Annotated in this window: 40 protein-coding genes and 4 tRNA genes; 27 read left to right on the top strand and 17 right to left on the bottom strand. The window is 42.6% G+C overall.

All coding sequences use genetic code 11. The features are described from left to right. Positions 1 to 303: 303 nt before the first annotated feature. A complete protein-coding gene (locus LX64_RS25070; protein WP_111600451.1) occupies positions 304 to 1,560 on the bottom strand; it encodes a YaiO family outer membrane beta-barrel protein in 1,257 nt (418 codons plus the stop codon). Positions 1,561 to 1,802: 242 nt separating this feature from the next. Here LX64_RS25070 and LX64_RS25065 point away from each other — a divergent pair, with 242 nt between their 5' ends. The 5 genes from LX64_RS25065 to LX64_RS25045 all read left to right on the top strand — a co-directional run bounded on the left by LX64_RS25065 (position 1,803) and on the right by LX64_RS25045 (position 7,845). Continuing rightward, positions 1,803 to 2,165: a response regulator transcription factor gene (locus tag LX64_RS25065; RefSeq protein ID WP_111600450.1), complete on the top strand. Its 363-nt coding sequence runs from the start codon at positions 1,803 to 1,805 to the stop codon at positions 2,163 to 2,165. A 24-nt stretch (positions 2,166 to 2,189) separates the two neighbouring features. Beyond that, positions 2,190 to 3,272 (top strand): HEAT repeat domain-containing protein, encoded by a 1,083-nt coding sequence (locus tag LX64_RS25060; RefSeq protein ID WP_111600449.1) that lies wholly within the window; start codon positions 2,190 to 2,192, stop codon positions 3,270 to 3,272. Then, positions 3,269 to 4,708 carry a glycosyltransferase family 2 protein gene (locus tag LX64_RS25055; protein ID WP_111600448.1) on the top strand — a complete coding sequence of 480 codons (1,440 nt, stop codon included), beginning with the start codon at positions 3,269 to 3,271 and terminating at the stop codon, positions 4,706 to 4,708. Before LX64_RS25060 ends, LX64_RS25055 begins: the two co-directional genes overlap by 4 nt. Before the next feature lie 45 nt (positions 4,709 to 4,753). After that, a complete protein-coding gene (locus tag LX64_RS25050; protein ID WP_111600447.1) occupies positions 4,754 to 5,881 on the top strand; it encodes a helix-turn-helix domain-containing protein in 1,128 nt (375 codons plus the stop codon). A gap of 65 nt (positions 5,882 to 5,946) precedes the next feature. Then, a complete protein-coding gene (locus tag LX64_RS25045) occupies positions 5,947 to 7,845 on the top strand; it encodes a M1 family metallopeptidase (RefSeq protein WP_111600446.1) in 1,899 nt (632 codons plus the stop codon). Positions 7,846 to 7,992: 147 nt separating this feature from the next. On the opposite strand, the gene LX64_RS25040 is transcribed toward LX64_RS25045, so the two are convergent. The 4 genes from LX64_RS25040 to LX64_RS25025 all read right to left on the bottom strand — a co-directional run bounded on the left by LX64_RS25040 (position 7,993) and on the right by LX64_RS25025 (position 13,855). After that, the gene (locus LX64_RS25040; RefSeq protein WP_111600445.1) at positions 7,993 to 8,796 is read right to left on the bottom strand and encodes a penicillin-binding transpeptidase domain-containing protein; all 804 of its coding nucleotides are present in this window, start codon (positions 8,794 to 8,796) and stop codon (positions 7,993 to 7,995) included. Positions 8,797 to 8,900: 104 nt separating this feature from the next. Then, the gene (locus LX64_RS25035; RefSeq protein ID WP_111600444.1) at positions 8,901 to 10,139 is read right to left on the bottom strand and encodes a PepSY-associated TM helix domain-containing protein; all 1,239 of its coding nucleotides are present in this window, start codon (positions 10,137 to 10,139) and stop codon (positions 8,901 to 8,903) included. Between the two features lie 62 nt (positions 10,140 to 10,201). Further along, positions 10,202 to 11,449 carry a DUF4374 domain-containing protein gene (locus tag LX64_RS25030; RefSeq protein ID WP_111600443.1) on the bottom strand — a complete coding sequence of 416 codons (1,248 nt, stop codon included), beginning with the start codon at positions 11,447 to 11,449 and terminating at the stop codon, positions 10,202 to 10,204. Between the two features lie 24 nt (positions 11,450 to 11,473). Further along, positions 11,474 to 13,855, bottom strand: coding sequence for a TonB-dependent receptor (locus LX64_RS25025; protein WP_111600442.1), 2,382 nt, complete (start codon positions 13,853 to 13,855; stop codon positions 11,474 to 11,476). Positions 13,856 to 14,727: 872 nt separating this feature from the next. Between LX64_RS25025 and LX64_RS25020 the strand changes: the two genes are divergently transcribed. Genes LX64_RS25020 through LX64_RS25010 form a run of 3 tightly spaced genes read left to right on the top strand, consistent with a single transcriptional unit; the run spans position 14,728 to position 16,075 of the window. Further along, positions 14,728 to 15,246 (top strand): hypothetical protein, encoded by a 519-nt coding sequence (locus LX64_RS25020; RefSeq protein WP_111600441.1) that lies wholly within the window; start codon positions 14,728 to 14,730, stop codon positions 15,244 to 15,246. Then, a complete protein-coding gene (locus tag LX64_RS25015; RefSeq protein ID WP_148707465.1) occupies positions 15,224 to 15,631 on the top strand; it encodes a hypothetical protein in 408 nt (135 codons plus the stop codon). The genes LX64_RS25020 and LX64_RS25015 overlap by 23 nt, the downstream gene beginning before the upstream one ends. 45 nt (positions 15,632 to 15,676) lie before the next feature. Further along, positions 15,677 to 16,075 carry a hypothetical protein gene (locus tag LX64_RS25010; protein WP_111600439.1) on the top strand — a complete coding sequence of 133 codons (399 nt, stop codon included), beginning with the start codon at positions 15,677 to 15,679 and terminating at the stop codon, positions 16,073 to 16,075. A gap of 246 nt (positions 16,076 to 16,321) precedes the next feature. Here the strand turns inward: LX64_RS25010 and LX64_RS25005 are convergent, their stop codons facing one another. The 5 genes from LX64_RS25005 to LX64_RS24985 form a co-directional block, all read right to left on the bottom strand. Next, positions 16,322 to 16,921, bottom strand: a complete 600-nt coding sequence (locus tag LX64_RS25005; protein ID WP_111600438.1) for a hypothetical protein — start codon at positions 16,919 to 16,921, stop codon at positions 16,322 to 16,324. A 41-nt stretch (positions 16,922 to 16,962) separates the two neighbouring features. Further along, the gene (locus LX64_RS25000) at positions 16,963 to 18,030 is read right to left on the bottom strand and encodes an AI-2E family transporter (protein ID WP_111600437.1); all 1,068 of its coding nucleotides are present in this window, start codon (positions 18,028 to 18,030) and stop codon (positions 16,963 to 16,965) included. Between the two features lie 24 nt (positions 18,031 to 18,054). Beyond that, a complete protein-coding gene (locus tag LX64_RS24995) occupies positions 18,055 to 18,837 on the bottom strand; it encodes a V-type ATP synthase subunit I domain-containing protein (protein ID WP_111600436.1) in 783 nt (260 codons plus the stop codon). 127 nt (positions 18,838 to 18,964) lie between these two features. After that, a complete protein-coding gene (locus LX64_RS24990; protein ID WP_111600435.1) occupies positions 18,965 to 20,644 on the bottom strand; it encodes an OmpA family protein in 1,680 nt (559 codons plus the stop codon). Between the two features lie 11 nt (positions 20,645 to 20,655). After that, positions 20,656 to 21,651 (bottom strand): PorP/SprF family type IX secretion system membrane protein, encoded by a 996-nt coding sequence (locus tag LX64_RS24985; protein ID WP_111600434.1) that lies wholly within the window; start codon positions 21,649 to 21,651, stop codon positions 20,656 to 20,658. A gap of 977 nt (positions 21,652 to 22,628) precedes the next feature. Here LX64_RS24985 and LX64_RS24980 point away from each other — a divergent pair. The 3 genes from LX64_RS24980 (at position 22,629) to LX64_RS24970 (ending at position 25,674) form a co-directional block, all read left to right on the top strand. After that, positions 22,629 to 23,018: a hypothetical protein gene (locus LX64_RS24980; RefSeq protein WP_111600433.1), complete on the top strand. Its 390-nt coding sequence runs from the start codon at positions 22,629 to 22,631 to the stop codon at positions 23,016 to 23,018. A 230-nt stretch (positions 23,019 to 23,248) separates the two neighbouring features. Further along, positions 23,249 to 24,127, top strand: coding sequence for a sugar phosphate isomerase/epimerase family protein (locus LX64_RS24975; protein WP_111600432.1), 879 nt, complete (start codon positions 23,249 to 23,251; stop codon positions 24,125 to 24,127). Between the two features lie 2 nt (positions 24,128 to 24,129). Further along, positions 24,130 to 25,674, top strand: a complete 1,545-nt coding sequence (locus tag LX64_RS24970; RefSeq protein ID WP_111600431.1) for a carboxylesterase/lipase family protein — start codon at positions 24,130 to 24,132, stop codon at positions 25,672 to 25,674. A gap of 95 nt (positions 25,675 to 25,769) precedes the next feature. Here the strand turns inward: LX64_RS24970 and LX64_RS24965 are convergent, their stop codons facing one another. Continuing rightward, positions 25,770 to 26,369, bottom strand: coding sequence for a hypothetical protein (locus LX64_RS24965; protein ID WP_111600430.1), 600 nt, complete (start codon positions 26,367 to 26,369; stop codon positions 25,770 to 25,772). A 12-nt stretch (positions 26,370 to 26,381) separates the two neighbouring features. Then, positions 26,382 to 26,849 (bottom strand): MarR family winged helix-turn-helix transcriptional regulator, encoded by a 468-nt coding sequence (locus LX64_RS24960; protein WP_111600429.1) that lies wholly within the window; start codon positions 26,847 to 26,849, stop codon positions 26,382 to 26,384. A gap of 91 nt (positions 26,850 to 26,940) precedes the next feature. Between LX64_RS24960 and LX64_RS24955 the strand changes: the two genes are divergently transcribed. Beyond that, a complete protein-coding gene (locus LX64_RS24955; RefSeq protein WP_111600428.1) occupies positions 26,941 to 27,483 on the top strand; it encodes a hypothetical protein in 543 nt (180 codons plus the stop codon). Here LX64_RS24955 and LX64_RS24950 read toward each other — a convergent pair. Beyond that, positions 27,475 to 28,407 (bottom strand): TolB family protein, encoded by a 933-nt coding sequence (locus LX64_RS24950; protein ID WP_111600427.1) that lies wholly within the window; start codon positions 28,405 to 28,407, stop codon positions 27,475 to 27,477. The genes LX64_RS24955 and LX64_RS24950 overlap by 9 nt on opposite strands. An 889-nt stretch (positions 28,408 to 29,296) precedes the next feature. Between LX64_RS24950 and LX64_RS24945 the strand changes: the two genes are divergently transcribed. The 3 genes from LX64_RS24945 (at position 29,297) to LX64_RS26245 (ending at position 32,757) form a co-directional block, all read left to right on the top strand. After that, on the top strand, positions 29,297 to 30,019 hold the full coding sequence (locus tag LX64_RS24945) for a type 1 glutamine amidotransferase (protein WP_111600426.1): 723 nt from the start codon (positions 29,297 to 29,299) through the stop codon (positions 30,017 to 30,019). Positions 30,020 to 30,232: 213 nt separating this feature from the next. Further along, the gene (locus LX64_RS24940) at positions 30,233 to 31,462 is read left to right on the top strand and encodes a DUF5018 domain-containing protein (protein ID WP_211324895.1); all 1,230 of its coding nucleotides are present in this window, start codon (positions 30,233 to 30,235) and stop codon (positions 31,460 to 31,462) included. A gap of 230 nt (positions 31,463 to 31,692) precedes the next feature. Next, a complete protein-coding gene (locus LX64_RS26245; protein WP_211324894.1) occupies positions 31,693 to 32,757 on the top strand; it encodes a hypothetical protein in 1,065 nt (354 codons plus the stop codon). A 912-nt stretch (positions 32,758 to 33,669) separates the two neighbouring features. Here LX64_RS26245 and LX64_RS24920 read toward each other — a convergent pair. The 3 genes from LX64_RS24920 to LX64_RS24910 form a co-directional block, all read right to left on the bottom strand. Continuing rightward, positions 33,670 to 33,753 (bottom strand) — tRNA-Leu (locus LX64_RS24920). A gap of 87 nt (positions 33,754 to 33,840) precedes the next feature. Then, positions 33,841 to 34,275, bottom strand: coding sequence for an rRNA adenine methyltransferase (locus LX64_RS24915; protein WP_111600424.1), 435 nt, complete (start codon positions 34,273 to 34,275; stop codon positions 33,841 to 33,843). 98 nt (positions 34,276 to 34,373) lie between these two features. After that, the gene (locus LX64_RS24910) at positions 34,374 to 35,669 is read right to left on the bottom strand and encodes a DUF3108 domain-containing protein (RefSeq protein WP_148707464.1); all 1,296 of its coding nucleotides are present in this window, start codon (positions 35,667 to 35,669) and stop codon (positions 34,374 to 34,376) included. Between the two features lie 276 nt (positions 35,670 to 35,945). Here LX64_RS24910 and LX64_RS24905 point away from each other — a divergent pair, with 276 nt between their 5' ends. The 5 genes from LX64_RS24905 (at position 35,946) to LX64_RS24885 (ending at position 38,883) form a co-directional block, all read left to right on the top strand. Beyond that, positions 35,946 to 37,160, top strand: coding sequence for an NAD(P)-dependent oxidoreductase (locus LX64_RS24905; protein WP_111600422.1), 1,215 nt, complete (start codon positions 35,946 to 35,948; stop codon positions 37,158 to 37,160). 315 nt (positions 37,161 to 37,475) lie between these two features. Then, positions 37,476 to 38,381: a mechanosensitive ion channel family protein gene (locus tag LX64_RS24900; RefSeq protein ID WP_158538737.1), complete on the top strand. Its 906-nt coding sequence runs from the start codon at positions 37,476 to 37,478 to the stop codon at positions 38,379 to 38,381. 75 nt (positions 38,382 to 38,456) lie between these two features. Beyond that, positions 38,457 to 38,530: transfer RNA gene (locus LX64_RS24895), tRNA-Arg, on the top strand. Positions 38,531 to 38,592: 62 nt separating this feature from the next. Next, a tRNA-Arg gene (locus LX64_RS24890) sits at positions 38,593 to 38,666 on the top strand. Between the two features lie 143 nt (positions 38,667 to 38,809). Continuing rightward, positions 38,810 to 38,883 (top strand) — tRNA-Arg (locus tag LX64_RS24885). 136 nt (positions 38,884 to 39,019) lie between these two features. Here LX64_RS24885 and LX64_RS24880 read toward each other — a convergent pair. Next, positions 39,020 to 39,673, bottom strand: a complete 654-nt coding sequence (locus tag LX64_RS24880) for an NAD(P)-dependent oxidoreductase (RefSeq protein ID WP_111600420.1) — start codon at positions 39,671 to 39,673, stop codon at positions 39,020 to 39,022. 409 nt (positions 39,674 to 40,082) lie between these two features. Between LX64_RS24880 and LX64_RS24875 the strand changes: the two genes are divergently transcribed. The 7 genes from LX64_RS24875 to LX64_RS24845 all read left to right on the top strand — a co-directional run. Further along, complete coding sequence (locus tag LX64_RS24875) at positions 40,083 to 41,240, top strand: Gfo/Idh/MocA family protein (RefSeq protein WP_111600419.1); 1,158 nt, start codon at positions 40,083 to 40,085, stop codon at positions 41,238 to 41,240. An 18-nt stretch (positions 41,241 to 41,258) separates the two neighbouring features. Then, positions 41,259 to 41,846: a phage tail protein gene (locus LX64_RS24870; RefSeq protein ID WP_111600418.1), complete on the top strand. Its 588-nt coding sequence runs from the start codon at positions 41,259 to 41,261 to the stop codon at positions 41,844 to 41,846. A gap of 18 nt (positions 41,847 to 41,864) precedes the next feature. Beyond that, positions 41,865 to 42,458 carry a phage tail protein gene (locus tag LX64_RS24865; protein WP_111600417.1) on the top strand — a complete coding sequence of 198 codons (594 nt, stop codon included), beginning with the start codon at positions 41,865 to 41,867 and terminating at the stop codon, positions 42,456 to 42,458. Between the two features lie 34 nt (positions 42,459 to 42,492). Then, positions 42,493 to 43,668 (top strand): ABC transporter substrate-binding protein, encoded by a 1,176-nt coding sequence (locus LX64_RS24860; RefSeq protein ID WP_158538735.1) that lies wholly within the window; start codon positions 42,493 to 42,495, stop codon positions 43,666 to 43,668. 12 nt (positions 43,669 to 43,680) lie between these two features. Next, a complete protein-coding gene (locus LX64_RS24855; protein WP_111600415.1) occupies positions 43,681 to 56,283 on the top strand; it encodes a T9SS type B sorting domain-containing protein in 12,603 nt (4,200 codons plus the stop codon). Positions 56,284 to 56,316: 33 nt separating this feature from the next. Continuing rightward, positions 56,317 to 57,240: a PorP/SprF family type IX secretion system membrane protein gene (locus LX64_RS24850; RefSeq protein ID WP_111600414.1), complete on the top strand. Its 924-nt coding sequence runs from the start codon at positions 56,317 to 56,319 to the stop codon at positions 57,238 to 57,240. A gap of 189 nt (positions 57,241 to 57,429) precedes the next feature. Continuing rightward, positions 57,430 to 57,671: transposase (locus LX64_RS24845; protein ID WP_158538734.1), on the top strand; the 242-nt coding region annotated here is incomplete at its 3' end.

Below are 57,671 nucleotides of genomic sequence, written 5' to 3'. Positions count from 1 at the left end.
GTCGCAAAGCTACCTTGAAGCTTGTTTTTTATACAAAAGCCTTTGACTTGCCTTATACTTCCCTTTAAAAGACTTTGACTAGACTTGGCTGAGGGGCCAATTGAAAAGAAGTGATGGTATGGGGTAGTTACCCTTTTGTTGTGTAGAGTTGCCTATGTGGGTGTAATTGCTTATTGTAACCTTCATATAGGGGCAAAAAAAAAGCACCCAAAAAAATTTGAGCGCTACTAATTTTTGTTAACCCCTACAATTCGGAGAAAAACCGAACTTGTAGACCACCAAGATAATACCTTTATTTATATTTTAAAACCTTTTTTGTAAGAAAATTGAAAAATTTATTTGGTTACCGTACGTACTTGGTTGATACTCTTCATAATAGTACGTAATACCGGCACCTAAAATAATTTGTTTCCAGATGGTATGACGGTATTCAGCCATGGCTTTATAGGTCATAAGGTTTGTATTGATGTGGTAGTTGATGTTATTTCGTTGGTCGTCGGGTGAAATACCGGTACCAATTCCCAAGGCTATAAAATCATCGGCACCCGCTGTATAGTAACGGGATGTTAACTGGAAGGATTTTGATAAGTTGCCTTCACCCGGCGTTAAAAACGTACGGAAGTTGAACCAGAAGCTTTTATAATATTTACCGATCGACGCTGTATACACCCAAGTTGGATCAGAGAAATACAAGTAGCGGAAACCTACTTCACCTTCGAAGCTCTTTGGCAAATTTGCATACAAAGAGAAACCTGCCCTGTACTGGGGGAAGATATCCGAATTGCTATAACCAACACTTGTATACGCATAGAACGTATTGCTAATTCTCGGGTATGCATCAATCTCACCTTGCCATCCACCTTCACCGAATTTATTCGCATAGTTTACACGGCCGGTTACAGAACCATATTTAGTTTGGCGTGAATAAGCGATGGTACCTAAGTGCCAAGGTTGATCGAATCGTTTGTCGAAATAGGTGTAATCGTAGCCTATTTCAAGCTTGTTTTTTCGTACTTGGTCTTTAATATTGATTAACACGGCGCGTGCTTGTGCATTCTTAGGATTGATCTCTAAGATTTGATTCGCTACGAGGGCCGCGTCTTGTAATCTTTTTAAGTTGAGCAAGGCTTTCGCTTTGCGGAGTAAAAGCTCCTCGGATTTGGGATTGTATTGTAAACCTGTTTCCGCGTAGCGTAATGCTTCAGCCGGGCGATCGTTCCAATATTCCAAATCGGCTATGCCTACATACGCATCCTCGTACTCGGGATGAGCTTTGATAACATATTGAAAAGCCGCGCGGGCAGAATCCAACTGGTCACTCCAAGTGTAAACCCGGCCTAAAAACACGCGGATGTCGCTATAATCCGGGCTTTGGGCTAAGGCTTGTTTGCTGAGGGCAATTGCGGCAGGATAATCTTTGCGGTCGAAGGCCGCTTTGCGGGCATCTTGAAATAACTCATCCGAGCCACGGTTGTCTTGTGCGCGAACTTGTAACGCAACGAAACAAAAGCAAATAAAAAGCAGTCTTTTGGCGTATTGTGTTTCAATGATAGGACTCATAACTACAGTCTACGGTGTATTTTTTGTGTCGGTTCAAAGTACAATGATACTACATAATATAGAATGTGTGGCAATAATTGCCCTAACATTCTTCCTCAAAACCATGGTATTCTTAGAATTATAAACGAAATTTGTATTTCGTTTGATTTATAACCTGCATTGTTTTTACAGGAAAATGTTTAAATTGAATGTAACTTAATGCAAGTAGTGTACCACGAAACCGCAATACACCTAAAGTACATATGAAAATTTTGATTGCCGAAGACGATAACCTAGTTCGTAAGACCATTGAGATCAAACTATCCAAAGACGGCCACGAGATCATTTCGCTCGCCGAAGGAAAAGCAGCTATTGAAAACATTAATACCATGCTGCCCGATATGGTCATTACAGACATCATGCTACCTGGGGCTTCTGGCTTGGAAATTGTGAGTACAGTGAAGAACATCACTTCGAAAGATATTAAAGTGATTGTACTGTCTACAATGGGACAAGAGAACATTGTAGAGGAAGCCTTTAAACTAGGGGCCGACGAATACATCACGAAGCCTTTTAGCTTAACGGAACTTTCTATCCGTGTGAAAAAATTAATGAGCAGAGTTTAATCAAAATAACCACGCAGGAATCCTTTGAATAACCAGCAATATATCGATCCGGAAGCGCTTATCATTTTCATTTATATCTTCGGCGGCCTGATGGTGTGTATGATTTTACTCACTTTCATTTTCCTTCGTGCCCGGAAGAAAAAATGGATGATCAAAAAACAACTCGACGAGATTTTTGATAACTGGCTTGGGGAATGGATTTTGGAAGATCTGAATGAAGATACCCAATTGTCGATCCCGCCTACCTTAGTCGATACCCCCGGCAATGCTTATAGCAGGCAATATGCTGTTGACCAACTCATTAATACCAAAAAGAACTTAATCGGCATCGCTGGTCAGAATACCGTATGGCTGTATGAAAAATTGGGACTGAAGAAGATTTCTTTAGACAACTTCCACAGTCGTCAATGGTTCCTCAAAGCCAAAGGCATTTATGAATTGTATATGATGGAACAAAAGGACATGCAAGACGAATTGTTCCCGTATACCAACAGCAGCAACGAGTATGTACGTACCGAAGCACAAACGGCGATATTAGCATTCGAAGGATTTGAAGGCCTACGTTTCTTCAACACGCTCACACACCCTATCACCAACTGGCAACAGATTAAACTGATGGAGCAATTACGGCCCCTCGATCCACCAGGTATTTTCGAAGACATGCCCAATTGGCTGCAATCGAGCAACCCGATGGTTGTACAGTTTGCCTTGAAACTAGCCGGCGAATACCAGCAATTCCAAGTACTCGATTGCGTATATAAATGCCTCGGTAGCGAACATCCAGCTATCCGGGAACAAGCCATTATTGCACTCGTACGTATGGGCGACGAAACCTCTGCTTCGGCTATCATTGAAAGATATAACAACGAAACCAAGAATAATAAGCAAACCATCTTACGCAGCTTATACCATGTTGCATCTACCAACGAATTACCATTCTTATTAGAGGTGTATGAAACCGGGGATGGCGATACGAAGTTGTTAGCTGCCCGTGCCATTGCCCATATAGGGCCGGCAGGGATGGAACGCTTAGCCGCTAAAGGCCAGGAACAACCGGAACCTTACGAACAAATTTATCTACATATCAAAAGTGAAATAGCCCGATGAGTATCGCCGAGTTTTTCATCTACTTATTCGCGTTCGGGATATTCTTGTATTCCGTTACGCTTGTATCTTTTTATATCTTAATCGGTTTTAACTCGATCGGGGCTACGCGCAAGTACTTGCACAAGAACGATTTTACAGACTACCGCATCCTCGCTGCTTCACCACATGCGCCCACGGTAAGCATACTGGCTCCTGCTTATAACGAAGGCGCCACGATTGTAGATAACGTTCGCTCCTTATTATCATTATACTACAATAGGCTTGAACTGGTAGTGATTAACGACGGGTCCAAGGACGACTCCTTGCAACGCCTCATCGATGCATACGAATTAGAGAAAGTTGACTTTTATGTGAACAGCCGTATTCCTACTAAAGAAGTACGCGGTGTTTATAAAACAAAACACCCAGCCTATAACAAACTGGTGGTGGTCGACAAAGAAAATGGCGGTAAAGCCGATGCCCTCAACGTAGGTATCAACATTGCTAGCAACGATTACATTATTTGTATCGATGCAGATTGCATCCTCGAACAAGACGCCATCCTTAAAATGGTGAAGCCCTTCATGGAGGAACAAGACGCGAAAGTGATTGCCTCCGGCGGTGTAATCAGAATTGCCAACTCCTGCGAGGTAACCGATGGCCGTATTACCAAGGTGCAACTGCCCGAAAACTACTGGGCATGTATGCAGGCCTTGGAATATATTCGTGCCTTCCTTTTAGGTAGGATGGCCTGGGCCCGCCTCGACGGTTTATTATTAATTTCAGGCGCCTTTGGTGCATTTGATAAAGAAATTGCTATTCAATGTGGCGGATATAACGTGCACACGGTAGGCGAGGATATGGAATTAGTGGTACGTATGCGTAGGTATATGTGCGAACTGGGTGTGCCCTATAAAGTAACCTATATTCCCGATCCGCTGTGTTGGACGGAAGCGCCCGATTCTGCTAAAATTCTTATGCGTCAACGTAACCGTTGGACACGTGGTACCATAGAAACCTTGCGTTTACATAAAACCATGTTCCTCAACCCCCGTTACGATTTACTGGGCGTGGTAAGTTACCCGTACTGGTTCTTCTTTGAAATGATGGCGCCTTTGGTGGAATTCATAGGTTTGGTGGTATTCTTTATCATGGTGTTTATGGGGATGATTAACTGGCATATGTTTATCATATTCCTCGTGTTCATTATTCTTTTTGGGTACGTGAATTCGATCTTCGCGATTTACATGGAAGTAACTTCTTATAACCAATATAATAAAAGAAAAGAAATACGCCGCTTAGTGCTGGCTGCCTTATCAGAACCTTTCTTGTTCCACCCATTCGTAGTATGGTCGGCCATTAGGGGGTATATCGATTATTTTAGAAAATCGAAGAATTGGGGTGAAATGACCAGGAAAGGATTTTCTAAGCGCCCGGAAACAAAGCCGGCGGAGTAAAAAATTGCTTAATTTACCAAGGAATCGAATTGTTGCGTATTACCCATGTCGCTAGATGTTTTCTCCCTTTTAGTATTACTTGGTGCCGTGCAAGGGCTCGCGTTGAGTTTGTATTTGTTTTTTAGCAAGCCAACCAACCGTTTGCAGCAATATAGCTTAGCGGGCATGATGCTGATTTTATCGTACAACGGTTTTGAAACAGTGAACTGGAGTGCGCATATCAATTCAAACCTCTTCTATTGGTTTACATTTGTAAGCATCTTTGGGATTGGGCCCTGTTTCTATTTATACATCTTGTCTTTCTCTGAACCACAGCCATCGAAGCAGTTACGCTGGTTATTTTTTCCTGTAGGATTGAACTTTATGCTTCGGCTTGCGCTGATTGCTTACTTGTTTTACTTCGTGAAGGTGAATGCGAACGGCGTTCATCCTTTGGTGCTGGATGATTGGTATTCAATTATTGCCGAACCATTATCGGTTGTATATTTCATTGTATTCGTGTGGTTGAGTCGCCGAGCTTTATTACGGTATTACGAAAGTCGTGCAGGTATTCTTCCTGAAATTTTTACCACTACTTACAAATGGCTACGAGCCTTGTGGGTATGCATGCTTATACTGGGTATCATTTGGCCGGTGACCATCATTGCTCCGTACACCTGGAAGATACCGGCAGCTACGCAATATTATTTAGCAGAGATTTTATTAGTCTTTTTCATTTATTACGTTGCTTTTGCGGGTTTCCAGCGAACGAAAGTGATTGTTGTTAAAGAACAAAAGCAAGCTTCCCAAGCACTCGAACAAGTTTCGGCAGTAGATATCGAAAAATGCAAGGCGGCGATACTTCGTGCCATGCAACACGAAAAGCTATACCGCTCACCCGAACTGGATCTTAGCACCTTAAGCGAAGCCATACAATTTCCACCCAAAACAGTGTCGGCCGTTATTAACCAGGCCATGCAAAAAGGGTTTAATGAATTGATTAACGAGTACCGCGTTGCCGATATGCAAAGCATGTTAATCGACCCCCAAATGCAACATCTTACTATTGCATCTATGGGTTACGAATGTGGTTTTAATTCCCAAGCAACTTTCCAAAGGGCCTTTAAACAAATTGTAGGCTGTACGCCGAAGCAATACATAGAAAAAGAGAGGTTGAAAGCAGGAAAAGAGTAGTCAATTCGTGAATTGAATAGCTACTATAGCGCGTTTTCACGTGGTTTGTAGAAAAACAACACCAGATGAAAACATGGCTAACCAGCTTCTTTTTTTGCATCCCGTTCCTCGCTTTTGCACAAGTATCTACTGATGGTACCGGGGTATTCCTGCTGAGTACCGACAGCTCCCGCAAAATTATCATCCGTAAAGAAGGAGAAAAACTTGTGGCCGACTTACCCGTTTTTGTGCGCACTTTCCGCGACCTTGTGCCTACGAAAGATGGGAAGTATGAACTAAAAGACCTCGGCGCAAAAGTGATCATAGAACCGGGTAGAACATCCTCCGGTGACATTCGCCAATGGATTGTTACCGACCCAGGTGGTAAAGGCATTTGGCAATATAAAGCACCTGCACCTCCATTACGCCGCGAAGGCCGCCTATCGAAAGGCTTTGGAAGAATAGACTCGCTTCGAGGCGAACTTACGCCCATGCGTACTTGCTACGATGTAACCTACTACGATATAGATATTACTTTGCAACCCAAGCAACGCTTCGTGCACGGTAGTAACGATATTCATTTTAAAACTGTAGCAGCTTTCAAACGCATGCAGGTCGATTTGTACAACGAAATGAATATTTATGCCATCACATTCGAAGGGAAGCACCTGCCATATACCCGGGCGTTCGATGCCGTGTTTGTAGACATGCCAAGAGAATTACAAGTTGGCGAGCAAGCAGTATTGCATATTCAATTTGGGGGCCAGCCACAAGTACCCAACTTAGCCGAGCCTATGAATGGGGGCGTGTTGTGGTATTTCGATCAAAACCAAGCGTCGTGGTCGCAAGCTATTTGCCAGGGTTCTGGTGCCAGCACTTGGTTACCCAATAAAGACCATTTAAGTGATGAACCCGATTCTGTGCAAATCAAAATCACAGCACCTCGTAATTTGCAAACTATTTCAAATGGTCGGATGGTGGCACAACACCTGGTTGATAGTACCCTGCAACAAACAACTTGGCGGGTAACCTATCCCATCAATAATTACAACATTACCTTTAACCTAGGCGATTATGCTCACCAACGCGATTACTTCGTACAAGGGGAAGATAGCTTGTCGATCGACTTTTACTATTTGAAATCCCACGAAGCACTTGCGCCTATTACCTTCAACCGTATCAAGCCTATGTTGGCCCGCTACACGGAATGGTTTGGGCCATATCCATTCCCCCGCGATGGATTTAAATTGATAGAGTCGCCCCACGCTATGGAGCATCAAAGCGCGGTAAGCATTGAAAGTTTGAAAACGGGTGATTCGTCGAACCTCCGCAATTTAGTGTGGCACGAGGTGGCACATGAATGGTGGGGGAACAATATTAGTATCCGCGATATGGCCGACTTCTGGGTACACGAGGCCTTTGCTTCTTATGCCGAAGTGTTGAGTATGCAAGCTGAACTAGGCACCGAAGCCATGTTGCAATATTGTAGAAAAGAAAAACCCCGGAACAAACAACCCATCCGTGGCCTATATAACGTGAATCATATTCACGACGATATCAACGACCTCTACGTCAAAGGCGCCCTTATACTCCACACGTTCCGCAGCACTTTACAAAACGATACACAATTTTTTGCTCTCCTCCGCCACTTACAGCAACAATTCGCGTATCAAACTATTACCGGCGATATGCTAATCCAAGCCATCAACGCATACGTGAAAAAGGATTATACCCAGTTTTTCGAACAATATATTGGGTATACCCGCGTGCCTACTTTAGTATACAACATCAAAAACGGGGTATTGTCGTTCAAATGGGAAGTGGATGTACCATCGTACGATTATCCCGTTGATGTTGTGGCCCAGGGTAAAAAGGTACGCCTACATCCTACGAAAGAATGGCAAAGCATCGAGATGCCGGGCGTTAAAGCCAAGCACTTGAAAGTAGATACCGATTGGTTTTATGTGCAGGGGAGAATAGAATAGGAGGTCGACTTTTGTAGTGAAGGCAGCCGCAGTTGCGTCGCACGTTTTAGGGGGCAAAGTACTATTGGGCCGAAGCTTAATAATACCACCCACCCAGCATGGTGCGACGCCACTGTTGTTGATGCAAGTGTGAGCGATGATAAACCCCTACCGCAAAAATCCCAATCGTTTACATGCTTCCATGGTGATGCTTTTACGGCAATTACTAAAGCCTGCTGAACCTTGGGCTAGTGGGCGTGTTACCCGCGTAGCAAAACAGTACGTTTGCTGGCCGCTGGTGATATAACCTACCCACCAGCCAATGTTTTGGCCGTCTACACGTGTCCAACCGGTTTTAGAGCGGGTTGTGAATTGTTCGTTTTGTTCCGAGATCATCACTTCTTTTAGTAGGGTGATGTACTTTTTTTGGAAAGGCAACGCTTGCTCGCGGTATACTTTGGTTATGAATTCGACCTGGTTTTTAGGGCTGATCCCAAAGGCGCCAAAATTCCAGAAATCGTCGCCCTGCTCGGTTAGGTTATTGTTCCCATATCCTGCAGCTTGCAAATAGTGTATGTATTTTTTTCTGCCTACCTTTTTCGCTAATTCAATAAACACCCAACCGGCCGAAACTTGGAAGGCTTCGCGAATTGTCATGTTTTTATAGATATCGGGGCGGTAACCGTACTTCACCGTGTCGGTGCTGCCTACCCAAGGCATCACATCATCCAAATTGTTGATCACACCGGTTTCTAAAGCAATGAGGAGGTTGATGATTTTGAAAGTTGATGCGGGTTGCGTGGTACGTATGGCATCGAGCGAATCGCTCATATACCAAGTGTTGTTTTGCACATTGTAAATGGTAACGCTGCCTTCTACATGGGCAGCTGCCAGTAAATCTTTTACCTGGAAGGATTGAGCATGGGCAGCCAGCGTAGTCAATAAGCAAATGGAGAAAAAGAATGGTTTCATGGTGTTTAAAAATAGTACATCTTACGCGCTGTTTTACAAAGAAATACTTGCATGATAACATAAAAAATAGCCCCACCTTTTGGTAGGGCCGGCATACAAAATTATCATGAGGAAAAACGTTCAGCTGTTGCTTTCGCTACTTGCTTTGCAGCCGGTTTTTTCTTTTGTTTCTTTTTCTTTCCCCACCAAATAATGAACCCTGTAACAGGTAAGGTGGCGCCAATGAGCGAAGCGAAGAACGCTAAGATTTTACCAGGTAAGCCTAGTACTGCACCTACGTGAATATCGTAGTTCATCCGGCGTAATTGTGTGCCGAAGGATGATGCTTCGAATGATTTATCTTGAAAATCGCCGCGTTGAATTTTAGCTGTTGTGAACTGGTCGAACGCGTAGTTTCTATGATCGTAATACTTGCCTTTAGAGGGGTATGCGATTAAGGTAATAAACGATTTACCACTCGTGGTATCGGGGAAGGTAACGTAGAAGCCTGTTGACCTTGGGTTTTCCAATACCACGGTATGGAAGCTTTTATCAACCGCTTGGAAGCTGGTATAGTTACGCGTAGCTGTAGAATCGCTGGCGATTTTGTTGTTATAAGCGGGTAAGCTGGTACCGCCGGAAGTTAGCCAGTAAGCACCTTTACTAAACCATTGGATACCCCACACCATACCCGTTAAACCGATAGCGAGTAATACAATCATGGAATAGAAGCCGAGTACATTATGCAAATCGTAGTTTACACGTTTGATAGTGGCCGTCCATTTTATTTTGAAGCTGGCATCGCGGGTCGATTTATTCCACTTTTTCGGCCACCATAATACGAGGCCTGTGATCAGCGTAATGATAAAAACCAAGGTGCTGTAATTCACAATAGGGCGACCAATTTCGTATGGCATCCATAGGAAGCGGTGACCGTTGAGTATCCACCGGAAGAAATCTACTTGTCCTTTTTTAGCATCAGTTGCTGTAATGATTTCACCGGTATAGGGATTCATGCGAAGCGTGGTGCCTCCTCTACGTTGACCGAGGCCAACATAGGCAGCCTTGCCTTCGCGGTAAGTAATATACGAGATGGTTTTAGTAGGGTATTTTTCTGCCGCTTTTTGCGCCATGGCAGAGGGGGGAAGAATAGCTTGTTCGCGTACGGGGATGTTATGTTGCGGTTCAGTTATCGACGTAATTTCTTCATTGAACACCCAGATACAGCCGGTTATACAAACAATTATCATAATAATGCCGGAGATCAACCCCAGCCAAAGATGTAACCAAGCGGAAACCCGTGAGAATAAAGAACCGGCCTTTTTCTTTTTCTTCTGTTGATTGTTGGGAACGTTTTGTTTCATATAGTATAAAATGAAAAACAGTGCCGTACAACGCAAAACGGCACTGTTATAAAAAAATGAGATTAATATTTCAATTTACCGAGACCGGTTACGCTACCTGCTTCTACTTTCAAGCCACGGGTAGCTTTCGCTGTAGCCGCTTCGAAATTGTAGATCCAAGTACCTTCAGCAGTGGTGATACCAACGCCGATAGTTTTACCATTTTCTTCTACCGAGTTGAACATGCTTACATGCAAGATCGCGCTTGATGGAGGTGCACCCGTAACCCAAGTAAGTGATTGGTTGATTACATCCACCACGGCCCATTGAATGAAACCTTCCGTTTTACCGGGTTCAACATAGAAGCTCACCAAGAACTTGCCATTACCAAAGTAAGTTTCTGCTTTTAAGTGGCGACCACCAGCTTTTTCCTGTACATTGAAGAAGTAGCTTTTATCGAAATCGCTCGCGCCACTCTTAATACGTACAATAGCTGAAGGTTTCGTTGATGGTTTTACGCCTGCACCGTTTTGAACAGCACCCGAGAAGGCGTAGATATCGCCGTTCTCAGTTACTTTCAACCCGTTTTGAGCAAAGTAATAACCGATGTATGAAGTACGGTTGTCTTTAATAGTACGTTCGTACTGTAAGCCTGGATAAGAGAATACGGCAATCCATGTAGAATCGGTATAATCGGTGTGAAATACAGCACCTGTAATGCCTTTGATGGTATAGTAAGGCATGTATACTTTGTTACCCACTTGGTAAGCACCTGTAAAGTGTGCTCTTTCGCCGTTGCCGGCTAAGTTGATCGTGTTAATGGTGTTCGAACCAACAATACGAGGTGTGTCGGCATTTACACGGAACATACCGGCATTAGCATCCCCACTGCGTGGTACTTTTACCAATAACAAATCGTTGTCTACCTTACCAAAAACTTGCACCGTTTCCGTGAGCAAGTTGGCTACGCGGGTTAATTTGCCCGTTGTGTCTAACGTGTAAGCTGTTACAGCACCTGGGTTACCTTGGCCATATAACAAGCTGAACAATTTGTTCTTGTGGAACGCGTAATAACGGTAACCATCTTGCTCGATACCATTGCCCGTTGTTGTTACAGTACCTGTGTGTAATGAATCTGCTGTTACTAAGTAGTTGGCAGCTTCGCCCAATGAACCTACCGGGCTGGCAGCAATTACGTAGCGCGATTTTCCTTTCGATTCGCCTTCTCCACCGGTATTCCCTTTCGGACTACCGTTATCGTCTTTGCTGCAAGCGGCTAAAGCAATGCCTAATCCTAGGGTAAAGAATAGTTGCTTGTTGAATTTTTGCATGGTTTATGTATTTGTGTGATTTTTTTATTGGTAGATAGAATAGCGGAATTTCACATTGAATGAACGGCTCGGCTTCTGCAAACTGAAGTTGTCGTACAAGTTGCTATCGGTGAAGTTTTTACATGCTACGGCAATGTTATAACGACCTTCCTTCATGGTGTACACTACGCTAGCATCGTGTGCGATTTGACGCGGAATGATATACTTCGTATCGGCAGTACCTTGGCTTGGCCAACGGAGGTAGTATTGTTCTACAAACAATATGTCGTAAATGAACGTAAGGTTATTGCCTTTTTTCCCAAAGTTGATGAAGGTGTAGGCCGCGTTACCGTTACCAAATAAGTAGGGCATATTCGGCATCCGGTCTTTATACACCGCGCTTTCTACCTTCGCGCCGTTCTCGAAGCGCGTGGTGTTACGAATGTTTTGGTAAGTAACATTGGCACCGATATTTAATCGGCGTAAAAAGCTATAAGTAATAGCAGCGTCGAACCCCGTGTTACGTACATCCCGTTGGTTCGTCATCACTTGCTTCGTACCATTAGTATTCAACCCCGGGCGAATGAAATCACTTGCTTCGCGGAGAATGAAATTGGCTTCCACTATTAAACGGTGCATATCATTGGTTGGCACTTGGTAGTATACGCCGAGGTTAATGTTATGACTGCTTTCTGGGCGTAAAGTATCTACACCTTCTAAGTTGATTACATCGCCGAAAAGTTCTTCGTTTTCAGGTAAGCGGTAGCTTTTTTCGTAAGAACCTTTTAATTGAAGTTTCGGCGTGATATAGTACGACGTGGCGATACCGTAGCCTGTTTTGGTAAACGATTTCGTTTGTTCTTTGTAGGCAGTATTACCCCAACCCAAACTATCAACAGTATAAGCCAGCGACGAGGTGTTTTGCTGCAAGTATTCTTTTGCGAATACCGACATACTCCATTTCGGAGAAGCATCTAACTTGTACCCCAAGCCTAGAATATGCTTTTGTGTTTTACGGGGTTGTTTCAACGATTGGCTGTTCGGGCTGGTAGCATCGGAACCTTTCCTGTTAAAGGTGGTAAATACATGGCTTAAGCCGAAGGAGTTGTATTCGTTCAGTTTATAAGAAATATTGGTTGTAGTAATACCATTGTTGTTACGGAACTTGTAAAGCGATCGTTCTCTTTCGCTGCCGGGTGATGGTTTCACACTGAATTCTCCCAGCCAATTGTACCTTCTAGCTACTGTATCTACATTTTGTTCGGTACCAAGGTTAATATTCCCCGTGAAGCTCACATTCAAACCCTTTACGAATAAATCATTCTTTTGGTATTTAAGGCTTGGTAACAAAGTATTGCCTTTACGGAAGTAGTCGCCGAATACACTGATCATCCTAGCACCAGTTTGGATGTCGGCACGACTTTGTGCAGCGGTAAAACCGAACATTAAGCGGTCGGCATATTTTTTACCCACTACGCCTACTTGTGCAATGATGGTTTCGTTGTGGTAGTTGTCGTGGAATCTTCTCACGCGCTTGTCGTAATACAAACCAGATGCTAGGTCTGCTACTTCGGCCGTTACCCAGTAATTGTTATCGGAATAGTTTTGAAACGCGTTCACTTGTACAGTAAAACCGTTCTTCGCTGTGTAACCGGCGCTTACGCTGCTTTTGTGGGTGTTAAAAGAACCGTAGGAATAAGATACATCTACGTAGTTTCGGTAGCTATTACCTGTTACGATATTGATGGCACCACCTAAAGCATCGGCACCTAACCAAATGGGTACAACACCTTTGTAAACCTCTATTCTTTCGGCTAGGTTAATAGGAATATTATTCAATTGAAAGGAAGAACCGAAATTATCCATGGGAACGCCGTCGATAAATACTTTTACTTGCCGGCCAGTAAAGCCATTCAAGCTTAAGTTAAAACTAGATCCAACACCGCCTGCTTCTCTCACGCGTACGCCGGCTACTTTATCGAGGGCATGGGAAAGATCGAGCGTAGTATTGTGTAATTTCTTGGCATCGAGCGCGGTAATGTTATATGCTTGCCTGTTGAGCGTTTGCACTGTATTTTTCCCTTCTACGGTTACGCCGTTTAATTGCTCGCTGTTTTCTGTAAGGGTTACATGCAAGGCTTTGCTAAGTGGCAATTCGATTTGCTTGGTAAACTGTTCAAAACCCATAAAGCGGATATTCACCGTGTACTTCCCTGCGGGCACATCTTTGAAAATGAATTGCCCGTTTTCATCGGTAATGGTTTGATATGTTGTATTCACAAGGCTAACGGTAGCACCAATAATTGGCGTGTTATGGGCCTTAACAGTACCTTGGAAATGGGTGTGTTGTGCTTGTGTGATTGTGGGCAGTAATAGCAATAGTATTCCTGCTAACAAGTAGGTATGAACCTTTGTTAGAGCTTTCATCTTTTTGTATCGTTTTTTATTTGGTTAGGGCTTTCCGCGGCCCGGAATTAAATTAATTGGAAAGTTTAGGCATTAGCATCTCGTTATGCCCATTGGATATTTGCATAATAGGATTTTTTTTCTCTGTTAATAGCATGACAATCCCGCACTGGTATTGCTAACAATTTGGGTTATAATACACTTTAAAATATTGCTGTAAATACGCTATAGAAGGCGGTTTTAGGCAATAGTTGATAGTTTGTGTGTTTTAATACACAGCTTATTTAGTTCGCAGGGCAAAGGTAGGATTGCAAACATTTTATGTGTTTATTGATTCGGGAAAATGATTTTTAAAATTTGGAAAATGCTAACGGTGATGGTTATATGAAAGCGGAGAATATTGACAAAGTAATGATTGATGTATCAATAAATGAAAGCGTTTTTACTACTTCTTGTGAATAATTGATTTTTATTGTAAATACTTGCTGTATTGGGTTTGAGAGGATGAATGTGTTCGAATGGAATGAAGTTTGTGTTTGGGTGCAATAAATAGAAATTGACTTTTTTTATTTGTTGATATGCAGGACATGGGTATTGTGAACAGGCCGTTTTAGAGCAAGTCGACATGTTCGTCTAGTACTCGAATGCGGAAAAAATTGCCAGTTGAAAGTCATCATCTAACTTTCAACAGTTGATTGTTGTGCTACGCATGATAGTCATTAGAACGCCGTCCTGGCAATCGCCTGGCTGAAATTGTACATTATGCAACTTATGAATTCGATTGCAAGCATATCAATAGCTGTGCTAAAAATAATTTGGCTACAATGTAGCTGGGTAGCAGATTTTCGGGCTGGTTGTTTTAAAATTAGCGCGAATATGTGTAATTTTCGCTCATGAAAATGCAGCAATACATTCGGCAAGGGAAATCGGAGAATTACTTGATGGCCGAGGAGCGGGGTTTGAAGAAAGCGGGGGAGGTAGCGGCTGCATTGTCGAAAAAATTTGGTGAGAAAGTTTCGGCGAAGGATTTGATACCATTTGCCAAGGAATGGCACCATGCTGGGGTGTTTCAACGGGCCGGAAGTAACCGTTTATCGGGTAAACGTGTGTACTTTTTACACCCCGGGGATATCGATGCCATTACTATGGAACAAATTTTGCAACACCGGGAACGGTCCAACCGGCCGAAAGTGGTCAACGAGCAATTCGTACAAGGTTGGTATAAGCAATATTTCAAAATAACAGATCCCGCTACTTATAGAACCCTTCGCAAAGCATTCGTAGGCATCTACCAAGGCAAAGCGAACAAGGCGCCGAAAGGTTTCATAGCCCTCGACGAGCCCGCTTTTGTGCAAGCGCAAAAGATGGCCGGTAAAGCTATTCCGAACGGTGAAACAATTGAATTTAAGTAGCGAACGAGATAAAAGAGGAAAGACCAACGTGTATTATATATTTATTCAAACCATCGAGTTATTCGACGAACTCGCTGTATGGCTCAGATCTAAATTTGAAAACCAAGCCGAACCCATGGTGGTTTTCCAACAAGCCAGCAAACGGAATAGCGCCGCTTTAGGCGGTGATTATCATTTATTGGAATTCAAGAATGCCGGGATGTGCCTTGTGAAAAACGAACAAATCATGCTACAGCCCAAGTATGAAGCTTACCCGTATTATATCATGGTCAAATTCGAAGATTATATCACTCCTTTGGAGGATATGAATATCATAAAGTACATAGTAACAATACTAAAGGAAATGGATGTGCAACCCGTGCTAACGACTGAATTGGGATTATAAGTGGTGTTTTTTATATTAGTGTACCGACTATAAAAGTACACAGTTATGAAAAAGTACCCTAATATCTATTTTCACGTATTCCTGTCTACTAATAACTTTAACGGGGCACAGGAATTTTACGAGTTAGACAACCCAAATCTCGAAAAAATCAAATCGGACATTATCCTCCCATTTGTTTTAAAACAACAATTTTCTCTACAAGGTCAAGTGATCGATCCGAAAGAAGTAACACGCATTATGCTACGAGAATCCCAGCTTCCTACAGCTATGATTATGTCGAAAGTAGAGCACGATCATGAACCGGCTCCTTGGACAGCCCAAACGGTTATTTTCCACCAAGGCTATACCAAAGACTTTTCGACTTACATTTTAAACCTCGGTAAGCGCATTGCCGATGGCGGCATGTTGGCCTTATTGCTCATGAAAGATTCGCTGGCTATATAGCTATGCTACTCCTTATTCGTGATGATATTTCTTGTTGAATAGTGACCCAATATTAGTTTGACTCACCTACCTTAACCCTCATCCTTCGTAAAAGACCTTTACCAATGTCTTGCAAGTAAAAGCACTTGCTTTGGTATTCTATTGCGTATTAAAATTACCGGCATGCTATTCTTTTGCTAAAAAACAAATCCCGGTAAGCCAATACTCACCGGGGTTTGTTATATGGTATATACAGCAAAAACAGCTTTACATTGTTTTCGCCGGTTTCTTTACTAATTGGAAGTTCTCATCATTCACATCCACATCATAGTAGTACACTTTACCGTTCTCTAATACAATTCGTTGCTCCAAGGCATCCAATGTTAATTCTTCGCCGCCGGTTGGAATTAAGAAAGTATCTATAAAGGTTTTCCAGTTTTTATCGTGGAAGGAGTATGTTTTCATGGCGTAGGTATTGCCATTCATAGGTGCTTGGTAGGTAGACAGTTCATCTTTACCATCGCCATTCAAATCTCCTTCATTGATTAATAAACTTTCACAGCAGCCAATGTTGATATTAGGCATGCTTTCATCAGAAAATCGTACTTCGTAATTGGCCGGTTTGCCGTCTTCTACCGGGTTGCCTTCGGCTTGCGCGGTTTGTACCACGTAGGCAGTTTCAGGTTTCCCGTCGCCATTAAAGTCGCCGTGTACTTCTTCGCCTACTTTGTTCGCGTTACTAGGAGGTGTAGCTGCTGCTCCAACAGGGGCAGCTTCCGTGGGTGTTGTTGTTGGTTCCGTGGAAGTGGTTGTTGTAGCCTGGCAGGCGGTCATCAATAGGATAGCGGCAAAGGATAGATTCTTCATAGTTAAAAATTGAGCCGTGTAATATAATTAAATGTATGTTGCTACTCTCGTACGGGGCGATGTTCGGGACGGGTATCACCAAGTAATATGCCCCAATGCTTGAAGTTGGTAGAATTATTGAAGATGATTTTTAATACTGCAATAATAGGTAACGACAAAAACATCCCCCAAGCACCCATAATGGCTCCACCCAGTAAAATCCCGATAATGGTAGCCAGTGCATTGATCTTTATTTTACCTCCAACGATGCGAGGCATCAAAATATTGTTGTCGATCAGTTGAACAACATAAATTACTGCCACCACTTCAATCACAGCAATAAAACTACTGCCGGAAGTTAAGGTCAACATGATGGCAATGATATTACTAATAAAAGGCCCAACATACGGAATCAAATTCAAAATTGCTACGATTACGCCAATTAATAATGCATGCTTAATCCCAAACAGCAATAAGATCAAACCTACTAAAACCGTCATGTAGATTAACTCTATGAAAAGGCCGAGGAGGTAACTTTTCATAATTACTTGGATTTCCGTGATGGTTTTATCCAAGTTATCATGCGCTGTTTTAGGTACCCACATGTACAAGAACTGCAAAATGAGGTTTCTATAAAAAAGTATCAGGAAAACATACAAAGGCAATAACCCAAGCAATACCACCACCGAGCTGATTGACGAGGCAGTGGTACCCAATAGGCCGCCAGCATAGCTAAGCAGCATGTTGCTTTGGTTATTCACCATTTCCAGTTGTTTCTCGCTAGAGAAGTCTGTTTTTTCATTAATCCATTCACTTAATTCATTCAAATAGTGCATTACATTCGTTTGCAGCGTGGGGAAGTCACGGGCCAACGACGATATTTGCGCGGTGAAGAACCAAATGAGGCCACCCATCATCATGAAAAGAAAAACAATACAAATGATGATGGCCAGTATTTCCGGTACGCGCTTACGCCGTAAAAATTGAAAGATGGGTAACAGTACTAAGCAAGTGAAAAAGGCCAGTAATATCGGGGTAATAATTCCTTTGCCGATATACAAAATGTATCCTAAGAAAAACAACCCTACTAATTCTATCGATCGTCTAACGGTAATGTTGAAATGTGTCATCTATTCAATTTTATAGCGTGATGGCTAGCGGAAGATCTGCCGTATGCGCGCTTTCGTAGATTGTAGGTCGATGGTGATTTTTTCTTTCACATCTTCCCATTTCTTTTTGTCGGCGCCCTCTACTTGGGCAATCTTCTGCGTTATTTTTTGAGATTTATAGGCTTCTTCTTTCTCGTAGGCCGCGATATTCTTTTCTATCTCGTCTTTCTTTTTCTTGTACGCGGCTTCGAGTTTGTCTAGCTTTGCTTTGGCCGAGGGTTTCACGTCTTCAATGGCATCGCGCAATTCTTGTTCTGCTAAGGCTATTTGCTTTGCTTCTTCTTCGGCTTCTCGCTGGGAATAATTGTTGTAAATGGTTCTGATGTCGGTGCGTGTAATTCGATCTGCATAGGGTGTTAAATACGTATCGATAAACACTTCATTTTCTTCTTCTACTTGGATGATGATGGTATAACTGCCCGGTATCGATTGCGTTTTTATTTGCATTAAGAAATCTTGGCTTACATCATAGGCATCCACCTCATCAAAGGCGCCCGCAAACAACCCAAAGGTAGCTCCAATAATCACGCCAATTGGTCCGCCAATTAAGCCAATGAACCCTCCAAAGGTAGCACCTGTTACTGCGCGCCAACCTGTATCTGGGTCGCCATCGTCTACTATCACGGCGGCTTCGCCGTTATCTTTCGCATGAACGAGTACTTTTCTATACACGGCAATATCGTTCAAGGCTTCTAAATCTTTCAAGCGTTGCCAAGCGGCCATGGCTTTTTCTTTGCCTTCGAAGGCGGCGACGATAATTTTCTCCATACCTGTTGCTTTTAATCTAAGAATGATGGGTTACGGTTCTACAACAACACCCCGCAGCAATTGTTTACACGAAAAAAGCAGGCTATACACTAGGTATGCCTGCTTTTTGTATGCTGAAAAAGCTTGTTTACTGTTTGAGAATCTTGACCTCCGTTCGCCTATTTTCTTGGTGTTCGGCTTCTGTACATTTCACGCCATTGGTACAGCGGTTCACAGGGTGTTTCTCACCGAGCCCGATGGCTTGTATCCTGCTGGCACTAATGCCTTTTTGTACAAGGTAAGCCTTAGCTGATGCCGCGCGCTGTTGCGACAGTTTTTCGTTGTACGCATCGCTACCCCTGCTATCGGTATGGGAACTTAACTCGATTTCCATCGTTGGGTAAGTTCTTAGTACTTCTGTGAGCGAGTCTAACACAACGGCTGCATCAGGACGAATATTGGATTTGTCGAAGTCGTAGTATAAATTCCTCAACACGAACACTTTGCCAACCGGCGGCGGTGGTGGTGGCGGAGGAGGTGGAGGCGGTGGTGGTGGGGGAATTTGTTTCACAGGTTGCACTTTCACAGCGTACGAATAAATATCGTCGCTGCCTTTACCACCGGGCCTATTAGAGGCGAAATAACCGGCTACATCGTTTGACGGTACGATGTAGAAATCGTCGTAACTGCTATTGATCGGAGGTAAAAGATTACTGGGTGAACTCCAATTCGCCGCGCTCCCGGTCGATTTAAACACATCTAAACCACCCATTCCTACAAGGCCATCACTTGAAAAATACAAGGTGCCACTAGGCGCAATATAGGGGAACATTTCATCGTCGGGCGTATTAATTACGTTGCCGCAATTCACTGGAGCGCTCCATGTATCGCCACTGCGGGTGCAATACCAAATATCGGTGCCGCCGTAACCACCGGGGCGGTCGGAGGTGAAATAGAGGGTATTACCGTCGGGTGTTAAGGCTGCATGGCCCGTAGAGAATTTTTCAGGATCGTTATAGGGGAAAGGGGTGACTTTATGGTTACCGTCGATTATGAATAGTTCGAGTCGACGGGTATGTACATTCAGTTTACCTATTTTTTCTTTCGGCAGTTTGCGGCCGATTTTGCTTACTGTCACATACATATTTCCTTGGGAGGAAATGGCGGGGCCGATGTGATAGTCGGTGAGGTCGAAGATGTTATTGAGTTCATCTACATTCACGCGGGTGGGCGATGATTTGGGGTTCGACCATTGGTATACCCTGAAATAAGGTTCGCCGGTTTGACGGGAGATTTTCTGGGTATACGGTTCGAGCCTATTGAAGTTAGACGTGTAAACAAGTTTGTTACCATCTAATTCATAAGCCCCCCAATCGGAGTTTGTTGTATTAATAGCGTCGTAATTCGTGATAGTAATGTCGCGGGGTTGCCATATTAAAGCGGAGTCGCAACCGGCTACTCGGTTGGTTGTATTGCAACGACTACATTTAGCGTAACTGGCTTTTGCTTCGTTGTATTGTTGCAGTACTTTTTGTAGATCGCCGATACGTACCCAAAGTGAGTCGGCGGCGGGGTCTTTTTCTACAGCTTTCGTGTATGCTTCAATCGCTTTACTGTAATCACCCAGTTCTTCGTAGCTATAGCCGAGGCGATAGAATATGATGGGTTTGGTGTGTTTCTTCTTGGCAATTTTTTCATAAGAATGGGCGGCTTTGTCGTACTGGTAAGTAACGAAGAATTTATCCCCCAACTGTTCGTAACTCGGTTGTTCCTGCGCGAAGCAAGTAACGGTAACCAAGAGCAAAACCAAGGTTAATTTTAGATGCATGTCGACTATTTTTAGAAGTACCTAGGTGAAATTTCCCGCTTGCGTTTGTTGGGGAAGAATAAACTAACAGAAATTTCGTGCGTGCCGGATTGGTAGTTGTTCAAGCCGCTCGTGGTGAAATCGTACGCATACCCAACGCGTAGCCACTTGGTGGCATATACTTCGAGCATAGCGGCCACGGCATCTTGCTTTTCGAGGTCTTTTTGCAGGTTTGTTTTATCCCACAATTTGAAACCTGTACGGTAAGAAGCACCTAACCAAAGGATATCATGAATTAACAAGAAAGCGTTTACGTCGATATTGGAAGGACCTTTAAAATCTTCTTTCCATAGGAAAGAGGGTTTTAGTTTAAGGTTTTCAGCCACGTTAAACACGGCTCCGGCGCCTACGTACAAATGTGGTTCGCGAACGATGCTGGTGAAGAACTGCCCGTTGTAATCGTAGGCTTTCATACCGGTCGATTGCAAGAGGTTGTTTACAGAAGCTGTGATATAGTATTTCGGGGTGTAATAATATACGCCGAAGGTAGCATCGGGTTCGGTGTGGGTGGGTTTACCTACGGGGATGCGTTGGTCGTTTTCATCTACATATTCCAACACGGTACCATCCATTTGGAATTGCATGAACCCGCCGTTGATCCCGAAACAGAGTCGCTTTTCACCATCGGCGCCCAGTGGTATGCGGTACGATACCCCGATGTTGCCAGAAAGCGTTTTTTGTGCGCCCATTTCGTCCATCATAAAACCCGCGCTCAATGCTAAGCGGTCGTCTTTCGCATTGGTAAGCCAATCCGCCGAAATAGCGGTGGTAATGGGAGCACCTTTAATGCCCGTCCATTGCCGGCGGTGTATGGCATTCAGACTAGTTCCGCCGCGGTAACCGGCGTAGGCTGGGTTAAGGTTCAGCATATTAAAAATATACTGGCTAAACTGTACTTGCTGTTGTGCTTTTGTTGCTTGCAGCAAGCAAAAGCTTAGCACGAAAAAGACTGTAAATTTAATTTTCATAGTACCGGTTTTTATCGCTGGTTTTGGATGTTCTCCATTGTATACGCTGATACATGCGATGTTTTCTATGGTTTTTTTGATACAATTCCGTCCTGGTATATGCTAGTGTTTGTCGTTTTAATTGCTCGAAAATCGGGGCTACGCTTGGGTCTTAACTATTCACATGTCTTTTCCCGAACAAGTTTTTGGTTGCTATTTTCACAGTTACATTCATACACTACTAGCAATCAACACGTATATAAACCATATTGTTTATCGTGTTGATAACGAATTTTTTATAGCATATACAAATATGTACTTATGCCAGGCTAATTTGTTTAATCGGGTAATTGTAGCAGAACGGTACTAGGCATCAACAACCATTTCCTTGCACGAGGGGCCCCGTGTAAGTGCATTCGAGGTTGCTGGACAATTGCCAGTACTGGGTTTATTGCGTAGTTTTTATATCAACAGGAACAGGCAGGTTATTGGGTGTAATGGTAGAACATTTACAGCACCTGTTCATTATTAAGTAAATATACAACTTAACATATAGAAAAGTTCATGCGTGGCAACATGCGTTTGAAATATTCTTTCAAAGATGTGCCGGTTTTTTAAACCGGGCTGGGTGTGAAAGAGGGGAAACTGTACGTGAACAAATTAACGGTTTGTGGCCGGATGAGGGCGTGATATGGCAATAATTGATAGGTCAATAAATGAACGGTAGTGCCGCTATGTGCCTTGGGTAGCTGAGGCTAATGTATTCACAATCAAGTAGCAAGTAAGCCTAAGAAAAATTACTTTGAAATATGGAGAATATTTGCAATATTAATAGTCGAATAGCACCTGTGAATTTGTTAACTATTAAAAGGACACTATTGAGATAAATTTTACTTTCCCCTTATTTATTACACCTACTTGTAGTGATCGTTTATTGATTACATCGTGCCATTTTTTGCATGCTGCTTATTGTATGCTTTAACATGAATAACGTATAAATGATGAAACTTTCAGTTCAACAAGCGCAAAGGTGGAAACACATCCTGCTGGGACAATTGAAAGTTCCTCCAACAGCATTGCCGCAACAATTTCAATTGGAGCAGGTGTATATTTTCCCCTATACCGTTTCGGAACATGCGGGTTACCGCGAGCTTAAGATTTGCTTGTTCATGAATGATGATGAACAGGTATACATGGATTATTTCTACGTGAACGACCCACATTACTTGCATGCGCGGGTATTTGAAACCGGGTTTTCCGAGTTATTAGAGAACTATGTGCCTACCCGGGATTTTATTGATCCCCAGGCTGCCGCCATTGAAGAAGAACGCGTGCGGTTGTACAATGCGCAGGTAGACCGGGTATTGCGCGGCAAGGGATTCTTATAAACGCCGTATAGAACGGTGCCGATCAACGGTGCGACGCAAGTATGCTCCATCGCATTTCCTACCCTGGACCCAACCCCCAAAAACGATTGATGCAACCGATTAAAATGAAACTGAATCGGTTAAAAAGCGTTGTTCGAACGTTAAATAATGTTATGCCGGCAAAAAAAGTGCTGTAAACTGCGGGGAGTTTCCAAATAATTTACTTACTTTATTTGAGTAAAATTCCCGTTATGAATAATAGAAGAGACTTCCTCAAACATGCCGGTGCGTTGGCACTTGGCGGTATGCTTGTATCTAATGGCACCGTGAATGCCTTTTACCGCAAACCCAAGTATGCCACAGGTTTACAGCTATTTACCTTGTTTACAATTATAGATAAAGATGTGCGGGGCAACTTGGCCAAAGTAGCCAGTATTGGGTATAAAGAAGTAGAATCGGCTTTCAGTATGAAAGGCGGTTACTATGGTATGAAGCCTAAAGAATTCGCCGCCCTTACGAGGGAGATGGGGCTTGGGTGGAAGTCGCACCACGTATTGGGCGCCCCCGTGAAAGGTTTACCGGCAGGTATGCGCACCTTGAAAGATAACTACCAAGAATTGGTAGACGAGGCAGCGGAAGGTGGTATTCCTTACTTGGTATGTGCTATGTCGCCTACAGGCACTACGGCAGAAGTGAAAGAAACCATTGACATTCTCAATAAAACAGCGGAAGCAACCCATAAAGCAGGTATCCAGTTCGCTTACCATAACCACTACCACGAGTTTGAATTGGTAGACGGTAAAACGCCGTACGATATTATGCTGGCAGAAACCGACCCGCAAAAGATGAAATTCGAACTTGATCTTTGCTGGGTAACCAAATCGGGCGTAGATCCTGTGGAACTATTCAAAAAGCACCCGGGCAGGTTCCCATTATGGCACGTGAAGGATTTAGATGCTACGAAAACTAAACCAGAACCGGTAGGTACAGGTATTGTTGACTTTAAACGCATTTTCGCAGCGGCCAATACGGCGGGTATGAAACATTTCTTTGTAGAACACGATATGCCGGCTGATCCTATTGCTAGTATATCGACAAGCTTTGAAAACCTACAAAAAATCATCGGTTAATAATGCATTTCTCTAAACGATGGCTAGGCATACTACTGTTGTGTGCCTATTCATTTTCCTATTCCCAAAAGCGACCTTTCCTGCAACAAGTGAAAGTAGACGGTGGCCTTATTTCGGGTACCGATACGGCACAACTAAAGGTATTTAAAGGTGTGCCCTTTGCGGCACCTCCTATAGGTAACTTACGTTGGAAAGCGCCGCAAGCGGTTATTCCTTGGAAAGGCGTAAAGGCTTGTACAGCTTATAGTGCCAGTCCTATGCAAGGTAAACCGGCCCCTTTCAATTGCTGGACGGAAGAGTATTTGATTCCCTCGGCGCCCATCGGCGAAGATTGTTTGTATTTAAATGTATGGACAGGCGCCAAATCGGCCCAAGAGAAGCGCCCTGTATTCGTATGGATATATGGTGGCGGTTTAATGAGTGGAGGCAGTGCTTGCCCGATTTACGATGGTGCAGCGATGGCGGCACAAGGCGTGGTATTCGTGAGTATTAACTACCGGGTAGGCGTATTTGGGTACTTGGCACACCCCGCTTTAACGGCAGAATCGGCACAGCATGCTTCGGGGAACTATGGTTTAATGGACCAAATCGCGGCCTTGCAATGGGTGCAAAAAAACATTGCGGCCTTTGGTGGAGATCCTAACCAGGTAACCATTGCCGGGCAATCGGCAGGAGCTATGAGTGTTTGTGCTTTAGTAGCCTCGCCATTAACGAAAGGGTTGTTCCGCGGGGCCATTGCTGAAAGTGGTGGCAACTTTACCAATACGAATGCCACCTTGGCGGTAGCAGAAGAAAAGGGTGTGAAAATGCAGGCTGCTTTGGGGGCTAGTACGCTCGAAGAGATGCGGAAAGTACCGGCCGATGTTTTGTTGAAACAAAATATGTTTGCCAGTGGTATCGTGGTGGATGGTTATACGCTACCGCAACCCATGGTGAATATATTCGAAGCAGGCTTGCAACAACCGGTGAATGTGATGACGGGTTGGAATGAAGATGACGCCGTGTTTTTCGGGCCTTATAAAACGGCAGATCAATTTACAGTTGATATAGAACGACAATTTGAACATGATGCCGACCAGCTATTACGCTTTTACCCCGCGGCGAATGATGATGATGCGAAAGCATCCCAAAAAGCATTGTCGCGTGATCGAACCTTTGGTATCCAAAACTTCACGTGGGGGAATATACAAAGTAGTCAACTTGCTAATCCCATCTATATGTACCGCTTTATGCGTAAACCACCGGCAGATAGTCCTGCTTCCGACTTTGGATCGTTCCATACTGCCGAGGTGCCTTACGCGTTAGGGAATTTACGGTTTGTACAGCGACCGTTTACGGAAGTGGATCATCGCTTATCGGCCAGTATGTTGGCGTACTGGGTAAGCTTTGTGAAAACTGGCGATCCTAATACGGGCGAGTTGCCGCATTGGCCTGCGTACCAACCTACAACGGAAAGCACCCTATTGCTCAACGAACACATTGTGCCCGTGGCTATGCCACAAGCAGAAGCGCTCCGTTTCTTATATGAAAAAACACGGGTAAAGTAAAAATGATAAGGCATGTACATAGATGAAGCATAGACTACACGCTTATCATGATCCATATATACATGGAGGAAGGCTGGCAGCAATGCCAGCCTTTTCTAATGGGTAGTAGGCATCGCTTCATCCCAATATTTTTTAAATACATCGCCGGTAAAGCACAGCAGCCACTCCACGGCTTGTAACAAGTGCACCACTTCCATTAAATTGACCGTTTGCTCGTACTGAAAAGAGGCGTTATTTTTCGTGTTCACGGGATAGCGAAAGGCGTCGGCGTTTTTATCGAGTAGTTCGAAGAGGTTGGTGAGTGTATCGAGTTGTTGAAAGTAGAGGTGGAATTGATGGAGATCGTGGGGATCGATGTTGATGTGTTTCGTTGCTTGTAATAAAGCAATGGCTTCAAAGAGTTGTGATTTGAATTGCGTTTGCAGGAATTTTAATTGGTGGGTATAAATCGTGTTTGGAGTAGATTGTTTCGTATAGTGTTGGAAGAATTGAATATTGTTTTTTAGACCTAGCTCAATACCGTGGCGTACTAGGAACATAATAGGGTAAGCGAGTGTATGGCATGTATTGGCATGTTGTTCAATATGGGCTATTAAGATTGATACGGCGGCATTGTAGCTTTCAAAATATTGTGGGTAGGTTTGATGTTGACCAATATTTGCTATGAACTGTACATTTTTCTCCTGGCGATACATGCCGCGAAAGTACTAAGTCGTGGCTGTATTTGCTTGGATATTCATGTACAATTTTCCTAAATCGGTGGTCATTATTTCGAGTTGAGTCATAGAGAAATCGGCCATGAATGTTTCGTAGAAATCGTGCATGAGGGGCATAATTTGTGCGCGGTAATCGATGCCGGGTTGTGTAAGAGCAACGAGGTTAATACGGCGATCGCGTGGATCGGGGAGGCGTTCTACTAAGTGACGGGCGCTGAGGTTATCGATGAGCGAGGTAAGTGTTGCTTTATTGCGGCGGAGTATATCGGCGAGTTCTTGTTGGTTTATCTTGTCGCGCTTCCAGAGTTCAATCATCACCTCTAACATTTCAAACGTAATATCGAAATGGTGTTGCTTGATTTTGTGGCGGAGATGTTTACGCATAGCGGTACGAATACCTTGGATGATATCGATTAACTCAACAAATTTATCTAACTCATTTTGTTTATTGAAGTTCATAGCGGGGGTTTAACGTCGTTCACTCTTCTTTCAAACAACCTACCCCGCTAAAAGTTTGAATTGCTATGCGGCAAATACCTAATTTGCGTGCATGCATCCTTCGAAGATTCTCTTTCACCCGTTTAAACATCACCTGGCTACTATTAATGCTTTTATTACCTCGCACCAAGGGCAGCTACCGCAACATATACAAACTGTGAAAACCTTAGGTGCTTCGCAATTTGATTGTTATACAGGTATGTTAACCGTGGAGGAGTTGGAAGCACAAACGGGGGAGCAGTTACGGTTGTTGCATATTCATACTAAGGAGGAGTACGCGGCATGGATAGCGGAGCACGATGGTTACAGGGAAATTACATTGAGTGATGGCGCTACGTGGACGTTGCGGATGATTGACAAACCGAATTTTGTGCATTTGCATCCTAGTCGTTATGCAAAGCATACGGTACGTGTGAAGGCGAATGCTATGAAAACTTTGGTTTGTTGTATGATGATGGAGGCTGCAGCTACATTGGATATTGAACGATTGAACTTTTACCGTGCCAACTTCCTGCAATTGCCCCCGCTCGTGGAGCAGGGGAATCACGAGGAGATATTAAAAGTGTATGCTTTATTGAAGAGGGCACTACCGTAATTCGTAGCGTACAAACGCGAGTTCATCGCCATTGGGCGACCATGATGGAACATTGATAGTACCTTGTCCGCCGAAGAAAACGGGCGTGAGTGCTTTTAATTCCTTCGTTTGTAGATCGAGTAATCGAAGTTGTACATCTTTGCCGAATGGATGTTCTTCGATTTGATCGACGATGAATGTTAAGATCGCTAATTGTTGACCATTGGGTGAAGGATGGGGGAACCAGTTGGCGTATTGATCATTTGTTAGCTGCATTTGGTTGTTACCATCGGCATCCATCCGCCATATTTGCATACGGCCAGAGCGGAAGGAGTTGTAATAAATGTATTTTCCATCGGGCGAGTAATCGGGACCATCATCTAGTCCTCCGCCTTTTGTTAACTGTTTTTCCGGGCCACCATTTGCGGGCACCGTCCAAATATCTAAATCCTTTCCACCGTTCCGTTCACCCACAAAAGCCAAGGTTTTACCATCGGGGCTCCAGCCATGCCAGTAGGAGGGGCCGTATTGGGTAATACGTTGCAAGTTACCGCCATTGATACTACCTGTGTACAGCACCGACCAGCGACCATGTTTCAAGGTATCATCTTTCTCTATCACGCCGCTACTAATTACCACACTTTTACCATCGGGGGAAATGCCGTGATCGTTATTGGCGGTAAGATTGCTGGGGAAGGGGATGAGTTGTTTTTGCCCGTTTGCCAAGAACACTTTGTATAGTTTGCCTTTTTGGTTAATGAGCAAGAATTTTCCATCGCGCGACCAGTTCGGCGCTTCAAAGAGAATGGAATCTTTGTACACTACTTTTCGTTCACCTGTTTTTACATTGATGGTTTCTAAGTAAGCATTAACGGGCGGTGTAGATTGCGCATTCATCGTAATAGTACAGCAAATACAAGCGCTGATAGCAAGGAGTTTCTTCATTAGATTTCAATAACGGGAATGTTGGAAAATGGGTTTTAGAAGGCGGTATTTAAAGATAGTGCTGAAGGGGTAGAAATGCAAACCGATCATCAAGTAATTAGTGAATGCTGGGTGGATGATACCTCGAACGACGACCATCGGCTTGTGGAAAATCCACAATGCGTTTATCTCCATTAAAGAAGATATCAGGGCGTCCCCTGGTTAATACTGGGGTTAAGTCGGAAATGAGCCGGAAGGAATTGTGCAAATGCACCAACACACAGTGGGTGTTTTGGCGGTTACTGCGGTGATTATCATATTTGTTTGTAAATCAATCAGAAGGGATTTTTTAGCCTTTGGCGAGCACTGCGAAATGTAATTGATCACTGCGGGAAATAATGTACCGAGCCTTTGACTTCCCTTTGACGAGCCTTTGACGAGCCTTTGAAAAGCCTTTGAAATGCCTTTGACGACCCTTTGAAAGACTTTAACCTGCCTTTGAAAGACTTTGACTTCCCTTTGAAATGCCTTTAATGGATCTTGAGAAATCTTGGGTTTCCTTTGGAAGACTTTGGGAATAACTACTGAAAGTATCTCCTATATATCCAACATATATCTCTACACAGTATTGATAAGGCCTGGAACATTGGAATAACATTAGAAGAACATTAGAAGATATTATAAGGACCATTGTGTGTTATTGTAAACAATGTCATATCAATGCTTTACAAAAATATCTTCCACTGCGGAAAGTAACCAGAAATTGTATTTTATATGATAAATGGCCCTAGTCGGGTTATTTGCGACATTGCCACTGGCCTACTTGTTTATCGCTGAATTGGACTATACATCCTTTGGGCATACCTCTTATTTTTGCCCCAATTTAGAACGAAAATCGCGACGAAATCATATGCATGTACACTTTATTCAACACGAGTCTTTTGAGGCGCCAGGAGCCTATTTAAATTGGGCGGAAAAACGGGGGCATACAACTACCTTTTCGAGGGTATATGAACAGGAAGCATTACCGGTTGATATGAGAGGGATAGATATGTTGATTGTAATGGGAGGGCCTCAAAGTCCGGGTACTAGTTTACAAGAGTGCCCGCATTTCGATGCGGCTGCGGAAAAGCATGTAATACAGCAATGTATCCAGGCAGGTAAAATTGTTGTAGGTGTATGTTTAGGAGCACAGCTAATAGGGGAGGCATTGGGTGCGGCGTATGCCCATAGCCCGGAAAAGGAGATCGGTGTATTTCCTATAACGCTAACACCCGCAGGCTTGCAAGATAAAAAGGTTCGGCATTTTGGCAGTAACCTGTTGGTAGGGCATTGGCATAACGATATGCCGGGGCTAACCGCTACAGCGGAAGTGCTGGCGGTTAGTGAAGGATGCCCTAGGCAGATCGTGCGGTATGCACCATTGGTTTACGGGTTACAATGCCATATGGAGTTTACACCCGGTTTGGTGGATTTATTAATTGATAGCGAACAGGATTGGGAAACGTTAGCATTGCAACACCGGTATGTGCAATTGCCGAGCAAGATAAGAAGTGTGGGATATGAAGACATGAATGTTTGCTTATTTGGATTTTTGGATGAGTTGTCGACGGAATACTATATGATGCGGTAGCGATTGTTGTTGTGTTAATTTAGACCAATCCCGGTATGCTTGCATGCCGGGATTTTTGTTTTATTATCAAGTTTTCTAGCCTATTAAATATTCTTAAAATATGTAATTAGTAATTATTTTTAACCCGTTCGATTGTAAACATGTGTGAATGCCAAGGTATCCTGTAGTGCCTGGCCAAGCCTAACTATTTTCTATTAAATCCAATTAAGCTTCATGAAAAAATCTTTCATCGTATTTGCCGTTATGGGTATGTTTGTTATGAATGGATGTTCAAAACCCGATGACAAAACAGAAACCCCGGTAGTTACACCTACTAAAAGTAGCGCCAAAAGTATCACCAAATTTTTCGTGTTTAATGTTGATGCTACTATTGACAGTGTAGCCAATACAATCACGGCTTTAATTCCGCCTGGTCAACCGTTGAAACAATGGCCGGTTATTACGGTTTCTGAAAAGGCTACGGTAAGCCCGGCTACTAATACGGAAGTAGATTTTACAAATCCCGTGGTGTTTACGGTAACGGCTGAAGATGGTTCTATGCGTAAGTATACCGCCACTGTTCGAAATACCAAGCGTACAGAGAAGGAGATTTCGAATTTTATTATCAACAGTAAATATGCAAGCATTAATACTGCCGATAAAACAATCAAATACGAATTACCTGAAGGTACTGATTTAACTAAGCTAGCTCCAGAAGTGCAAATTTCTGAAGGCGCAACGGTGAGTCCTGCTTCCAAAGTAGTCACCGACTTTACCAACCCAGTACCGTATACCGTTACTGCCGAGGATGGTAGCAAACAAGTGTATACTGTTACCCTTACGAAGAAGAAAAGTAGTGCGAAATCAATCCTCTATTTTGCATTGGATAACCCGGCATTAGCAGGCGATACCTATGCGAATAGTGCCGATACCATCGTAGGTGTATTTTCGCCCGAGGCTACTACGATCGATTTCTTTACTGCGAAAAACTCTTTAGAGAATTTAAAGAAAATTGTACCGATCATCAAAGTATCGGATAAAGCAACGATTAGTCCTGCCAGCGGTGTAGCACAAGATTTCAATTACCCGGTTAACTACACTATTACCGCCGAAGATGGTACTACCCGCGTAGTGAAAGTCGTATTCAACAAATTCAACCACGAAGTAACCGCTACGGAAGTGAAGAATACCTACATCCGCCCAGCGAAAACCACGTACAAAGTGGGCGAAGTAGTAGAAGTAGAAACAGCGGAAAAAATCTACTGGCCTTTATTACTCAGCGGTGTAAACTTTACCAAGTTCTTGGATACCCCCGGTAGCACCCTCGTATCGGGCTTAAGCATCGATAAAATGACGAGTGATGGTACGAAGTTTTACTTTAGGTTTAAAGAAAAAGGTAAGTACAATATTTACTTAAGTTATAAGAGCACTTATTCATTGCAGTCTTCGATTACAGTAGAATAACGCTTTTGTTTTGGATATGGGCGCCTTGTGGTAACGGGAGTTACTGCAGGGCGTTTTTTTTTTGTGGGGTTATTGCAGGTGTATTAAAAAGTTGATAGTTAATTTATTTTCCTATTTTTAAATAAAACCCCATGAAGCATTTATGTCCTTTTACTCCTCTTGTGGGATATAGAATTATTAACTAATTTAGTCAAATTGATATTGTTAGCACCATTTTTAACACATAAATCATGCTTTATAAAATTAGCGGAAAAGACCAGCAGCGACCAATAGGTAGGCTTCCTGAAACCATCCCCAATTTTTACGCCTATATGCTTAGAGTCAATGGCAGGAAACTGGGGCGTGTACAATCCAGACAATTTTTCGAGTGTGTCAATAAGATATACAGGGAAAACCACAGAGTTGTTTATAGGGGAGATAAAAAGAGTGTAGTCTTGCCGGCTTTTGGAATCAAAGAAAAGGGATTCCCCAATCAATTTAATGAAGCTTTATTTATGATGGGACCTAAGGCCCGCATGTTCGTGTCCTCGGACCGGCAACGTGAGTTTGAAATAAACATTGCTGCAGCAGAGAATGATGAATTTGCGAAGATATTTAGGATGTTATCTCATCTTTTGAAGAAGGAGTTTCCGTACAGCGCTCGAAGGGTTGCCATGACAGGCTTTCGGGCACGGGAAGAACAATTGACCCGCTATTTTGGTGATGATGGGAATTTTGATGATTTTGTTAAAAGGACAGGACAGCTGATAGGTGAGCACAGGATCATTATGCGGGACTACTATCTGGCGCTCCTGCACCATATGGATAAAAGCCAGTATTACACGGACTCCTTTCTACTCAGCACTACCACCAGTTTTGAGCAAGCTCATGGTTTTGCATGGAAGGAAGAGGAAAAGGACAGTACCAATCCAATCATACTTATTGGCTGGGTGCCCAAAAACTTTGAGGGACGACTTAGTGCTCCAGATATACGCATACTTAGGAACAGGATGGAAGTTGACAAGACAGGGTTACCTGTCTATAACTTCAGTTTCTTTCCAAGACAGGAAGAAGTAACGCTTAAAGGTGGGTTATTTCCTCATTACATGCTTGGATATATCCATAATGATCCTCGTAAAGGGGAGGTGCTGGAGATCAACCCTGCATTGTTACAAACAACTGCAGACTGGGACGGTGTAGGATTAAATATCGACCAAAGTAGTTTTCACGAGTATTTACGAAATTCTTCTTTTGGAAGGTTTTTTACCGTAAGTCAAAATGATCTCCGTTTTGAACAGCACTACAGACACCTTTAACAGTTATTTTCCTAGCTGATAAAGCTAGATACGTGTATTAGGAATCATAACGTGTTGATAATAAAAAGTATTAAAATATCATTTGGAATTACAGGGAATTGATCTGAAAAACCTGTCATTGTCTTCTCATTACCTGCTCATTAAATGCGCTTACACTCCAATTATACTGACGCCGAAATGGCAACAGGTGCAGGTTTTATTTATGAATTAAAGCAGGTTTACGAGCTTATCACAAATGGACACAATTTTACGCGAGTTAATCCTGTAACTGGTCAAAATATGATGAATGGGAATCCGGCATATCCAGCTAGCGTAAGTACATTGTTTAGAAAGGTCATAATACAAGGAGGGCAGCAAAAATTGTCCCGAGTATTTTCAAATTATAATTATATCTCGGATGACGAATAAACCCGGCCGGGATGGTTTATTCACCCCATTCACGGTTAAAGTGTAGATATCGTCGGCCTCCCGATAATGCGTAAAGAATAAGTATCTCCTCAAGTAGATTTGTGGCCGATTTATAGTTATAATATTTTTATTCTAGGGTATCCATATAATGTAACAGTCCGAGGTGAACTGTCCATTGGAATAGAGGTTCAATAGCAACTGAACCATTTGTAGACCTGGGTAGTTTGTCGAAGATGTTAGTAGATACTGCTTCGAAAATCGGAATGAGTGGATCACCAGTTATAATGAGCAGGACAGGTTTTATTCAAAATGGCACACACTTAATCTTGATCGGCAAAAAACAAATCATTGGTTCGATATTCCCTGAAAAACTGATTTTCTCAGAAAATCAACTTCGAACCGCCGAACCTCATGTACTCCTAGAGCTAATAAAGCGGTCCAGAGCGGACCTTGACCCTCTAAAACAAGAAAAGGTCGGAGATATCTCCGACCTTTTGCCTTTCGTGCCCAGAACAGGAATCGAACCTGCACTACCTTTCGATAACAAGATTTTGAGTCTAGCGCGTCTACCAGTTCCGCCATCTGGGCTGTTATCTTTCGAACAAACCATTCAGGTTGTTCGGGTTGCAAATGTAAAATTGTTTTTATTAATTCCAAATAAATTTTTCTAAAACATCAAACACGCTTTAATGCTTTCACTCTTTCCAATCCTTTTTCAACCCCTGTCGCTATCATCCTACTATAACCATCTTCACCTAAAAATGAAACAAAAGCAGCCGCGCCATTATAATGTTCTTCTGCTAAGTTAAGTTGCCCCATATCCTCGTAACATTTGGCAATGTTGAGATAAAGAGAAGGGAGAACGGAGGTAACATCTGGCCGATCAATTTGCAGGGCGTGTTCAAGGGCGATTTTATCCCATTCCAATTTGCTATCAACCGTTGGTTGATGCCGGGCAACATAATGAGCAGCAATGAAATGTTCGTCGTGCGTGGTGGCGTTATCCCATGCTTGTTGGAACATGCTAGCGGCTACTTGCGGGTTGCCTTCTTGCATCATGCCTTCCGCGCAAAGTTTTACGATGGGATTTTCGGGATCGAATTGTAGCATGCTAAGCAAATGAATAGTGAAGCATGAAGGTAAGGGAATTAAACACAAACGCCTTCCATGTATGCATCATTGAAGGCGTTTATTATAGTTGTATATACTTATCGTACATCTTTCAATTTCACATCCACCACATCTCCATCTTTCTTCACCGTCACAATCATCTCAATTTGCGCGGTAGCGCCAGAAGCTCCACTCGCTGATTTATAAATAGGGCTCGATGAAAGTACCGCGCCACTGGGGTGTACAAGGTTCGACTGCCCCGCGTAGTATTCATAAGAATATTTGTGGGTGTAACCGAAGCTCGTCATCAAAATATACTCGCCGGGCATGAGGTTTGTAAACTCGAAATGACCTTTGTCGTCGTAGACTTTCGTGGTTTTAATACAGGCGGCAACGTTTGGATCGATCGGCACTTCGGGGAGCTTCCTACCTTTGCGAATCTTTTTGTTTACAGCTTTCCATTCTTCTATATACGCCGAATTAGGTAAGATCGAAACAACGGTACCTCTTGGGGCGAATTGGGCTTTATTGATATTCACTACTTGTACGCGGCTATTACCATGGTCGCGCGCGAAGGCGGTGCCGGTGATAGAGCTATTGCCTTTTTCGATCATTCGTAAGTTCTCGGCTTTATCGAATTTGCTGGCGATGGGTTGGTAGTCCAATTCCTCATTCACACAAATTTCAATGTTGCCATTGCCGGCTGGCATTTCTCTTTGCCAAATCCTGTAATCTTTCTTATCGATGATGTAATGGTAAAAAACGCCGGACTCTTCTTCCAAAACTTTTACTAACCAACTTTCGTGTTCGCCGGTTCTATTGGAATGATGGATGTAGCTGGTAACATCCTTGATGGTGTAATTCGATAATACGCTATCGGGGCTGGTAGCATAGTAAAATTCGGGAATAGTGGCCTTGTAGCCTACTTTTAAAGGGAGGGTACTAAACATGAACTCCGCTACGTTGAAATCGACGAACTTCCCTTTAGGGCGGATTGTTAATGCCTTATCCTTATTCCCAGCTACAATATGTTCCTTACCTGTGATGGTTTCCCCGAAGGTAAATTCTAAGGTACTTTTAGTGCTTTCAGATTTGTAGCGAATGGGTGCCAATGTTTTAGCATCTGCTACGGATGTTCGTTTCCGGTACCATTCGTTTTTGTCATCGATGTAATTGACTTCAAAACGGATATCGTTACCCGAAAGCGATATTTCGTTCGTGTAAGTACCTTTTTTCGTCCACTTATTGTCCTTTACATAATAAATAGTAAACAATGATTTACCGGGTTGCAAACGGGCTGTATTAATGTCGGGATGGCCAGGAAGCACTGTTTTTTGCGCAAGGCCGGTGAATGGCAATAGTAAAAGCAACATGGCTTTCATGGAGTGTCGCATAGTATTCTTTTTTCTCTGCATAATGATATATATAGACGGTGTCTATAAAATAGGTTGACGATATGGCGTTTCTAAAAGAGGGGCAAAAATAAGGAGTTTGTTCCTGTTTTGAGCACGATAGATTGTGGATGATTATTTTAAAATAGCCAGTTAGCTGTTGTTAAACGGGTTCGTAAGGAAAGCTTATACATTGTTTTTCAATGCATTTTGCCACTCCCTAAATTTAACTTATGTTGCATATCGACGGGAATCAAATTTAAAAGATCGTTTTACGTTATGTCAACATCCATCAATATCGGTTTAATTCGCGAAGAAAAGGTGCCAGGCGACAACCGCGTGGCTTTTACCCCGCAACAATGCTTATGGATCTCTACACATTACCCGCACATTGCTGTTACCGTACAACCCTCGCCCCGCAGATGCTTTAGCGACGATGAATACCGTGCTCTAGGTATTACCGTAGCGGAAGACTTATCGCATTGCGATATCCTTCTCGGGATTAAGGAAGTGCCCAAAGAGAAATTGCTAGCCGGTAAAACGTACTTGTTTTTTTCACACACGAAAAAGCAACAACCGCAGAACCAGCTAATGTTACAAGAGATCATCAAGAAAAACATCACCCTCATCGATTACGAGTGCCTCGTGCATAACGATGGTCAACGTATCCTAGGCTTCGGGTTTTTCGCAGGCGTTGTTGGCGCACACAACGGTTTGCTAGCTTATGGCGACCGCACCAAAACATTTTCATTTAAACGTGTACACGAGTGTAAAGATTTCCAAGCATTAATTACCACCTATTTCGGTGTGAAGCTGCCGCCGGTGAAAATCGTTATCACGGGTTCCGGCCGTGTTGCAGCAGGTAGCTTGGAGGTGATGGGTTTACTGGGTATTAAGTATGTAACGCCCGACGAATTCCTCATCAACAACTATTCTTATCCAGTTTATACGCAATTGAAAGCAGGGGAGTTGTATCTCCGTAAATCGGATAAAACGTATAGTAGGGAAGACTTTCACAATAACCCGGGTGCTTACGAATGTAAATTCTTGCCTTTCGTTACCGCGGCGGATGTATTGATGAACGGGATTTATTGGGATAAGAACATCGAACCGCTTTTCACGTGGGCCGATTTGCAGAAGGAGAACTTCCGCATACAAGTTATTGCCGACATTACCGATGATCAAAATGGTTCTATCCCTTGCAACTTAGGCGATACTACTATTGAAGAACCGGTATACGGCGTTCACCGTTTCAATCAACAAAAAACAGCCGATCATTTCGATCCCGAAAGTGTTACCATGATGTGCGTAGGCAACTTGCCCAACGAGTTACCGCGCGACGCTTCTCAATACTTCGGCGACCAGTTGATGAAATATGTATTCGACGAATTGTTGGCGCCGCAAAGTGATATGGTACATAAAGCTACCATCGTTGATAAGGGTGAGCTAACCGAACGTTATCATTACATGGCGGAATATGCCGGTTTGAAATAATTTTTGTAGAAAGAGAGAATGTCGGTAGATTTGTTTGGATTCAATAATTACTTGGGCCGTGATTTCTGATAGCTTTTTAATCACGCCAAACCGACTTTTCCATTTATCTTAAGAGATTTTCAAAGAAATATCAAAAAGCATCTTCTTTTACATTGGGAAGATGCTTTTTGTTTTAGGTGAATGTAATTGAGAAGTAGAAAATTATGTGAAAACCCTTGCAGAAAGGGAATTCTAGCACAAAACTTGCTAACAAAAAGGAAAGTAGGCAACTATGCCTGCTAAATGCTGTTATTCATTAAAACCCATTGCCTATTCATGTCAATCGATCAAGCAACATACAGTAAGAAGAAAAGTAATAAGGAACGTTTGATTTTCGTTATAAAACTCATTTTATACGTGGCGATTCTATATGTCAACAATATGGATTTACACTTAGCAAAAGGTTTTGAGTGGGTAGGGAAATCATTATCGGCATTAGCATTTTTCTTAGGGGCGAACTTAGTGGTGAGTTTGTGTTACTTGATTATTTTGTCGTGGTATATCCGTAAAAACAAATTGAAGAGTTTAACACGTGATAACTTCATCTTGGGGATCAATAGGATTTCGCGTGTATTGAATACAACGTTTATCATCTTAGCAGGACTTTTATTTTTCGGTGTTGATTTAACTAAAATAGCGACCGGGATTACCATCGTAGCGGCTGCGATCGCGATTTTATCGAAAGATTATATTGCGAATATGATCAACGGGTTGATCATCATGTTTAGTGATCAATTATCGTTAGGCGATCATATTAAAGTGAATGAATACAAAGGAAAAATACTCGACATTACCTTGGTAAACGTAGTACTACAGAACGATGACGATGATATTATTTTGTTGCCGAATTCTGTGTTGTTTACGTCGGTTGTAGTGAATCAATCGAAACAGAACATCAAGAAAATGACGATTGAATTCGAATTAGATATTAAACATGCACAATCACCTCACGAAGTAGAAGCGGCCTTGAAAAGCGCTGTGGCACCGTATATCAACAACAACATAACCGACAATAGTTTCTCTTTAAAGACACTCGAAATCAAAAAAGATTTAGTGCATTTCAAAGTGCAATTACTCTTACCAAATCAGAATAAGGAAACAGAAAGAAAAATCAAGAGCGAGCTAAACACCGCAATACTGGCGGTTTCCAACGATTCGATTGTGCACGAAAATTCGAAGTAGCGAAAAATATTTTTTATAAAAGTTTGGAAATTAAAGATTTCACTCTATATTTGCACTCCCGTTCAGCGAACGACTGGCTTTGTAGCTCAACTGAATAGAGCATCTGACTACGGATCAGAAGGTTTCAGGTTTGAATCCTGACAGAGTCACTACTCAAAGTTACTTATCTTAAAAAAGTTAAGATAAAGAATTAGAAAAATGAAATAATGCTGGCTGCGTAGCTCAACTGAATAGAGCATCTGACTACGGATCAGAAGGTTTCAGGTTTGAATCCTGACGCGGTCACAAAAAGCAAAAAGGTGCTACTTGTTAGTGCCTTTTTCTTTTCCACAAATGGATGTTTTTGAAGCTTGTATTCGGAACACCTTTCAAGCAAGTGGCATTTATTTAAAAAGCGTTAACTTTGTAATTGAATAGAACATCATACTGGCTGCGTAGCTCAACTGAATAGAGCATCTGACTACGGATCAGAAGGTTTCAGGTTTGAATCCTGACGCGGTCACAAACAATAGAAAAAGGTACTACATGTTAGTACCTTTTTTATTTTACGTAAGTGCTGCGTGTGCGTACCGCAACTTGCAAATAAAAAGGGGAGCACCGATAACAGCGTTCCCCTTAGTGATGTATGTTGAGTTTGATTAGTAGGCAACTGTAAAACGTTGCTGAATGTGTTGTGCATTTTCTGCTTCGTCAACGATCGCTACAGCTAAATCGTCTACAGTAATCCAACTGCGCCCTTCTGCATTGAAAACGGGATTTTCGAGGCCGGAACGGTATGTACCGGTACGTTTACGCTCGATACCGTGATGCATTTCGATAGCTGGGCTGAGGAAAGTCCATGGTAATTCTTTCTCTTCGCGTAATTGATTTAAGTATTCTCTTGCTGCGCTGGCGCCTGGTTTAAACGCTTCTGGGAATTCCGGGGTATCGATTAACTGTACACCTTCTGCTATGTACAAGCTACCGGCACCGCCAATAACGATTAAACGTTTGTTACCGGCTGTTTTTGCTGCTTGCTGAATGGCATGAGCACCTTTTAAGAAGTCGTCGTAAATATGGGGGTTTGTCCAACCACTATTATAAGCACTAATCACCACATCTGCGGGTTGCAAGATGTCCGCAAGTTTAGCTGCATCAAAAACATCGGCTTGTACTTTCGTTAATTTATCGGAAGTGGCGTCGATTTTTTCTATATTTCTCGCAATGGCAATTACATCATGACCGCGTGAGATTAATTCGTTTAATACGGTGGCGCCAACGAAACCAGATGCGCCGATTAAAGCTACTTTCATTTTGTATGTTGATTTAATACTTGGAATAATTCTGTTGTATATTTTGTTACAGTTAACTAGTAAAAAAAATCTGCTTTCGCAGCAATCAACCGTACTATACTGTAATAAATATATTTACAGTACAAAAGTACTTATTTCCCAGTAACCACCAAAAGAATTTTTAAAACAGGCTATTTTTCTATTAATTATTAAAAATAACTATGTGTTGATAATCATTATTTTCACTGCTTTTAGGGCCTTATACCCCGAAAGTGTGAATAAAAAATACAGGTTTTTTCTTCTTTATATTTGTTTTAGTGCATATTTTCGCGGCCATATTTATACTTCCATGTTGTCAGCCTAATTTTAACCATCAACTTGAAAAGACCCCATTATCACGGTTATAATAGAATAGAGTATAAAACCTAGTATGCACAATAACAGGAGATCCTTCTTGAAGAGGGCTTTTACTGTAGGAGCAGGTATGGCGTTATTGCCCACATCCATCTTGCAGGCTAGCAGTAGCAACCAAAAATTGCGCGTCGGTGTCATCGGCTTGGGAACATGTGGATTAATGCATTTACAACATGCGTTAGAACACCCCAATTTGCATGTAGCCGCCATCTGCGACGAAAATGCCCAACAAATCAAGGTCGCACAACAAATGTGCGGCACGAAAAACCCCGCAGTATTTACTGGAAGTCCCAAAGCTTACCAAGCACTTATCGCTGCACAAAATATCGACCTCGTTCTGATTGCTACCCCGTACCAATCGCATTACATGATGGCCCGCGAAGCGTTGCTTTCCGGTAAACATGTGGCTTGCGAATTAGTGATGGGAGAAACAGTGGAAGAGCATATCGATATTGTTCGTATTGCAAAACAACAAAACCTGCAATATTCTACCCTCGACGATGTTTTGTATCGCCCCGATGTTATGGCGGTGAAGCAAGCTTATACTGCCGGTTTACTCGGTGGTATAAAGTTTAGTAAGGCAGGCTATAGAGGTGCGCTCACGCAAAGTTTACATGGCAATTATCCCGTACATGCTTTAGCGGCTACCAGTTCTATGCATGCTAGTCCTATTACAACGTTATCCATCGAAGAACAAAACGCAGCGGTAGCAATCAATAAATTTTCAAAGCAATTAGTACCAAGAACATACATTACGCGTCGTGATGTTACAATGCTTGTATTAACGCATGAAGATCAAACTACTTCTTGTTTACAAGCTAGTCATGATACCGAAACACCTTTCTCCATTGGCCTTCAAATCAAGGGCGAAAAGGGTACTTATACCGATATTTTGAACTACCTACAACTGTCGACTGATACAACTTGGGGCAATGCAGCTGCTTATTTTGCTGACAATGCACACCCCGCATGGCAATCTGCCCGTAGCGAGCAAGAAAACCACGCCGCGTATTTAGCGCTGGATGGGTTTGTACAAGCTTTGCTTAGAAAGGAGAATGCACCACACGATGTAGTAGCTTCTGCTACCTGCAGCGTGGTATTGCCATTGGCTGAGAAAGCGCGCCGGTTGGGGGTAACAAAAATCGCGTTTCCACAATTTAATACTGTTGTATAACATAAATACCTAAAACGAATGTTTGCAGGCACTGATGAATATTTGGGAACTATAATAGCTATGGCAGGAACTTTTGCACCTGCGGGTACTTTAATGGCTAATGGAGGTACAGCTGAAATTTCTTGGAATGAAGCATTGTATACCTTGATGGGTATAAAATTTGGTGGAAATGGTGCGAATACTTTTGGATTGCCTGATTTGAGAGGCCGCGTACCATTGGGTATGGGTACTACATTGTTTGGCGAGACTTACAATTGGGGTGATCAAGGTGGTACTGCTACCGTAACACTTTTAACGTCGCAACTACCAACTCACACGCATGCATTATCCGATGCTTTTATCTCTATACAACAACCGGTAGCTAATACAAATGGTGTAACCAATAATCCAACAAATTATGTTCATGCTATAGGCGTATCCACTGTAGAATTAGGCTATAAGCCCTATAACACAGAGGCAAGTGTGTCGCAAGGTGTCAAAATGAAATTGAAGTCGGATGGCATTACAAATATTGCGGGCAGCTCTATGCCGCATCCAAATATGATGCCCTATAACACGATAACTTATTGCGTTATCAGCGAAGGAATTTATCCTAGTCAATATTAATTTTTATTACGATTCAGTATGGAATACTATCTCACCCAGATACTTTTATTGTCATTTAATTTTGCGCCTAGACAAACTTTGGCGTGTTGGGGACAGCTTCTATCTATTCAACAAAATACAGCCATGTACGCTCTAATGGGCATTGCGTTTGGAGGAGATGGCAAAACATCGTTCGGTATACCTGACCTAAGAGGTCGTGTTGCGGTTGGACAAGGAATGAGCAATTATGGACAAAACTTTAACATGGGCGATCAAGGTGGACAATCTACCGTAACGCTTTCAATTAATGAAATTCCACAACACGTACATTTAATCACGGATGCTTCCTTGAATGCATATGTACCGGTTAATAGCAGTGCTGGAACAACAAATAACCCAACGGGCAATAATGCCGCTTTAGGTATCCCACCAAATGTAGGAACAGGCCCATTATCACGTCCAATAAATTTATATGCACCGCCACCGGCTACTGTAACCGATTATATGGCGAAAGCAAAAGTAAGTGGGAATACAGCTGTTGCAGGTAGTTCTATGCCGCATAATAATATGCAACCGTTTTTGACTTTGAATTACGTTATCTGTACAGCAGGGACATTCCCATCAAGACCGTAATTTATTTATACTGATTTGAACTGAATTTGAAATGATGATGAACTCGTGGCCCATTAAAATAGGATTTTTAACACCTTTGTCGACTATCTACCCGTTTTATGCGCAGCATATTACAACGGCATGGATGATAGGCATGGGTGTGCAATCGCCACAGCAATCACCCATCCAGTTCGTTCAAGAGTATACACATACAGGAGGAAGCGTTATCACAACCCAAGCGGCGCAGAAGCTGTTGAATTTTGATAGGGTGGATGTGTTATCGGGATTGATTAGTATGAAAACCATCCCGGAGATTCTGCCAAGCTTGGACCGCGAGCGGCGTGTAGGGTTCTTCTTTGATATGGGAGAATATATCCCATACCACGAGCACCTTGGAGAAAACATCTTCTACAATTCGCATCAACTCTGGCAATCCCAATACGCCTTAGGCTACTGGGCACAGAAGCATTTTGGGGATGGTGGGCATGTAGTAAGCACACTTTACGAAGCGGGCTATCATCTCAATGCTGCTTTTTACCAGGGTGCCGCACAAGCAGGCGGTGTTAACATACACTCTACTGTTATCAAAAAAAATACCCCATCCAATATGAAGCAGCCGTTAGACTTAACGGACTTTTTTGCTTCCCTCCAAACCACGCTGCCGCCTTATGTTCACGCCATCTTCAGTGGCGATGAAGGCACTCAATTCTTGCAGCAGTGGGTATCACATGGTTTCCACAAAAAAATACCCCTCGTTGTAATCGAAACCATGGCCTACCCGGATATTCTCAGTGATTTCCAACATATCGACATGTCGCTGTATTCAGCCATGATGTGGAATAGAACCGATGAATCCAAACCTAACCAATCCTTTGTAAAAACTTTCGAAAAATTAACAGGGCAACCTGCCAGCATATATGCTGTGTTGGGCTATGAGGCCGGACTTGTTTGGAGAGAGTTACTCCCGCATGCTATGAAGCGTGATTGGGATACTGTGAAATCGCTATTAAGAACACAAGCTATTCGTGGACCCCGCGGTGAAAGAAATTTCCACCCGCAATCGGGCGTAGCCGTACCTAACACACAGATCATCAAAATCAATTTAACAAACAATCGCATTCAGCAAATGATAATCGAGCAAGGAAGAGGACTTTCCTACGATGCTAACGTGTTTGAAAATATTCATACACACAGCATATCGGGATGGAAGAATCCTTTCTTGTGTGTTTAACATCCCTACATAATGAAAAAATTTTACTCCCTGTACGTACAGGTGCTGGCAATTGTGCTTTGCACTTGGGTATTGCCATTAACTAGTAAGGCACAGTCGTACCTCAAAACGGCCGTTACTACGGGTACACAATTGTCGACCCTTACTAAGGACACCAATGGTAATCTCTATTTTACCGATTTGGATCCTTCTGCCGGCAGCGGGGAAGGCAGGTATTATGTGAAAATGCTTAATACTACAACGAACAATATTTCAGACTATACTAGTCATAGTATTCCGTTTGACCTGTTAAATCCAGTACCGCCATCGAGCTTAGAATTTGACCAGTTCAACAAGTTGTACGTAAATGTGTTCGCCTCGGGCCTGTACGAAATTGTAGCAAGCACACCTTTCAAGGTAAATTTGCCAACGAATTCAACAGGAGATAATTACCCTTCGGGCAACCCTTATGTTCAAGCTATTCAATTCAATAAAAAGAATAACAACGAAATCCGGGGTTTTATTGTAAGCAGTAATGGTACCGACTTTAGTCACTTAACGATGTGGAACGCGCCAAACTTAAATGGAGCCTATCAAAATGCTGCATCCCGTATGGCAGACGACTATTCGATAATGCCAGGTGCGACTTCCGACCCAGCGGGGAATCATTATTTTATTGATTTAGTGGCGAACAAAAGAATTTTAAAACTGCAATACACCGGGGGGAATAATTTTTCCCAAGCCATGTTTTTATCGGGGAAATATTATTCTTCCATAGCCAGCGATAAAGATGGGAATTTGTATGTGACAGAAAGTACAGACGGCCGGAACTTCGATATCGTCAAATATTCGCCGACAGCTGTAGAACTTCTTAGGATCCCCAATGCATTGGTAGGATCCTATGGTGGTTTAGGTGGCAACGATTTTGAGCAACCACGAGGGATGGTGGTCATGCCAAATGGAACTATCTACGCGAATAGCGGTAACGAAAGTACTACAGGTGGTTACCAATACACCATGTATAAATTTGAACCCGATGTTAAAGTATTAAGTGTTCTACCCATTCAAGCAAGCCCCGTTTCAGTTAGAAACAATGAAGAGTTTTATTATATCGTGTCGGGTAATGCGCCGTTAAATGGACTTACAAAAGACAACCTCACTTTAGTGGACGTTGGAGGAAATATCCAATTTGAAAAAATTACAGACATTACCTTCTCTGGTAATGATGCCTTAGTATATGTGAATAGTGGGTATGCAAACACAGGGCAATTAAGGTTAACAGTTGCTTCTTCTAGTAGTGGCTTAAGTTTGACAAGTGCCCCGGTTACTTCTATTACCACTTACGTTACCAATCTTGCTCCTTCCGTAGATGGTACCTCCACTTCAATCACTTACACAGAAGGAGATCCAGCTATAAACTTACATAATAGTATTGTTGCATCTGATGATGGAACGATATTAAGAGGTGTCAGTGTTTACGCGGTAAGTGGGGGCGAAAATAGTGATAGTTTGATTTTTGTGAATACCGATTCTACCCAGTTTGGTCGCGTACAGGCAAGTTATTCTGTAGCTGCGAAAACATTGACCATTTCGCTGGTAGATCCTAACGATACTACTTTTACGATTGCGAAAGCAAATAGGGTGTTAAACGCTGTTCAATTCAAGAATACATCGCAAAATCCATCTGCTACGCCTATTGTGTACCGATTTACGGCCACCGATTGGGTATATGGCACAACGGGAACCTCTACGGTATCAGTTACAGTGAACAAGGTAGGGGTGAATGATGCTCCTGTAATTACAGGGCCTGCGAATACTATTTCGCTTACGAATATTCAAACGCTCGAATTCAAAGATTCAACGTTAATCACGGTAAGTGATCCAGATATAAATCCTGGTAGTGGTGATTATACGATCACAGCTACCCATGGTGTAATTAGGGTGTTCTCCACTGGCGCAGAAAGTGCAAGTGTAAGTGGAACAACTACAATGGCAAATTTGAACTCGTTATTACGATACGAGTATTCTTATGCACCTGGTTTTGGATATTTTGGTCCTGCTACCATTACTATCACCTTTAATGATAAAGGCAATTCACCGCCTCCAGCCCAAACGGGTACTTATACAATGAACTTAGACATTGTACCAGGTGCTGCAGCGGTAACGTCGATTACTGCTACTGGAACGGGTAACTCGAAATTCGGTATTGGACAAACAGTTGCCTTTAATCTTACATTTAGCGAACCTGTTAAGGTTTCTAACACACCTACTATTACTATTAATACTACACCGGTAAGAACGTTGAATTATGTAACTGGTTCAGGTACGAATACTTTAACCTTCAATTACGTTGTTCAACCGGGCGATGTAGCTACTGCTTTGGATGTAACCTCGTTAAGTCATAACGATGGGTTTATTACGAACCTCAGTGGATTGGAAGCATATTTAGGTTTACCGCCTACTAAGATTGCTCCAGCTCGTTTGATTGAGATTGATGGGGTGGTACCAACTTTCACCCAAGTTGCACCGCCTGCTAACAAAACGTACAAATACAATGAGTTAATGGTATTCACTGTATCTGCAAGCGAAGTGTTAGATACGGCTAACCTCAAACAGTTAACTTTACAGGTTACCATTGGCGATACTGTTCGCGCGGTGCCGGTATATAATTACACCGTAGAAAACGGGGTAACAAAAATTAATTTCAACTATCATGTACAACCATTCGAAGTTGATAACGACGGGGTCGTTATTGGATCGTTGGAATTACCAACCGGCTTAGCTGTAAAAGACCAGGCGGGTAATGAAGTGACAAATTTTGCTATCGCCACTATACCAGCTACAACCGCTGTGCTTGTGAATGCCGCGGAATTGAAAATCATTGATTTCAAAATCCCGGCTGATGGTGGTTATAAAATAAATGACGAATTACGTTTTGTTGTTCGTTTCAACCAGCCCATCTGGTCATTTAGTGCTGCACAATTTAAAGTCAATATAAACGGGGTCGATCGCCTAGCAACCGCTGCATATGCGGGTGATTCTATTGTATATACAGTGCCTGTTTTCTGGAATGATCCAAAAGATACATTGCATGTACCTACCGCGATAGGTTTATATTACAATACGATTAAAGGGCTTAACACAGATATGCCGTTAGTCGACCCAAGTTTACCATATAGAAGTGCAGCCAATGTGATTATTGACGGTGTTCCACCAACAGGAAATTGGACATTAGAAATTCCAAATGTTACAACAGGTAGAGATTCTATTCCGTATAAGTTGAAATTTACAGAACCTGTTACGGGAGTTATTCCAAGTAAATTCACGGTTTCTATTGGAGGCGGGTTAACAGGTGTTATCGAAGGGTTCACGAATATTAATGATACCACCTATACATTCTATGTGAAAATTACAGGCACTGGTATCTATAGTTTATCGTTGAACTCAACCTTTAACATTAATGATATAAAGGACGCTGTAGGTAATCCACTTTCGAATTCTTTATTAACGCCAGCACCTATTTTAATAGACAGGCGAGCACCAACGGCAACGAGCTTTAATCCTCCTAATTCAAAAACATATGCTATAGGAGAACAGTTATTGTTTGGTATTAATTATAATATGCCGATAGTAGCAACTGGCACAATTCGTTTACCGCTTTACTTGGGTACTGATACAATCTATGTTCCATTATCCTATGTGTCAGGCAATACGAATTATATATTCTATTATACAGTGAAAGAAGGTGATGTGGATACGGATGGTATTAAAGTAGGTGTCATGGAAAGCGACAGTGCGATGACAAGTGAATATGGCATTCCGCTTGTTCCTGCACAAATACCGAACGCTATATTAGTAAATACGAAAGTGGATGGTATACGACCTTATGTAACAGCCGTGAGTGCTTCACCGGCATCCCTGTTATTGAAAGTAGGTAGTATCGCCACAACAGCGATTACCTTCAATGAACAAGTTACAGTGTCGGGTGCTCCAACAGCTACCTTACAAATCGGTAACAGAACGGTAAATGCTACGTATACGGCAACGAATGGTAACGACTTAGTATTCCAATATACTATTGTAGAAGGCGATGAAGCGCCAACAGGTTTCGAAGTAGTGGGCTTTAAATTAAACGGAGGTACCATAAAAGATGTTGTTGGTAATGAAACGGTAGATACAGCCTCAGCCGTGTTCCCTGTAACAGGTTCAAAAGTGGATGGCGTTTCACCAACCATTATTCGTTGGGAACGTTTGCTGCCAGAACGTACAAATGCTACGGCACTTACATATAGAATTACTTACTCGGAACCTGTAAATGGTAACATTAGCTTATTCAACCAGCTGAATGGACTTACAGTTCTAAGTAATACCATGGTGAAAGAATCTGATACTAGTTTCATAGCCACCATTCAAGTAAGTGGATCAGGTACCCTTACGCCAACTACGATCGCCTCAACAATCGTTGACCTTGCCAATAACCCAAGTACATCAACAGCTGTAACAGGCCCAAGCTATACAGTAGATCAGGCGGCTCCATCTATCGTACGTGTTGAAACAGCCGATAGTACTTACCGCGAAGGTCAAAACATCTTCTTCGATGTGGTATTCGACGAAGCGGTGAAATATACCGGTACAGTTTACTTACCATTGAAATTGGCCACGCTACCGAATACTTCGGCCATTGCAGTTTCACAAACAAACGATAGTACTGTTCGCTTTAGATTTACAGTACCTGCCAACGCCAGGGAAACAATTGGCGTACAGGCAGCATATAATATTTCAAACGGTATTACTGATACATTGGGGAATGCATATGCACCAATTGCAACAATTATTAGAACTGTTGCTAAAGTGGATGCCGTTCGTCCAAATATTAATAATGTTACCATCCCGGCCAAAACTTACCATATCGGTGATAGCCTAGATGTTAATATAGTGTATGATGAAGCGGTTACAGTCGTGGATTCTCCTATGCTGAAAATTAGGCTCAATGGCAACAATACAGAAGTATTAGCCAAATACCTTGGTAAAGCCAATGCTTCTACGGTAACGTTCAGGTATATAGTAGAGGAAGATGTGGTGCCAACTATTTCGGACATTACCATCTTTGGTAATGTTGACCGTACAAATGGTTCAGTAACGGACATGGTGGGCAACCTATCACAAGAGTCGGGTTATACCTATACCTTGGCAGATTGCTTAATCGACGCCGTTCGCCCTGTAGTAACTTCCCTTGTATTAGAGAAACCGGATGCTAGAACACCGGCATTCCCTGCTGATATGATCAGCCTGTACTTCCATACAAGCGAAAAAATCAATACGCCTTCATTGGATATGTTCAATCTTACCTTTACCAATGGCTTAATGCTGGGTACCGGTACGAATGTGACGGCGATTGATGATACTACTTACAGAATTGTATTTGATATGAGTGGTAATAATGGATTAGATGGTACGGTAACAGCTGCTGTGCCAGGTATCACTAATTTAACCGACATCGCAGGTAACGTACTTACACAAGCAATTACCAGCAATGCTTACTATTTCGATCGTAAAGCACCGGCATTTACTACCATTGACTTGCCAACAGCTAAAACATACAAAATTGGCGATACGCTCACGTATGTTTTACATACGAATGAACCAATTACATTAACAGGCGCTCCGCGTTTGAATGTATCATCTAATGGTATTAGCTTCTATGCTAATTATGATAGTCATACCGATACCACCATTACCTTGAAGGCGGTTACCGTGGCTACGAATGCCAATAACGCCAGCACTGTTATCGATAATATACTGGAACTTAACGGCAGTACTATTGTTGATCTAGCGAACAATGACATACAACTGACCGTACCAACTGCGAATACGACTAATATTAGGTTAGACGGTAAACGTCCGGGTATAAGCAGCTTAGGATACTATAATAACCGCACTTTCAAAGTAGGAGATGTGGTGAATTTGACGGTTTACTTTGATGAAAAAGTAACGGTTCAAGATACGCTTCGTTTCTACATGAAGATTGGTAACAAAGTAGCTGTAGTACCGGGCGTGTTCCAATCAAACGGTACAGAAATGCGCTTTGATTATACCGTGGTGGCAGGTGATAGTGGTGTAATTGCGTACGATAGCTTAGCTTATGGCATTGCTGTGGTGCGTGATATAGCGGGTAACGATTTAGTACAATCGCCACAAAATGTGGTTACAACCAGCATTGCCGATGCGGTGGGTCCGAAAGTAACAGCGGTTACAGTAACACCAGCAAGCGCTATGATTGGAACTACCATCAGCGCCAATGTACAGTTCAACGAAGCCGTGAACTTCCAATCGTCGGCAAAAGTATATGCAACTGTGAACGGCCAAGCTGTAATATTTGATACGCCAACAGCAGGAAGCGGTCATTCAATAGATTTCACCTTAACCGTTACGGAAGGGCTAGAAGCGCGTAATAGTATTCATATCGATAGCATTTCTTATGTAACTGATGTGAACGATAACGCCTTACAAAACCCTGTCAACATCGATGCAGCTATTGATGTGATCGATGCTGTTCGTCCGCAAGTAATAAGCTTTACAAGATTGGATGCCAACCCTAATAATTTGCAAGAGGTGAGCTACCAATTAGTGTTTAGCGAAAAAATGAAAGGCACTATTCAAAACGCCATCCAATTCAATACAACAGGTACATTAGGAGTGGCTGGATTGTCGGCTGCTTCAACCGATAATATTACATATACAATTAAGCCACGATTCATTAGTGGTGTTGGTACATTACACCTTAGTCTTAAACAAGGATACTTAACAGATTCTATTGGTAATACCTTAACGGCTGCCGACCAAATGTTAAGTGAAACGTTCTACATCGATCGTATTGCGCCGGTTGTAGACACGGTACTTGTTCCTGCTGATAGTACTTATAAGAAAGGTGAAACATTACATTTCGCTGTACAATACTCCAAACCGGTTACTGTAACTGGTACAGATGCTTACATGAATATCGTAATAGGTGCAGCTACTAAACAAGCCACCTTCGTTTCATCAAACAATAATACCCTCCAATTCGCTTATACAGTAGCAGAAGGCGATTTGGATACAGATGGTATTGTAGTAGATCCAACCTTGGTATTGGGCACTACCACCATCGTGGATTCCGTAAACAATGCTGCTGCTACAGCCTTAGCAAATATGGCTCCAACAAATGCCGTATTCGTGAATGGTGTTACACCTGCCGTTACATCAATTGTTGCTGGCGTTGCCAATAATCGTTACAAAATCGGTAGCACATTACCAATCGACGTAACGTTCAACCAAGCTATGAACATTAGCAATAGTGTTACCATGGAATTGAAATTGGGCGGTGATACGAAATACGCTACATTGAATACGGTTACCGGCAACACGGCTATATTTAATTATACAGTACAAGAAGGCGACCCAGAAGTGAACATTGTTACCACGGGTAATTTTGTATTGAACGGTGGTGCTATTAAAACACAACAAGGCGTAAATTTAACGGGTACACTTAGTGATACTTCATTTACTTCGAGGTTTGTAGATGGTATTAGACCATATGTTACAAGTGTTGTTACGGATAAAGATTCTACAAAAGTGATTCCTGCTACGAACGTGGCTTATACTTTCGCTTTCAATGAATACTTTGCAAATTGGAGTGTTTCAACATTCGAGGTAGTTACAACAGGTACCTTAAATGCCACCATGACTACCTTGCAAAATATTGCAACCAACAGTATTAGGGTCGACCTAAATACAGCGGGTTCCGGTACACTTACATTAAAAGTAAAATCGCCGAACGCGATTGTAGATATTGCAGGTAATGCAATGGCAGCAGGTGAAGTGGTAGGTACTACTTTACGTATCGATAATGATCGTCCTACTATTACAGGTATTATTCCTCCTGCGGATAGCACTTACCGTTTGGGCAACAAACTCCAATTCGGCGTTCAATTATCTGAACCATTAGCGAGTGCATTAGACGATCTCCAATTGAATTTAATTACAACAAATGGAGTACCGGCCGCAACATATGATAGCACATCAGCCGATGGTAAAACGATCTTCTTATCATATATCGTGGCTGCTGGGGATAAAGCAAACGGCATCGAATTATTTGATACTTTAAGAACAGTGGCAGCTTACGGTCCTCCGTACGATTCTGCAGGCTGGTTGTTGGATATGAACATCCCTAGTGCATTCCAACAATATCCTAATATTAATATAGATGCTACATCGGCAACTGTTACTACAGTAACGGTGCCGGATAGTACTTATAAATTGGGTGACGTTATAACAGCAACTGCTACCTTTAGCACCCCTGTTACAGCACAAGGCAATGTACAATTGCCGATCCAAATAGGTGCATCCAACGTATTGGCAACGGTTACACCGGTTACCAATAGTACTACCGTAATGTTTACATACACGGTACAGGCGGGCGACTTTGATATGGATGGTATTAGTTTCAATGCTCCAATAGATCTAAATGGAGGTACTATAACAACTATCAATAGTCAACGTGCAGCTACATTAACAATACCGGCAACAACATTGAGCAATGCTAAAGTAGATGGTATCCGTCCTACCATTCAGAGCATTACTGCCTCTGCATCACCTATGGCTACCGGTAACTACAAATTCACAGTAACATTCTCAGAAAGAATGCGCCACGATTATACCAGCGCAGATATTGTTACAGGTACGGCTGTATTGAATAATTCATATGTGAATATTCAGCCTTCAGTAACCGTGTTTGAATATAATGGTGTAGTAACAGGTGGAGATGGTACTGCTACATTAGACTTTAGTAAAGTAAACCTCCTAGATGAAGCAGGTAATACATTAGATACAACGGGTGTTAATATCCCGGTTATCATCATCGCTAATAAACCGGCAACTATTACGAACATCACCGTACCAGCCGATAGCACATACCGCTTAGGCAACGTAATGAACTTCGATGTAACATTTGATCAAGCATTAACAATCGTAGATCCTGCAAATGCGCCAAGATTGCCGTTTACGATCGATGGTAACATCGTGAAATACGCTTCGCATACCGGCACAACGGGTAATACTTACCACTTCCAATACACAGTGGTAGCAGATGATATGGATGCAGATGGTATCGTAGTGGGCGATAAATTGCTCGGTTCACTCCAAAACCAATACAACGTATTGGCAGATACAACTATCAATAATATCCCGAACACGGCTAACATCCGTATCGATGCGAAAGCGCCGGTAGCTACAACAGTTAAATATCCAGCAGCTGATCTTTACGGTATTGGTCAAACCATTCAAATTAAAGTAGGCTTCAACGAAGCAGTTACTTATACTGGTACGCCGAAATTGAGCATTATATTGAAAGATGGTAGCGTGGTATTTGCTGATGTGGTAAATGGTAATCATACAGATACCCTTACTTTCCAATACACTGTAAAAGAAGGTGACGAGAAAAAACAATTAGCAGTTAGCTCAACCATTGATTTAACAGCTAGCACGATCACAGATATGCATGGCAATAACTTGGTAAATACATTACCAAATATTACTACCGCGAAAGTGATTGATGGTGTTAGACCAACTATTACTAGCTATACATTGTTGTCGGCTTCACCAATGACAACCGGCCAAGTGAATATTCGTTTGATTACATCCGAACCACTTACGCCAATTACAACACAATGGTCTAGCTTCACTACTACAGGCAACGTACAGTTGAGCAATTTCAGCGAAGTACAGGCCATCAATACCATCTACTTTACTACCAATGTAAACGGTGGCGATGGTACTATTACACATGTGTTGCCAATCCCAACCGACTTGGCAGGCAATACAGCCGATACGACAGGCCTGGGTAAAATCATCATCGACGTATTAAACTCGGCACCGGCTATCACGAATATTACCGTACCTGCAGATAGCATTTACCGCGCGGGCGAAGTATTACGCTTCAACGTAACCTACAACCAAGCAGTAACATTAGCCGATGCAGCAAACGTTCCGTACTTACCATTTACAATTGGTACGAAAGCGGTGAAAGCAGTACATGTATCTAATAATGGTAACATCCAATCATTCGAATACACCGTACAAACCGGTGAACTCGATACAGATGGTATCGAAATCGGTACTGCTATCCGCAACCAATTCAAGAATGCTTTAGGTACAATTGCAGATTCTTCTATTATAGGCACACCAAGCACAGCAAATGTGAAAGTTGATGCGGTGCAACCGAAAGTAGTTAGTGTGAAATACCCAACTGCCGGTAGAAACGGGTTAGGTGCCGTATTGAACTTTGAAGTAACGTTTGACGAACCTGTCGTATACACAGGTGCACCAATCATCAGCTTACCATTCAATAATGCAACACGCACAGCAACGATCTTAAGTGGTAACGGTACAAATACATTAGTATTTACCTATACCGTTCAAACAGGTGATCAACAACATCACGTTGCTTTGGCAAATGCGATTAGTACAGTAGCAGGATCAAGCATTACAGATATCGCCGGTAACAATGCCATTTTAACATTGCCAACAGCTCCAGCAACTTCTGGCGTTCATGTAGATGGTATTATACCAGTAGTAACGGGTGTTAAAGTGATTCCTTCAACTAGCAGCAATGCACAACAAGTACGTTATGTAGTAGCTTATAGCGAGAAGGTACTCGGTGCTAATATTGGCCTATTTAATATTCAAACTACAGGTACGTTAACGTACACTTGGAATATCTACCACTATAATGATTCTACAATTTTAGCGGCCGACGTAACAGGTGCAGGTAAGATCTCCTTTAGCTTGAATTCACCTAATAACATGAAGGACTCTAGCGGCAACCCGCTTGCTCCTTATACGAATGTAGTGTCGACAATTATCGATAACGTTCGCCCAACGGTTAACATTTCTACTACAGCAGCTAACCGCATCAATACACCGTTCCCAGTGAATGTTGTATTCAGCAAACCGGTAACAGGCTTCTTAGTAAATGATATCAGTGTAACGAACGGTGCTATTACCGGCTTCACAGGTAGCGGTGCTAATTATAGCTTCACCGTAACACCAATGACCGACGGTGTTGCTACTGTAAGCATCCCGGCAAATGGTGCCATCGATAGCTTGGGTAACCAAAACTTAGCATCTGCCGATACAATCCGTATTAATTACGATAGAACACCACCAGTTGTTACACCGGTTACCTTCGCTATTAACGAGAAGAGTTCAGTGGGTGCCGTATTAGGTACGATCTACGCAACCGATGCGAGCAATATCTTTACCGATTGGAGAATAGACGTGAACACGGATCAGAACAACAATGGTGTACCTGACTTCGTATTGAACGCTACCACCGGTAAACTGACTATTAATGATGCTGACTTGAGATACCTCGTTTCGCATACACTCACGATCCAAGTATCTGTAACAGATGGCTTGAACCGTAGTGCACAACAAGCGATCATCATCAACTTACTGAGCATCAACAACGCGCCAACAGGTTTAACCCTCAGCAAAAATTCGATCCTTGAAAACAATGCTAGCGGGGCTACCGTAGGTACGTTCACAACAATTGATACAGATGCCGACGATACGCATACCTATACTTTAGTAACAGGTACAGGCGACACCGATAATGCAGCCTTCAGTATCCTTGGTAATGCACTTCGCATTAACCAAGTAACGAACTACGAAGCGAAGAATACTTATAGCATCCGCGTTCGTACAACAGATAAAGGCGGCCTCTTCTTCGATCAAACATTTATTATTAACGTGGTAGATGTGAATGAAGCACCAACAGTAGGCACAATCGCCGCTCAAAAAGCATGTGCTACTACTGAAACGCATACCATCACCGTACAAAACGTAACACCGGGCCCTGAAACAAGCCAAACAATTACGCCAACTATCACGGCCGATAATAACTTGTTTGATGTATTAACCGCTAGCTACAATGCAACGGCTAAAACAGTAACCATTACCTACCGCTTGAAAGCAAATGCTACCGGTAATGCCTTCGTAACACTCACCGTACAAGACAACGGCGGTACAGCGAACGGCGGTATCGATAAAGTAAGTACTTCGTTTATGTTCACCGTGAACGCTGTTCCTGTGGTAACGATTTCGAGCGATAAAGGCTTGAATGTATCGAAAGGTGCTACAGTGGTATTAACTGCTACAGGTGGTCTTTCTTACACTTGGTCGAATGCTGATGGTATTATCACAGGTATAAATAGTCCTGCACTAACGGTTCGTCCAATGCAGAACACAACGTACACTGTAACAGCTAAGAATGCAGACGGTTGTACCGGCACAGCATCTGTAAACATGACGGTCATCGAAGACTTCAAAATCGACGCTACCAACGTGTTAACACCGAATGGCGATGGTGTGAATGATCGTTGGGTGATTAAGAACATCGATGCGTACCCGCAAAATGAAGTGAAAATCTTTGACCGTGCAGGTCGTATGGTTTACTATAAGAAAGGATACTTGAACGAGTGGGATGGTAAAGTAAACGGTCGTCCATTAGCGGAAGGAACTTACTACTTCATCGTTGACTTCGGTCCTAACTTACCGAAATCTAAAGGTTTCATCACCCTTGTTAATAACGATTTATAATAGCATTTACGCCATATATTCAAACGCGAAAAAATGAATAAGGTAATTAAAAACATAATGATCATCCCGGGAATAGCGCTAGCCAGCCTAGCGCTTTCCTTCGGTACTTTGCAAGCACAGGATGTTTCTCGTTCTGCGGCTCCATTACAACCCATGGGTACCCAGTTCTTTGGTAACCAGTATATTGGCAACCCAGCTTTCGCAGGTATCGACACAGGGGTGCATATTAGCCTTGCGCGCCGTGCACAATGGAACAGCATTCCAGGTGCACCGGTTTCCCTAAACGGGGCGGCCGATGCCATGTTTCTTGAAAGAGTAGGAGGAGGTATACAAGTATATAACGACAAGGCCGGTTTAATTAACCGTACGAAAGTGTCGCTTACATACGCCTATCATTTACCCTTGAACGATGTATCTCGCTTACACTTCGGGATTTCGGCAGGCATTAACAACGAACGCCTCGACCGTTCCCAATTAAACGGCGATCCGAACGATCCTAACCTGAACGCTTTCAACCGCCGCGAGAACTACTTTGAAGGAGATTTTGGTATGGCCTATACCTCGCATAACTTAACCATTCAAGGTTCCTTGCCCAACATCATGAACGTATTCCGCCCGTCGGATGATCGGACCATCGATGGGGCCTTCTTTTATGCTGCTGCAGGGTATAAAATTCGAATCAACGAAGCACTCAACTATATCGAGCCGAAAGTAGGGGTACGAGGCGTACATGGGTACGATAATATCTACGATTTTGGGGCAAATGCTGTGTTTTACAACAACTATTTCAATGTATTTGGGCTTTATCATTCTACAAAGAACTATACCGTTGGCGTAGGTGCTAGCTACAAAAATATTTTTGGTGTACAAGCCATGTATACCTCTCAAACCAGTGGTTTGAAAACTTATACCGATGGTGCTTTTGAATTAGCACTGATCATGCATCTTTTTAGATAGATTAGCTTATTCTATTTTGCGTTAACACCGTGGAGTTCTCTTCACGGTGTTTTTGTTTGCGGATAGCTCGAATGGAGGAAAACCTAGTGTTAAATAGCAATAAGTGATGATTAGCTTGAAGTAATACCTTCTTCGAGGTATGGATGCTGTCTAGTCCTACAAAAAGTTTACACCCACAAATGAAAAATGATGAAAAGAAGCAAATTATTTGGACTAAAAGGTCTTGGGGGTGGTCAATCGAGTTATGATGATTCATTTAGGCGTATGGTGGTGCGTGACTACGAAACTGGTAATTTAAGTGTATCGCAGCTAGCCGTTAAATACGGCATAAAGAATCATGATATAAAAAATTGGAAAAAGCGGTTTAGGGGCGATATTGCGGTAATTACCACAATAAATGAAATAGCTATGACACCAGAAGAGCAAAAGGA

Source organism: Chitinophaga skermanii (assembly GCF_003259335.1).
Lineage (GTDB): Bacteria > Bacteroidota > Bacteroidia > Chitinophagales > Chitinophagaceae > Chitinophaga > Chitinophaga skermanii.
The sequence above is the reverse complement of the archived record's forward strand: the minus strand, read 5'-3'. Positions and strand labels throughout refer to the sequence as shown.

Coding starts and splice junctions, on each gene's coding strand:
- LX64_RS25070 (WP_111600451.1), bottom strand. CDS start 1,560: ATGAGTCCTATCATTGAAACACAATACGCCAAAAGACTGCTTTTTATT.
- LX64_RS25065 (WP_111600450.1), top strand. CDS start 1,803: ATGAAAATTTTGATTGCCGAAGACGATAACCTAGTTCGTAAGACCATT.
- LX64_RS25055 (WP_111600448.1), top strand. CDS start 3,269: ATGAGTATCGCCGAGTTTTTCATCTACTTATTCGCGTTCGGGATATTC.
- LX64_RS25050 (WP_111600447.1), top strand. CDS start 4,754: ATGTCGCTAGATGTTTTCTCCCTTTTAGTATTACTTGGTGCCGTGCAA.
- LX64_RS25045 (WP_111600446.1), top strand. CDS start 5,947: ATGAAAACATGGCTAACCAGCTTCTTTTTTTGCATCCCGTTCCTCGCT.
- LX64_RS25040 (WP_111600445.1), bottom strand. CDS start 8,796: ATGAAACCATTCTTTTTCTCCATTTGCTTATTGACTACGCTGGCTGCC.
- LX64_RS25035 (WP_111600444.1), bottom strand. CDS start 10,139: ATGAAACAAAACGTTCCCAACAATCAACAGAAGAAAAAGAAAAAGGCC.
- LX64_RS25030 (WP_111600443.1), bottom strand. CDS start 11,449: ATGCAAAAATTCAACAAGCAACTATTCTTTACCCTAGGATTAGGCATT.
- LX64_RS25025 (WP_111600442.1), bottom strand. CDS start 13,855: ATGAAAGCTCTAACAAAGGTTCATACCTACTTGTTAGCAGGAATACTA.
- LX64_RS25020 (WP_111600441.1), top strand. CDS start 14,728: ATGAAAATGCAGCAATACATTCGGCAAGGGAAATCGGAGAATTACTTG.
- LX64_RS25010 (WP_111600439.1), top strand. CDS start 15,677: ATGAAAAAGTACCCTAATATCTATTTTCACGTATTCCTGTCTACTAAT.
- LX64_RS25005 (WP_111600438.1), bottom strand. CDS start 16,921: ATGAAGAATCTATCCTTTGCCGCTATCCTATTGATGACCGCCTGCCAG.
- LX64_RS25000 (WP_111600437.1), bottom strand. CDS start 18,030: ATGACACATTTCAACATTACCGTTAGACGATCGATAGAATTAGTAGGG.
- LX64_RS24995 (WP_111600436.1), bottom strand. CDS start 18,837: ATGGAGAAAATTATCGTCGCCGCCTTCGAAGGCAAAGAAAAAGCCATG.
- LX64_RS24990 (WP_111600435.1), bottom strand. CDS start 20,644: ATGCATCTAAAATTAACCTTGGTTTTGCTCTTGGTTACCGTTACTTGC.
- LX64_RS24985 (WP_111600434.1), bottom strand. CDS start 21,651: ATGAAAATTAAATTTACAGTCTTTTTCGTGCTAAGCTTTTGCTTGCTG.
- LX64_RS24980 (WP_111600433.1), top strand. CDS start 22,629: ATGATGAAACTTTCAGTTCAACAAGCGCAAAGGTGGAAACACATCCTG.
- LX64_RS24975 (WP_111600432.1), top strand. CDS start 23,249: ATGAATAATAGAAGAGACTTCCTCAAACATGCCGGTGCGTTGGCACTT.
- LX64_RS24970 (WP_111600431.1), top strand. CDS start 24,130: ATGCATTTCTCTAAACGATGGCTAGGCATACTACTGTTGTGTGCCTAT.
- LX64_RS24965 (WP_111600430.1), bottom strand. CDS start 26,369: ATGTATCGCCAGGAGAAAAATGTACAGTTCATAGCAAATATTGGTCAA.
- LX64_RS24960 (WP_111600429.1), bottom strand. CDS start 26,849: ATGAACTTCAATAAACAAAATGAGTTAGATAAATTTGTTGAGTTAATC.
- LX64_RS24955 (WP_111600428.1), top strand. CDS start 26,941: ATGCATCCTTCGAAGATTCTCTTTCACCCGTTTAAACATCACCTGGCT.
- LX64_RS24950 (WP_111600427.1), bottom strand. CDS start 28,407: ATGAAGAAACTCCTTGCTATCAGCGCTTGTATTTGCTGTACTATTACG.
- LX64_RS24945 (WP_111600426.1), top strand. CDS start 29,297: ATGCATGTACACTTTATTCAACACGAGTCTTTTGAGGCGCCAGGAGCC.
- LX64_RS24940 (WP_211324895.1), top strand. CDS start 30,233: ATGAAAAAATCTTTCATCGTATTTGCCGTTATGGGTATGTTTGTTATG.
- LX64_RS26245 (WP_211324894.1), top strand. CDS start 31,693: ATGCTTTATAAAATTAGCGGAAAAGACCAGCAGCGACCAATAGGTAGG.
- LX64_RS24915 (WP_111600424.1), bottom strand. CDS start 34,275: ATGCTACAATTCGATCCCGAAAATCCCATCGTAAAACTTTGCGCGGAA.
- LX64_RS24910 (WP_148707464.1), bottom strand. CDS start 35,669: ATGCGACACTCCATGAAAGCCATGTTGCTTTTACTATTGCCATTCACC.
- LX64_RS24905 (WP_111600422.1), top strand. CDS start 35,946: ATGTCAACATCCATCAATATCGGTTTAATTCGCGAAGAAAAGGTGCCA.
- LX64_RS24900 (WP_158538737.1), top strand. CDS start 37,476: ATGTCAATCGATCAAGCAACATACAGTAAGAAGAAAAGTAATAAGGAA.
- LX64_RS24880 (WP_111600420.1), bottom strand. CDS start 39,673: ATGAAAGTAGCTTTAATCGGCGCATCTGGTTTCGTTGGCGCCACCGTA.
- LX64_RS24875 (WP_111600419.1), top strand. CDS start 40,083: ATGCACAATAACAGGAGATCCTTCTTGAAGAGGGCTTTTACTGTAGGA.
- LX64_RS24870 (WP_111600418.1), top strand. CDS start 41,259: ATGTTTGCAGGCACTGATGAATATTTGGGAACTATAATAGCTATGGCA.
- LX64_RS24865 (WP_111600417.1), top strand. CDS start 41,865: ATGGAATACTATCTCACCCAGATACTTTTATTGTCATTTAATTTTGCG.
- LX64_RS24860 (WP_158538735.1), top strand. CDS start 42,493: ATGATGAACTCGTGGCCCATTAAAATAGGATTTTTAACACCTTTGTCG.
- LX64_RS24855 (WP_111600415.1), top strand. CDS start 43,681: ATGAAAAAATTTTACTCCCTGTACGTACAGGTGCTGGCAATTGTGCTT.
- LX64_RS24850 (WP_111600414.1), top strand. CDS start 56,317: ATGAATAAGGTAATTAAAAACATAATGATCATCCCGGGAATAGCGCTA.